General features: G+C 65.4%; 34 protein-coding genes (1 of these 34 cut by a window edge). 25 read left to right on the forward strand and 9 right to left on the reverse strand.

Annotation, left to right across the window (positions count from 1 at the left end):
* Nucleotides 1-278 carry the 5' end (the start) of a glycolate oxidase subunit GlcD gene (glcD, locus tag PVZ80_RS26490; RefSeq protein ID WP_009048205.1) on the reverse strand. Its footprint begins 1,222 nt before the window's first position, so only the first 278 of its 1,500 coding nucleotides appear in the window; it begins with the start codon at nt 276-278; the stop codon falls past the left edge of the window.
* A 231-nt stretch (nt 279-509) separates the two neighbouring features.
* On the opposite strand from glcD, the gene glcC reads away from it, so the two are divergent.
* Together glcC and PVZ80_RS26500 are read left to right on the forward strand one after the other, a co-directional pair.
* Nucleotides 510-1,274: a transcriptional regulator GlcC gene (glcC, locus tag PVZ80_RS26495; protein ID WP_273864790.1), complete on the forward strand. Its 765-nt coding sequence runs from the start codon at nt 510-512 to the stop codon at nt 1,272-1,274.
* 103 nt (nt 1,275-1,377) lie between these two features.
* A complete protein-coding gene (locus PVZ80_RS26500) occupies nt 1,378-1,548 on the forward strand; it encodes a metallothionein (protein WP_009048207.1) in 171 nt (56 codons plus the stop codon).
* Between the two features lie 169 nt (nt 1,549-1,717).
* Here PVZ80_RS26500 and PVZ80_RS26505 read toward each other — a convergent pair whose 3' ends face one another.
* Complete coding sequence (locus tag PVZ80_RS26505; protein ID WP_009048208.1) at nt 1,718-1,945, reverse strand: DUF6555 family protein; 228 nt, start codon at nt 1,943-1,945, stop codon at nt 1,718-1,720.
* Nucleotides 1,946-2,168: 223 nt separating this feature from the next.
* Between PVZ80_RS26505 and PVZ80_RS26510 the strand changes: the two genes are divergently transcribed.
* The 3 genes from PVZ80_RS26510 to PVZ80_RS26520 all read left to right on the forward strand — a co-directional run bounded on the left by PVZ80_RS26510 (nt 2,169) and on the right by PVZ80_RS26520 (nt 4,831).
* A complete protein-coding gene (locus tag PVZ80_RS26510) occupies nt 2,169-2,948 on the forward strand; it encodes an AraC family transcriptional regulator (protein WP_028682931.1) in 780 nt (259 codons plus the stop codon).
* Between the two features lie 709 nt (nt 2,949-3,657).
* Nucleotides 3,658-3,831 (forward strand): DUF1427 family protein, encoded by a 174-nt coding sequence (locus tag PVZ80_RS26515; protein WP_007930748.1) that lies wholly within the window; start codon nt 3,658-3,660, stop codon nt 3,829-3,831.
* Nucleotides 3,832-3,874: 43 nt separating this feature from the next.
* A complete protein-coding gene (locus PVZ80_RS26520) occupies nt 3,875-4,831 on the forward strand; it encodes a quinone oxidoreductase family protein (protein ID WP_009048211.1) in 957 nt (318 codons plus the stop codon).
* 250 nt (nt 4,832-5,081) lie between these two features.
* Here PVZ80_RS26520 and PVZ80_RS26525 read toward each other — a convergent pair whose 3' ends face one another.
* A complete protein-coding gene (locus PVZ80_RS26525; protein ID WP_009048212.1) occupies nt 5,082-6,125 on the reverse strand; it encodes a purine-nucleoside phosphorylase in 1,044 nt (347 codons plus the stop codon).
* A 54-nt stretch (nt 6,126-6,179) separates the two neighbouring features.
* A complete protein-coding gene (locus PVZ80_RS26530; protein WP_009048213.1) occupies nt 6,180-7,154 on the reverse strand; it encodes a nucleoside-specific channel-forming protein Tsx in 975 nt (324 codons plus the stop codon).
* A gap of 538 nt (nt 7,155-7,692) precedes the next feature.
* On the opposite strand from PVZ80_RS26530, the gene PVZ80_RS26535 reads away from it, so the two are divergent.
* The 3 genes from PVZ80_RS26535 (at nt 7,693) to mnmH (ending at nt 20,578) form a co-directional block, all read left to right on the forward strand.
* Entirely contained in the window at nt 7,693-18,234 is a 10,542-nt protein-coding gene (locus PVZ80_RS26535; RefSeq protein ID WP_273864791.1) for an autotransporter-associated beta strand repeat-containing protein, read from the forward strand.
* Nucleotides 18,235-18,440: 206 nt separating this feature from the next.
* The gene (gene selD / locus PVZ80_RS26540) at nt 18,441-19,475 is read left to right on the forward strand and encodes a selenide, water dikinase SelD (protein WP_273864792.1); all 1,035 of its coding nucleotides are present in this window, start codon (nt 18,441-18,443) and stop codon (nt 19,473-19,475) included.
* A complete protein-coding gene (gene mnmH, locus PVZ80_RS26545; protein ID WP_009048216.1) occupies nt 19,475-20,578 on the forward strand; it encodes a tRNA 2-selenouridine(34) synthase MnmH in 1,104 nt (367 codons plus the stop codon). The genes selD and mnmH overlap by 1 nt, the downstream gene beginning before the upstream one ends.
* Nucleotides 20,579-20,704: 126 nt before the next feature.
* On the opposite strand, the gene PVZ80_RS26550 is transcribed toward mnmH, so the two are convergent.
* Together PVZ80_RS26550 and PVZ80_RS26555 are read right to left on the reverse strand one after the other, a co-directional pair.
* A complete protein-coding gene (locus PVZ80_RS26550) occupies nt 20,705-21,760 on the reverse strand; it encodes a permease (RefSeq protein WP_273864793.1) in 1,056 nt (351 codons plus the stop codon).
* 207 nt (nt 21,761-21,967) lie between these two features.
* Complete coding sequence (locus tag PVZ80_RS26555; RefSeq protein WP_009043140.1) at nt 21,968-22,744, reverse strand: IclR family transcriptional regulator; 777 nt, start codon at nt 22,742-22,744, stop codon at nt 21,968-21,970.
* Nucleotides 22,745-22,912: 168 nt separating this feature from the next.
* Between PVZ80_RS26555 and PVZ80_RS26560 the strand changes: the two genes are divergently transcribed.
* The 4 genes from PVZ80_RS26560 to PVZ80_RS26575 are packed head-to-tail and all read left to right on the forward strand — an operon-like array spanning nt 22,913 to nt 26,420.
* Complete coding sequence (locus PVZ80_RS26560; protein ID WP_009048218.1) at nt 22,913-23,674, forward strand: ABC transporter substrate-binding protein; 762 nt, start codon at nt 22,913-22,915, stop codon at nt 23,672-23,674.
* Between the two features lie 60 nt (nt 23,675-23,734).
* Nucleotides 23,735-24,391, forward strand: a complete 657-nt coding sequence (locus tag PVZ80_RS26565) for an amino acid ABC transporter permease (protein ID WP_009043142.1) — start codon at nt 23,735-23,737, stop codon at nt 24,389-24,391.
* Nucleotides 24,388-25,134, forward strand: coding sequence for an amino acid ABC transporter ATP-binding protein (locus tag PVZ80_RS26570; RefSeq protein ID WP_273864794.1), 747 nt, complete (start codon nt 24,388-24,390; stop codon nt 25,132-25,134). The genes PVZ80_RS26565 and PVZ80_RS26570 overlap by 4 nt, the downstream gene beginning before the upstream one ends.
* Entirely contained in the window at nt 25,131-26,420 is a 1,290-nt protein-coding gene (locus PVZ80_RS26575; RefSeq protein WP_273864795.1) for an NAD(P)/FAD-dependent oxidoreductase, read from the forward strand. Before PVZ80_RS26570 ends, PVZ80_RS26575 begins: the two co-directional genes overlap by 4 nt.
* Before the next feature lie 10 nt (nt 26,421-26,430).
* On the opposite strand, the gene PVZ80_RS26580 is transcribed toward PVZ80_RS26575, so the two are convergent.
* Nucleotides 26,431-27,105: a hypothetical protein gene (locus PVZ80_RS26580; protein ID WP_009048222.1), complete on the reverse strand. Its 675-nt coding sequence runs from the start codon at nt 27,103-27,105 to the stop codon at nt 26,431-26,433.
* Nucleotides 27,106-27,437: 332 nt separating this feature from the next.
* On the opposite strand from PVZ80_RS26580, the gene PVZ80_RS26585 reads away from it, so the two are divergent.
* Nucleotides 27,438-28,142 (forward strand): glutathione S-transferase family protein, encoded by a 705-nt coding sequence (locus tag PVZ80_RS26585; RefSeq protein WP_273864796.1) that lies wholly within the window; start codon nt 27,438-27,440, stop codon nt 28,140-28,142.
* 107 nt (nt 28,143-28,249) lie between these two features.
* Nucleotides 28,250-29,092: a PhzF family phenazine biosynthesis protein gene (locus tag PVZ80_RS26590; protein WP_009048224.1), complete on the forward strand. Its 843-nt coding sequence runs from the start codon at nt 28,250-28,252 to the stop codon at nt 29,090-29,092.
* Between the two features lie 56 nt (nt 29,093-29,148).
* Here the strand turns inward: PVZ80_RS26590 and PVZ80_RS26595 are convergent, their stop codons facing one another.
* A complete protein-coding gene (locus tag PVZ80_RS26595) occupies nt 29,149-30,072 on the reverse strand; it encodes a LysR substrate-binding domain-containing protein (protein ID WP_009048225.1) in 924 nt (307 codons plus the stop codon).
* A gap of 227 nt (nt 30,073-30,299) precedes the next feature.
* Here PVZ80_RS26595 and PVZ80_RS26600 point away from each other — a divergent pair, with 227 nt between their 5' ends.
* The 10 genes from PVZ80_RS26600 (at nt 30,300) to PVZ80_RS26645 (ending at nt 41,597) form a co-directional block, all read left to right on the forward strand.
* On the forward strand, nt 30,300-31,604 hold the full coding sequence (locus PVZ80_RS26600) for a dicarboxylate/amino acid:cation symporter (protein ID WP_273864797.1): 1,305 nt from the start codon (nt 30,300-30,302) through the stop codon (nt 31,602-31,604).
* A 9-nt stretch (nt 31,605-31,613) separates the two neighbouring features.
* Complete coding sequence (locus PVZ80_RS26605) at nt 31,614-33,083, forward strand: aspartate/glutamate racemase family protein (protein ID WP_009048227.1); 1,470 nt, start codon at nt 31,614-31,616, stop codon at nt 33,081-33,083.
* Between the two features lie 299 nt (nt 33,084-33,382).
* Entirely contained in the window at nt 33,383-34,318 is a 936-nt protein-coding gene (locus PVZ80_RS26610; protein WP_103331660.1) for a Ppx/GppA family phosphatase, read from the forward strand.
* Nucleotides 34,319-34,542: 224 nt separating this feature from the next.
* Nucleotides 34,543-34,956, forward strand: coding sequence for an arsenate reductase ArsC (locus PVZ80_RS26615; protein WP_038631413.1), 414 nt, complete (start codon nt 34,543-34,545; stop codon nt 34,954-34,956).
* A gap of 285 nt (nt 34,957-35,241) precedes the next feature.
* Nucleotides 35,242-36,213: a Bug family tripartite tricarboxylate transporter substrate binding protein gene (locus PVZ80_RS26620; protein ID WP_124339893.1), complete on the forward strand. Its 972-nt coding sequence runs from the start codon at nt 35,242-35,244 to the stop codon at nt 36,211-36,213.
* A 1-nt stretch (nt 36,214) separates the two neighbouring features.
* Nucleotides 36,215-36,712, forward strand: a complete 498-nt coding sequence (locus PVZ80_RS26625; RefSeq protein ID WP_038631417.1) for a tripartite tricarboxylate transporter TctB family protein — start codon at nt 36,215-36,217, stop codon at nt 36,710-36,712.
* Between the two features lie 23 nt (nt 36,713-36,735).
* A complete protein-coding gene (locus tag PVZ80_RS26630; protein WP_038631419.1) occupies nt 36,736-38,244 on the forward strand; it encodes a tripartite tricarboxylate transporter permease in 1,509 nt (502 codons plus the stop codon).
* 236 nt (nt 38,245-38,480) lie between these two features.
* Nucleotides 38,481-39,578 (forward strand): carboxynorspermidine decarboxylase, encoded by a 1,098-nt coding sequence (gene nspC, locus PVZ80_RS26635; protein ID WP_009048233.1) that lies wholly within the window; start codon nt 38,481-38,483, stop codon nt 39,576-39,578.
* Nucleotides 39,579-39,604: 26 nt separating this feature from the next.
* Nucleotides 39,605-40,840 carry a saccharopine dehydrogenase family protein gene (locus PVZ80_RS26640; RefSeq protein WP_016703308.1) on the forward strand — a complete coding sequence of 412 codons (1,236 nt, stop codon included), beginning with the start codon at nt 39,605-39,607 and terminating at the stop codon, nt 40,838-40,840.
* Between the two features lie 352 nt (nt 40,841-41,192).
* Nucleotides 41,193-41,597 (forward strand): DUF1801 domain-containing protein, encoded by a 405-nt coding sequence (locus PVZ80_RS26645; RefSeq protein ID WP_016703310.1) that lies wholly within the window; start codon nt 41,193-41,195, stop codon nt 41,595-41,597.
* A 119-nt stretch (nt 41,598-41,716) separates the two neighbouring features.
* Here the strand turns inward: PVZ80_RS26645 and PVZ80_RS26650 are convergent, their stop codons facing one another.
* Complete coding sequence (locus tag PVZ80_RS26650; RefSeq protein ID WP_009048236.1) at nt 41,717-42,259, reverse strand: Hsp20/alpha crystallin family protein; 543 nt, start codon at nt 42,257-42,259, stop codon at nt 41,717-41,719.
* Nucleotides 42,260-42,761: 502 nt separating this feature from the next.
* Between PVZ80_RS26650 and hemB the strand changes: the two genes are divergently transcribed.
* The gene (gene hemB, locus PVZ80_RS26655) at nt 42,762-43,736 is read left to right on the forward strand and encodes a porphobilinogen synthase (protein ID WP_009048237.1); all 975 of its coding nucleotides are present in this window, start codon (nt 42,762-42,764) and stop codon (nt 43,734-43,736) included.
* Nucleotides 43,737-43,814 lie beyond the last annotated feature (78 nt).

Consider the following 43,814-nt stretch of genomic DNA (forward strand, 5'->3'; position numbering starts at 1 on the left):
CCGGACAGGCCGGTGCCGGCACCCCGGGCGACCACCGGCACGCGGCGTTCATGGCAGATCCGCAGCAGTTCCTGCACCTGCTCGATATGCCGTGGCAGGGCTACGAGCATCGGTGTGGTGCGGTAGGCCGAAAGGCCGTCGCATTCGTAGGGTTTGAGGTCTTCGCTCTGGTGCAGGAGGTCCAGGTCGGGCAGGCGTTGGCGCAGTACCTGGAGCAGTGCCGTTTTATCGACTGTGGGCAGCGCGCCGTCGACGCGTTCGTCGTAGAGGATATTCATGGGTGGCTAACGACCCTGAGTTGTTTTTATGGGCGCTCGGCGGACAGGCCGCTCAGTTGCATCATTGGCCCGGCTGGCCTTACTGTCCACGGGGCCGGGGACTGGTCGAACCAGTTTGTTTCGCCAGCGATGCCGGGTTTTTTATAAAAACTTAAGTATTTCAGTGGACTAGCCTGATGATCCGTTTGATCGGGTTTTTTCTTCACAGCTGGTCATACCAGTGGAGGGCGCATGCACAGCAAGGATTCGACCCGGCACCAGGTGGCGGATGTGGTCTGTGAACGCATCGAACGCCTGATCGTCGACGGCGTACTGAAGACCGGCCAGCTGCTGCCCTCGGAGCGGCGCCTTACGGAAAAGCTCGGGGTGTCGCGCACGGCGTTGCGCGAGGGCCTGAAACTGCTGCGGGCGCGGGGCATCATCGAAACCGAACAGGGCAAGGGCTCGTTTGTCGCCCAGTTGTCGGGGCAGGGCGCGACCTCGGCGCTGATGCATCTGTTCAGCTCCCAGCCGCGCACCCTCTATGATCTGTTCGAAGTGCGCAGCCTGCTGGAAGGCGAGTCGGCGCGGCTGGCGGCGTTGCGCGGCACCAACGCCGATTTCGTGCTGATCGGCCGCGCCTATCAGGCGCTGCTGGATGCCCACGACCAGACCCTTGATGCCTCGGCCCATGCGCGGCTGGATCACGCCTTCCACCTGGCGATCTGCGAGGCCTCGCACAACCCGGTGCTGGTGCAGACCCTGCGCTCGCTGACCGATCTGCTGCTCAACTCGGTGTTCGCCTCGGTCAACAACCTCTACCACCGCCAGGCGCAGAAACGCCAGATCGACCGCCAGCACGCGCGGCTCTACAACGCCGTCACCGGGCGCCTGCCGGAGCAGGCGCGCAAGGCCGCCATCGCGCATATCCAGGGTCTTTGCGACAACCTGCGGGAGATCGAAAACGAGGAGCAGCGCCTGGTGCGGGCGACCTTGCGCCTGGAAGGCTGGAACTGACGCCGCCGCGACCAGGGGCCAATGGCGGCGACGGGCAGCCACTACACTGCTAGAGACGCGGCAACATTCGCGTCGTCGACGACCACCACAAAGGAGTCACCCCATGTCCAACCAGACTTGTGCCTGCCCGGGCTGCACCTGCAAGGTCGGCGCCCATGCCATCGTCCGTCACGGCAAGCACTACTGTTGCCAGGCCTGCGCCAGCCACCACGCCAACGGCGAACCCTGCACCTCTACCGAAGGCTGCGATTGCGCCAAGGGTGCGCACCACTGACGGGTTGAAGTTGTCGGGTGGAAAAGCAGTGGAGCCGCTCAGGGCTCCACTTTCCAGTTGCGAGCGTCCTGTTTGCGAGCGTCGATCCAGTTGCCGGTGGCGCGTTCGGCATGGCTCGATCATCCAACGCCGTGGCGTATCACGCCCTACGCCCAAGGCCTCGGTTGGATCAGGTCGACGGTCGCCAGGTGACGTTCTCGATACCGAATTTTTCCGCCAGGGGTTTGCTGGTCTTTTTCACCCGTTCCAGGCCGAAGCGACCGATGCGGCCGACACCGGCGTCGCAGCTTGCCCAATGCCACGCCTCGGCGTTGTCCATCTTCTCCGAGCGGATGATGAAGGACTTGGGGGCGCCGTGCAGGGTGTATTCGATGACGAAAAGTTTTGCGTTGTTCATAAAGCTATCAATTCTCCCTGTGATGGTTTAGTGACCCGCGCGGGCAGGGAAAAATTCACTCGGATTGTCGAGCAAGGGGCTCAGCGGTCGGGCAGCGGTCGGGCAAGCATCCGAACGGGTTATTGCCTGGCCCTGTGGCGTCCGTCCGGATGCTTCTTCGCGGTTTTCCAGGCGGATCGGCGGGGTTACCATGGGCCCCCCTGCTTGACGACGATGCCCGGCCATGGCCCTTGCCGCACCTCCCGACCTCAGCGACACCGATGTGCCGGTACAACCCCTGGCGCGCACCTATCCGCGTGGCCTGTTCATCGAGCCCCACGAACATGCCTGGGGGCAGCTGCTGTATGCCATGAGCGGGGTGATGTGGGTCGAGACGCCGAACGAGGCGCTGGTGGTGCCGCCGCAACGGGCGGTGTGGCTGCCGCCGGGCGTGCCCCATGGGATCCGCGTGGTCACCGACCTGCAGATGCGCAACATCTATCTGCGCCCGAGCCTGGCGGCGACCCTCGACAGCCAGGTGCAGGTGCTGCAGGTGGACAACCTGCTGCGCGAGCTGATCGTGCGTCTGGTGGAGCATGAGGGAGCGCCGCAGCCGGAGTACTACGATGCGCTGGTGAACCTGGCCCTGCTGGAACTCAAGCGCGCCCGGCGCTCGCGGTTGAAGATCGTACTGCCGGACAGTTCCGACCGGCGCCTGATCAATCTCTGCCAGGCGGTGATGGCCGCGCCTTCCCTGGACATTCCCTTCGAGCGCCACGCCGAGGCGGCGGGCGCCAGCGTGCGCACCCTGGCGCGGCTGTTCAAGGACGGCCTGGGCATGGGCTTCGCCGAGTGGCGCCGCCAGGTGCAACTGGCCACGGCCGCGGCCGAGCTGATCCAGGGCGTGCCGGTCAGCACCATCGCCCGCGAGCTGGGGTATTCCCCCGGCAGCTTCAGCGATATGTTCCGCCGCGAGCTGGGGCTGGCCCCGTCGCAATACGCGGCCGGAGAAGCCCGCGCCTGAGTGCCTGTCATCCCTGTAGCCGCTGCCGAGCTCTGCGAGGCTGCGACCGGGCCACCGCGTTTATCCAGACCCACTGCATTCTCAGGCTTTGCGCCTGCTGCGCAGTCGATCGCAGCCTCGCGCGGCTCGGCAGCGGCTACGGGGCTTTGCGCACAGGCACTCATTGTGTGGGCGCCGCAATACCCGTAGGAGCGAAGCTTGCTCGCGATGAACGGTAACGCGGTCCGCCAGACATTCCGCGCCGGGGCTATTGCGGGCAAGCCTCCGCAGCCTCGCGGAGCTCGGCAGCGGCTACGGGGCTTTGCGGAAAGGCATCCATTGTGTGTGGGCGCTGCAATCCCATAGGAGCGAAGCTTGCTCGCAATGAACGATAACGCGGTCCGCCAGACATTCCGCGCCGGGGCTATTGCGGGCAAGCCTCCGCAGCCTCGCGCGGCTTGGCAGCGGCTACGGGGCTTTGCGCACAGGCATCCATTGTGTGGGCGCTGCAATCCCGTAGGAGCGAAGCTTGCTCGCGATGAACGATAACGCGGTATGCCAGACATTCCGCGTCGGGGCCATCGCAGCCAAGCCTCGCTCTTACACGTTCATACCCACAGATTGGCCGAAATCCTGAAGTGCTTGGCCGGTTGCGCAGGTTTTCGCTCCCTACACTCCCGGCATGCCCAATCGCCGCCGCCCAGGCGCGGCGCACTGCCCGGAGTTCGTCATGCATTACCTCATCTCTCTCGCTATTGGCCTCGGCGTTGGCCTGCTCTACGGCGCCCTGAACTTTCGCTCGCCGGCGCCGCCGGCCATCGCCCTGGTCGGGCTGCTCGGCATGCTCGCCGGCGAACAGCTGTGGCCCATGGGTCGGCAGCTGGTGAGCAACTGGTTGTCCTGAGGCTTTTCGATCCTTTTATTTATTCCTGTTCATGGAGGCGCTTATGCACGCCCTGCAATTTTCCAAGACCGGCGATCTGTCGTCGCTGCACTACGTCGAGGTGCCGACCCCGGTGCCGGCCGCCGATCAGGTACTGGTGCAGATCAAGGCCGCCGGCCTCAACCCCAGCGATGTGAAGAACGTGCTCGGGCGTTTTCCCTACACCACCGTGCCGCGCATTCCCGGGCGGGATTTCGCCGGGGTGGTGGTGGACGGGCCCCGGGAGCTGGTGGGGCAGGAGGTCTGGGGCACCGGCAAGGAGCTGGGGTTCTACGCGGACGGCTCCCATGCCCAGTACGTGGCGCTGTCGGCCAAGGGCGTGGCGCACAAGCCGGCGCACCTGAGCTTCGCCCAGGCCGCCAGCCTGGGCGTGCCTTACACCACCGCCTGGGATGCCCTGGAGCGCAGCGGAGTGGGCGCCGGCACCACCTTGCTGGTGATTGGCGGCGGGGCGGTGGGCAGCGCCGCCCTGGCCCTGGCGAAGATTCGCGGAGCCCGGCTGCTGGCCGCCGCACGGCGCCCGGAGCAGGTCAAGGCGTTGCAGGCGCAAGGGTTCGAGACCGTGCAGCTGGACCAGCCGGAAAACCTCGGAGCCCAGGTCAACGCCGTGTTTGCCGGCGGCGCCGAGGTGATCTTCGACACCACCGGCTTCTGGCTGCCGGCCTCGGTCGCGGCCCTGGCGCCGTTCGGCCGCATCGCCATCATCGCCGCGCCGGTGGACGGCCACGTGCAGTTGCCGGCCCTGGGCCTGTATCGCAAGGGCGGCTCGGTGGTCGGGATCAACTCGCTGCTGTACGGCGTGCAGGCCTGCGCGGCCATGCTCGAGCAGTTCGGCCGGTTCTTCGATGAAGGGCTGTTGCCATTGCCGCAGGGGCTGTTCGAATCGCCGCTGGAGCAGGGCGTCGAGCGCTACCACGAGGTCAATCGGGGCAGCGGCGAGAAGGTGATCCTGTTGCCGTAAGGGTGGCCAACCCGCCTGAATCGGCAGGCTGGCCCGGCTTTGTGTAGCCGCTGCCGAAGGCTGCGATCGCCCCGAAGGGGCGCGGCGATCTTGCGTTCGCCGAGGTCCTTCGGCGCTTATATTGAGCTCCTGCGGACCTATCGCAGCCTGCGGCAGCGGCTACAGGTTGGGGCCTGTGTCGTGTCTGGACCTTGCTTGCGACGGCGTCAGCCCAGACAACCTCATAACCAAAGTCGCAGGCGTTATGCGCTTACGCCTCCGGCACACCTTTCTCCCACGCCGACCAGTTCTTCAGGATGTCCTGCACCAGCGGATTGCCGGTGCGATAGAGGTTTTCCAGGGCCGGGACGAAACCGCCCTGGTCGGCGTACTTGAGCAGGTTGTCGACTTCGCTGCCGCCCGGCTCGGGGCGGTCGAAGTCGGAGCCGGCGCGGACCACCGCCAGCCGCTGCACGTCCACCCGGCCTTCGCGGCTGGCGCGCAGCAGGGCTTCGTAGGTCGAGTTGTCTTCCTGCTGCGTGGTGCAGTACTCGCCCTTGTTGTCGGTCAGCAGGCGGGTCCAGACCTCGGCCCGCTCGCTCAGGCGGGTGCCGGAGAACCAGGTGTTGCCCGCCAGGGTGTCGCACTGGGTCACCACCGGCGGCTGGTTGGCCGGCGCCGCCGGGTACTTGAGGCGCCAGGCCGCCGATTCCTTGCTTTCGCTCAGGCTTACCCGACGCGACAGGGCGAAGGCCTTGGCCTGCAGTTTCGGGTTGAGTTCGAAGACCTCGGTCTTGTAGTCCAGCGGCGGTTTCTCGTTCGGACCCTTGGTGTTGATGCCCAGGTAGCCGGTCGGCCAGTCCTTGGGCGCGTCCCGCGAATCCAGTTCCCACTGGGTGCCGAATTCCACCAGGTAATGGGCCCAGGCGGTGGTGCCGATGGTGCCGTATTTGGGGCTGATGCCGGCGATCCCGGCGACCAGGAAATAGCTTTTGCGCAGGTCGAATTTCGGCGACAGCGCCAGGGCCAGGGTCGAGGCCGCGGCGTTGGTCTGGCCCATGCCGGTGACCAGCAGGCAGACGTCCTTGGTATTGCAACGTATCGCCGGGTACTCCGCCGATAGCCCCGGGACGCGCACTTCCTGTTTCAGTTCCAGGCGCTCGATCCAGTGCTGGGCCTCGGGGGCGAACATGGTGATCAGCATCACCTTGGGTTTGATCGGTGCCGCAGCTGTTTCGCTCGCCCAGGCGCCGCAGGACAGCAGAGTGCCGGCAGCCAGACCAACCGACAGGGAAAGACGGGTCATCACATTCATAAAACCTCCATGGCTCTTGACTTGCAGCTTGCCGCTCAAGGCTCGCCGCTGTTCTTAAAACTGGTAACCGATGCCGGCGTAGTAACCCCAGCCATTGGACCGGGCGCGGAAATCGCCATCGCCGAAATTCAGCTCGCTGCCGTCCTGCCAGTTGCCGCCGTTGTGGAAGTAACGGCCGACCAGGGTGAACCGCAGGTGGGTGAAGGAATACAGCAGCACGTTGGTGGACACCGTGGCGTTGGCCGTGCGGGCCGGGTTGTCCTTGTGCAGGTCCGAGCCGAAATCGAAGTTGGTGAAGCCTATATAGGTCAGCGAGGCGCCGTTGCTGAACTTGTCGATGGGCACGATGTACTTGAGCTGGGCCCGGTAGCCGTCCCACGAGTATTCATTGCTGGCGCCGTAGTTTTCCCACTGGTAGCGCCCATAGAAGTTGGCCGACAGGTTGACCCGCGAATGGGTGTCGATGTCGGTGCCCAGGCCGCTGTACAGGGTATTGGCGCGGTTGGCGCTGTTGCTGCCGTGGTCGTAGATCCAGTCGAAGGCTACGTACCACTCCTTGAACGGGCCGATGGCCAGGCTGCGTCCGGCCAGGTAGTCGATGGAGATCCGCGGCTCGTGTTCCATGAACACCGGCGAGCCGTGGTCCCACACGCCTTTGTCATGGCTGTTGCCGATGTTGAAGATCTTCGGGATGTCGATGTAGCCGTACAGCTCGAACGGCCCCTTGCGGCCGAAGTACTCGTACTCCAGGTAGATATCGTCGGCCGGCTGCGGGCCGAAACTGATGTCCTTGCTGCCGATCAGCGTCAGGTCCTGGTTGTACCAGTCCGACAGGTATGCACCTTTTTTGGGCGGATTGGCGTCCGGGCTGAGGGTTTCGCCCTGGGCCGAGTCATCAACGCTTTGTTGGACGTCGACGGTTTTTTCCTGGGCCTGGGCAGCACTACTGAGTACTCCCGTAACGGCAGTCAGTAGCAGGGAAACAGCCAGGGTGCGACAGGAGGCCGAAGGTGTAAGAGGTCGATGCATTGAAAATCCCTGTTCATGCGGTAGGAAAGCCATGGCTGGCCGGGTTGAAGCGAACCTGTACTCATTATCGGTTTAACGGGTTCGCGCAAACGTTTGCATATGCTGTACCAACTTCGATCAGGTGTTTGAAACAAATGAAGAATCGGTGCAGAAACTGACTGTCTTGTTAGGAAATATCCGGAAAATTAAATCGATACTTCTGAAATCGCTGGGTGGTAAGGAGGGTGGAGCGGAAGGCGGGGCATTTGTGAGGGAACGTATCTGATCTGACAAAAAAGCTGTTTTTTAACTAATTGATAAATAAGGATTTGATAAGTTTTTCCGAAGTTTTATCGGTCAATTCTTACCATAGTATTAATGCTATTTAATCCCGCGGTTTCGTCTCTGCCCCCGCGAAGCTCGTCTACGTTTCTGGCACGGAGCAATTTTCGCCACGGTCAGGTATTCGAAGTCAGTGCGTATCGATTCAGGACGTTGCTGAGCGAGCAGTACACGCATTCATGGATGAACGGCTTGGCCCCTTAGCAAGGAGTTGAGCGTGGACAAAGTTCAGGTCAGGGACGCCGTCAATCATCTTTCCCCCCTCTCTTTGGCAGTTCGCCTGGGTCTTACCGGGTTGTTGCTCAGCCTGGTCAGCCCCTCGGCCATGGCCACCTGTTCCACCGTCGGCAGCGTGGTGACCTGTACCGGGGTGCCGGGCCTGCCGCTGTTTCTCAACGACTTTTCCAGCGCCACCGACGGCCTGACGGTCAACGTCAACAGCGGCGCGCAGATGAACGCGACCCTGGGCGGCAAGGTGCTGAACCTGACCGGCAGCACCATCACCCTGAACAACGCCGGGACCATCGACCCGGCGCTGCTGGGGCTGGTCTCGGTGTTGAGCGGCGGGGCCTTTATTGGCAACGGCGCGGCGGGTGTGGTCAACGTCACCAACACCGTCACCGGGATCATGCGCGGTACCGGGCAATTGCTCGGCCTGAACCTGAGCAGCCTGGACGGCGCCGCGCTGAACATCAACAACGGTGCCGGCGGCACCACCACCATCGTCAACGACGGCACCATCACCTCGACCGGCCTGTCGCTGCTCAGCGTGACCCTGGCGGACACGCCGGTGGTGGCGGTGTATGGCGGTTCCCAGGTGAACATGACCAACAACGGCACGCTGCAAGGCCGGGTCGCCTTCGAGAGTTCCAGCGGCGGCAACACCTTCCTCAACACCGGCACCATCCAGGGCGGGGTGTCGATGGGGGTGAACAGCACCAACACCTTCACCGCGGTCACCGGTTCCAGCGTCAGCGTCGGCGATGGGATCAACATCAGCCTCGGCCTCGGTGGCCTGCCGGGGATCGACCTGACATTCGCCCCCACCGGCAAGGTCGACGGCGGCGCGGGCGGTACCAATACCCTGATCCTGCAGAACACCCTCGGCCCGGGCGGCGGCACCAGCGGCAGCGGCACGCTGTCGAGCGACAACTACATCAACTTCAACAACCTCACGCTCAACAGCGGTACCTGGACCCTGCAGGGAGCACTGGTCAGCGGCAGCACCACCCTCAACGGCGGCATCGCCCAGTTCGATAACAGCGGCACCTTCGGCAGCGGGGTGCTGACCAGCAATGGCGGGATCCTGCAGGCCAGTACCGGCGGCCTGACCCTGAGCAACCTGGTGACCCTGGGCGCCGGCGGCCTGACCGTGCAGGGCGGCAACGACTTGAGCCTGGCCGGGGTGATATCCGGCACTGGCGGCCTGACCAAGAGCGGCGCCGGCCAGTTGAGCCTCGACGGGGCCAACACCTACAGCGGCAACACCAGCATCAGCGCCGGCTCCGTGCAACTGGGCAACAACCTGGCCTTCGGCAGCGGCACGCTGAGCATCGATGGCGCGGCCACGCTGTCGACGCCCGGCACCATCACCCTGAACAACCTGGTCAGCCTCAACAACAGCATGATCGCCACCGGCGCCGGCAGCCTGACCCTGGCGGGGCTGATCAGCGGCAGCGGCGGGCTCACCAAGAGCGGCACTGGCAGCCTGGCCCTCAACGGCATCAACAGCGGTTATTCCGGCACCACCACCCTGGCCGCCGGTACCCTCAGCGTGGGCAACGACAATGCCTTGGGCAGCGGCGGACTGACCGTGAGTGGCAGCGCCAGCCTGGACAGCAGCGCCGCGGTGAACCTGAGCAACGCGGTGACCCTGAACGCCAACCTGACCACCCTCGGCAGCAATGCCCTGACCCTGGGCGGGGGGCTGTCCGGCACCGGCGGGTTGATCAAGAACGGTAGCGCGGACCTGACCCTGAGCAGCGCCAACACCTACTCGGGCGGCACCTCGCTCAATGGCGGCAAGCTGCTGGTGGGCTCCGGCACCGCCCTGGGCAGCGGCGCCCTCAACGCCGGCGCGGGCACCACCCTGGATGCCACCACGGCGCTGAGCCTGGGCAACGCCATCAACCTCATCGGCAACCTGACCCTGGGCGGCACCCAGGCCCTGACCCTGGGCGGGGTGATCAACGGCGCCGGCGGGTTGATCAAGGACGGGGCCGCGGCCCTGACCCTGAACGGCGTCAACGGCTACCTGGGCGATACCGCCCTCAACAGCGGCTCGCTGATTCTCGGCTCGAACACCGCGCTGGGCCTCGGCGCCCTGAACGCCGCCGCCGGCACCACCCTGGATGCCAATACCGCGGTGACCCTGGGCAACAGTCTGAACCTGGCCGGCAACCTGAACCTCGGCGGCAGCGCTGACCTGACCCTGAACGGCGTGGTCGGCGGCAGCGGCGGCCTGACCAAGAACGGCACGGCCAGCCTGATCCTCAACGGCGCCAACACCTTCCTCGCCGGCACCACCCTCAATGGCGGCACCCTGACCCTGGGCAACGCCGGCGCGCTGGGCAGCGGCGCCCTGACCGTGGGCGGCGCGGCGACCCTGGACAATACGGCCGGCATCAGCCTGAGCAACGACGTCACGCTCAATGCCGACCTGACCCTGGCCGGCAGCAATGCCCTGACCCTGGACGGTCTGGTCAGCGGTACCAGTGGGCTGATCAAGAACGGTACGGCCGACCTCACGCTCAACGGCGCCAACACCTTCCAGGGTGGTACCACCCTCAATGCCGGGGGGCTGATCCTGGGCAGCGGCACGGCGCTGGGCAGCGGTGCCCTGACCGTAGGCGGCGCCAGTACCTTGAGCGGCAGCGGCGCGCTGACCCTGAACAATGCTGTGCACCTCAACGCCAACCTGACGCTGGACGCCAGCAACGCCCTGGTGCTGGGCGGGGTCATCGACGGTACCAGCGGCCTGATCAAGAACGGCACCTCAAGCCTGACCCTGAGCGGCAACAACAGCTACCAGGGCACTACCGCGCTGAATGCCGGCTCGCTGATCGTCGGTTCCAATACCGCCCTGGGCAGCGGAGCGCTGAATGCCGCCGCCGGCACCACCCTCGATGCCAGTGCCGCGGTCAGCCTCGGCAATAACCTGAACCTGGGCGGCAACCTGACCCTCGGCGGCACTCAGGACCTGACCCTGGGCGGGGTGATCAACGGCGTCGGCGGGCTGATCAAGAACGGCGCGGCCGACCTGACCCTCAATGGCGCCAACGGTTATCTGGGCAACACCGCGCTCAATGCCGGCACGCTGATCGTCGGGGCCAACGGCGCCCTTGGTGCTGGCGCGCTGAACGCGGCCGCGGGCACCACGCTGGATGCCAATACTGCCGTCACCCTGGGCAACCAGGTGAACCTGGCCGGTGCCTTGAATATTGGTGGCAGCGCCGACCTGACGCTGTCCGGCGCAGTCAACGGCGCGGGCAGCCTGGTCAAGGACGGCAGCGCCAACCTGGTGCTCAATGGCAGCAATGGCTTCCTTGGCGGCACCACGTTGAATGCCGGCACCCTGACGGTCGGCGCCGACGCGGCGCTGGGCCTCGGCGGCTTGACCGTCGGCGGCGCGGCGACGCTGGACAGCAATGCCTCGGTGACCTTGAACAATGGCGTGACACTGAATGCCAACCTGACCCTCGGCGGCAGCAACGGCCTGACCCTGGACGGCGTGGTCAGCGGCACCGGTGCGCTGATCAAGAACGGCGCGGGCGAGCTTGCGCTCAACGGCGTCAACCTCTTCGCCGGTGGCACCAGCCTGAATGCCGGCACCCTGACCCTGGGCAATGCCGCGGCATTGGGCAGCGGCGCCCTGACCGTGGGCGGCGCGGCCACCCTGGACAACAGCGCGGCCTTGACCCTGGGCAACGACATTGCGCTCAACGCCGACCTGAGCATCGCCGGCAACAACAACCTGACCCTGGGCGGGGTGGTCAGCGGCGGCGGGGCCCTGATCAAGAACGGCCTGGGCGACCTCGCCCTGTCGGGCAACAACAGCTTTACCGGCGCCCTGAACATCAACGCCGGTAGCGTCAGCACCCTGAGCAGCGGCGCCCTGGGCAACACCTCGGGGGCCAACGTCAGCGCCGGGGCCAGCCTGAACCTGGGGGCCGACAGCAGCCTGGCGAGCCTGACCGGCAGCGGCGGGGTGCAGATCGGCGCGGGCGTCACCCTGAGCGTCGGCGGCGTCAGTTCCAGCAGTACCTTCGACGGCAGCCTGAGCGGCAGCGGCGGCCTGACCAAGGTCGGCAGCGGCACCCTCGACCTCACCGGGATCAACGGCATCACCGGCAATACCCAGGTCAACGGCGGCACCCTGAGTGTCAGCGGCTCCCTGGGCAGCGCCAACGTCGGCGTCGCCAGCGGCGCGACCCTGACCGGCAGCGGCTCGTTGCTGGGCACGCTGAACGTCGCCGATGGCGGTCACCTGGCCTTGAGCTCGGGCAGCACCCTTGCGACGGGCGGGCTGGTCCTCGGTGGCAACGCCAACCTCGACGCCAGCCTCGGCGCACCGTCCACCACCTCGCTGCTCGATGTCGGCGGCAACCTGACCCTCGACGGCAAGCTGAATGTCACCGACGCCGGTGGCTTCGGCGTGGGCGTGTACCGCTTGATCAACTACACCGGCAGCCTGGTCGACCTCGGGCTGGACATCAACAGCGTGCCGGTCGGGTTCAGCCTCGGCGACCTGCAGGTGCAGACCTCGGTGGGCAACCAGATCAACGTGCTGGTGGCCGCGCCTAACGTCAATATCCGCTTTTGGGACGGCAGCCAGACCGTCGCCAACGGCAGCGTCGACGGCGGCAGCGGTACCTGGAGCAGCGCCGGCAGCAACTGGACGTCGGCCGACGGCTTGCTCAACCAGGCCTGGGCTGGCGATTTCGGGATCTTCCAGGGCACCGCGGGCACCGTCACCGTCGATGGCGCCCAGACCTTCACCGGCCTGCAATTCACCACCAGTGGCTACAACCTGGTGGCGGGCACCGCCGGCGCGCTGACGGCGATCAACGGCACCGGTGGCAACACTGCGCTGCGGGTCGACCCGGGCGTCACCGCGACTATCGGCGTAGGCATCAACGGCAGCGGCACCCTGGCCAAGCTCGACGCCGGCACCCTGGTGCTCAATGGCGCCAACACCTACAGCGGTGGCACCTCGCTGAATGGCGGGACCCTGGTGGTCGGCAACAACTCGGCACTGGGTAGCGGCCAGTTGACCGCTGCCGCCGGCACGACCCTGGACAGCAACGCCGCGGTCAGCCTGGCCAACGCGGTCACCCTCAACGGCAACCTGACGGTGGCCGGCAGCAATGACCTGGCCCTGAACGGCGCCATCGGTGGCACCGGTGGCCTGATCAAGAGCGGTAGCGCCGACCTGACCCTGGGCGGCAACAACAGCTACCTGGGCCCGACCGCATTGAACGCCGGCGGCCTGATCCTGGCGTCCAACACGGCGCTGGGCAGTGGCGCACTGAACGCCGCTGCCGGCACCACCCTGGATGCCAGCAGCCCAGTCAGCGTGAGTAACGCGGTGAACCTGGCCGGCAACCTGGGCATCGGCGGTAGCGCCGACCTGACCCTCGCCGGGTCGATCAACGGCACCGGCAGCCTGAGCAAGGACGGCAGCGCCAACCTGACCCTCAACGGCGCCAACGGTTTCCTCGGCGGCACCACCCTCAATGCCGGGACCCTGACCCTGGGCAATGCCGCGGCCTTGGGCCTGGGCAACCTGACGGTGGCCGGCGCCTCCACCCTGGACAGCAATACCGGCCTGACCCTGGGCAACAACCTGGCATTGAACGCCGACCTGACCCTCGGCGGCAGCCAGGCCCTGACCCTGGGCGGGCTGGTCAGTGGCAGCGGGGAACTGGTCAAGGACGGCACGGCCAACCTGACCCTCAACGGCGTCAACACCTACCAGGGCGGCACCACCCTGAACGCTGGAGGCCTGACCCTGGGCAATGCGGCGGCCCTGGGCAGCGGGGCCTTGACGGTGGCGGGCAGCGCGACCCTGGACAACAGCGCGCCACTGATCCTGGGCAACGACCTCAACCTGAATGCCGGGCTGACGCTGGCGGGCAGCGCCGACCTGACCCTGGCCGGCACCCTGGCCGGCAGCGGCACCCTGACCAAGAACGGCGCGGCCGACCTGACCCTCAGCGGCAGCAACACCTTTGGCGGCCAGTTCAATGTGGCAGCCGGCAGCCTGAGCACCCTGGGCGGTTCGGCGCTGGGCAACAATGCCGGGGTCAACCTGGCCAGCGGCACCCAGCTCAACCTCGGTGGTTCGGCCAGCCTCGCCAGCCTGACCGGCAGCGGTACGGCGCAGGTGGGCGCGGGCAGCACCCTGAGCATCGGCGGCACTAACCTGAGCAGCACCTTCGACGGCAGCCTGAGTGGCAGCGGCCTGCTGAGCAAACTCGGCAGCGGCACCCTGACCCTGAGCGGCAGCAACGCCCTGACCGGCGACACCAGCGTCAATGCCGGCACCCTGAACGTCAGCGGCTCCCTGGCCAGCGCCAATGTGGTGGTCAACAACAGCGGCACCCTGACCGGCACCGGCAGCCTGAGCGGCGCGGTGACGGTGGCCGACGGCGGCCATCTGAGCCTCGGCAGCGGCAACAGCCTGACGCTGGGTTCGCTGGTGCTGGCGCCGAATGCCAACCTGGATGTCGGCCTGGGTACGCCGGTGGCGGGGGGCGGGACTTCGCTGCTCAACGTCGGCGGCAACCTGACCCTCGACGGCACGCTCAACGTCAGCGATATCGGTGGCTTCGGCAGCGGCGTGTATCGCCTGATCAACTACACCGGCAGCCTGACCGACAACGGCCTGGTGGTCGGCAGCGTGCCGGGCAGCGTGGTGCCGGGCGACCTGCAGGTGCAGACCGCGGTGGGCAGCCAGGTCAACCTGCTGGTGACCGCGCCCAACACCCTCGTGCAGTTCTGGGACGGCGGCCAGCTGACCGGCAACGGCGCCATCGACGGCGGCAACGGCACCTGGGCCAGCGGCACCAGTAACTGGACCAATGTCGATGGCACCCTCAATCAGGCCTGGGGCAACAGCTTTGCGGTGTTCCAGGGCGCGGCCGGCAACGTCACGCTCAACGGCACGCAAAGCATCACCGGCATGCAGTTCGTCACCGACGGCTACAGCCTGATCGATGGCACATCCGGCACGCTGAACGCGGTCAACGGCGCCACCGGCAATACGGCGATCCGCGTCGACCCGAACGTCACCGCCACCCTCGGTGTGGCCATCAACGGCGCCGGCACCCTGGCCAAGCTCGACAGCGGCACCCTGGTGCTCAATGGCAGCAATGGCTACACCGGCGGCACCGCGTTCAATGGCGGCACCTTGGTGGTGGGCAGCAACAGCGCCCTGGGCAGCGGTGTGCTGACCGCGGCCAACGGCACCACCCTGGACAGCAACGGCGCGGTCAGCCTAGGCAACGCGGTAGTGCTGAACGGCGGGTTGAAGGTGGCCGGCTCCAACGACCTGACCCTGGCGGGCGTGGTCAGCGGCAGCGGCAGCCTGATCAAGAACGGCGCGGCGAACCTGACCCTCGACGGCAGCAACAGCTATCAGGGCGGCACCCAGCTCAACGGCGGCGAGCTGACCCTGGGCAACAACACAGCCATCGGCAGCGGCGCCTTGAGCGTCGGCGGCAACGCCCAGCTCGACAGCAGCACAGCCTTGCAGCTGGCCAACGCCATCAACCTGGGCGCCCAGCTGACCCTGGCCGGCACCCAGGACACCACCCTCGGCGGCGCCCTCGGCGGCAGCGGCAGCCTGGTCAAGAATGGCAGCGGTGCCTTGCTGCTGACTGGTGCCAATACCTACACCGGCGGCACCACCCTCAATGGCGGCAGCACCACCGGCGATACCTCCAGCCTCAAAGGCGCGATCCTCAACAACGCAGCGCTGACCTTCGCCCAGAACAGCGACGGCACCTACAGCGGCAACCTCAGCGGTAGCGGCACCCTGACCAAAAGCGGCACAGGCGAATTGTTGCTGACCGGCAGCAACGGCTTCACCGGCACCACCAGCGTGCAAGCCGGCTCGCTGCGGGTCGACGGCACCTTGAGCAGCGCCACGGTGAATGTCGCCTCCGGCGCGGCCATTGGTGGCAGTGGGGAAATCGGCGGGACGCTGCAACTGGCCAGCGGCGCCACCCTGAGCGCCGGCGGCGCCGCCACGCCGTTGTCGGTGGGCGCCTTGAACCTGGCCTCCGGGACGACGCTGGACTTCACCCTGGGGCAAGTCGGCAGTTCGACCACGGTGGTCGATGTGGCGGGCAACCTGACCCTCGACGGCACCCTCAATGTCACCAATGGCGGCGGCTTCGGCGTTGGTATCTACCAGTTGTTCCGCTACGGCGGCAGCCTGACCGACAACGGCCTGGTCTACGGCGCGCTGCCAACGGGCGTGCTGCCTGAGAGCCTGACGTTACAGACCGCGCTGGCCAACCAGGTCAACCTGCTGGTGCAGGGCACACCGGGTGAAGTGCAGTTCTGGAACGGTGGCAAGACCACCGCCGACGGCAGCATCACCGGCGGCAGTGGTACCTGGGGCCCGGGCACCAACTGGACCGACCCGAACGGCACCCAGAGCCTGGATTCCAACAATCAGTTCGCGGTCTTCGGCGGGCAGGGCGGCACGGTCACCGTGGTCGGCAACCAGGGCTTCACCGGCCTGCAATTCCTCGACGCCGGCTACAGCCTGGTCGCCGGGGAGGGCGGCAGCCTGAGCCCGACCAATGCCGCCGATGGCACCCTGGCCGCGGTGCGGGTCAACGCCGATGTGACGGCGCAGATCGATGCGCCGCTGGTGGGCAGTGGCGGGATCAACAAGCTCGACGCCGGCACCTTGCTGCTGACCGGTGCCAATACCTACACCGGCGGTACCACCGTCAGTGGCGGCACCCTGGCCGGTACTACCAGCAGCCTGCAAGGACGCATCCTCAACAACGCGCGCCTGCTGTTCGTGCAGAACAGAAACGGTCGTTTCAATGGCGTGCTCAGTGGCACCGGCAGCCTGGTCAAGCAGGGCAGCGGCCTGTTGCTGCTCTCCGGCGCCCAGCCGTTCAGCGGCCCAGTCGCGGTGGAGCAGGGCGAGTTGCAGGTCGGTGATCGCAGTACGCCGAGCGTGTTCGCCGGGCAGGTCACGGTGGCCAATGGCGCCGCCCTGAGTGGCAACGGCAGCGTCGGTTCGCTGGACAACCACGGCCTGACCCAGTCCGGTGGCGCCGCCGGGGCCCTGAGCGTGGCGGGTAACCTCAGCAACGCCGCGGACGGTGTGCTGGACCTGACCGTGACGTCGCCTACCGGCACCGTGCTCGCCGTGGGCGGGACCGCTACCCTCGGCGGCGGTCTGCAAGTGCGCTCGCTGGCGCCTTACACCGGCAACACCACCTACTCGCTGATCACCGCCGGTGGCGGGGTCAACGGGACCTTCAGCAGCACCCGCCTGCCGTCCCTGGCCTTCCTCGACACCGCGCTGGTGTATGGCCCCAACCAGGTCGGCCTGGCGGTCAGTCGCAACCAGACCTCCTTCGCCGAAGTGGCGGCCACCCCCAACCAGCGGGGTGTCGCCAGGGCCCTGGAGAGCTACACCGGCGCCGAAGGCTCGGGCGCTGACGTGCTCAACGATCAGGTCATCAACCTGGATCGTGCCTCGGCCCGCGCGGCGTTCGACAGCCTGTCGGGCGAGATCCACGCCAGTACCGCCAGCTCGCTGCTCGAGGACTCGCGCCATGTGCGCGATGCCCTCAACGACCGCATGCGCCAGCCCGGCTGCGGTACCGAGGAGGATGAGCTGCGGCGCACCCTGGCGCCTGGGGAGGCCCGTTTGAGCCGCGAAGGCTGCCAGGGCCAGGACGAGATGGTCGGCTGGCTGCGAGTGCTCGGTTCCTGGGGCGACATGGAAGGCGACAGCAACACCGCCGGCCTGGATCGCAACCTGTCCGGCTTCATGCTCGGCACCGACCGCCAGCTCGGCGACCAGTGGCGTGGTGGCGTGGCAGCCGGCTATACCCACAGCGATATCGATGCGCAGCGGCGCCAGTCCGATGCCACGATCAACAGCACCCACCTGGCGGCCTACCTCAACTCCCAGCATGACGCCCTGGCGGTCCGCCTCGGCGCGGCCTACAGCTGGCACCGGATCAGCACCAAGCGCAACGTCAGCGTCGGCAGCTACAACGATCGCCTGAAAGCCAACTACGACGCGCGCAGTGCCCAGGTGTTCGGTGAGGTCGGCTATGCCCTGGAAGCGGCGGGCGTGGCGCTGGAGCCCTTCGTCGGCCTGGCCTATGTCAACTACGACAGCGATACCGGCCGGGAAAAAGGCGGCGCTGGACGCCTGAGCGCCAAGTCGAGCCAGGACATCACCTTCTCCACGGTGGGCCTGCGGGCCGGCAAGCGCATCACCCTGGGTAACGGTTCGCAGATCACACCGCGCGCCGCCCTGGGCTGGCGCCATGCCTACGGCGATACCAAGCCCGATGCCGACCTGACCTTTATCGAGGGGGGCGGCTCGTTCACCACCCAGGGCGTGCCGATCGCCAAGGACAGCGCCCTGGTCGAGGCCGGCCTGGACTACCAGATCAGCCCCACGGGCAAACTGGGCATCGGTTACTCGGGCCAGCTATCCCACGACAACCGCGACCATGCGATGACCCTCAGCTTCACCCTCGGTTTCTGATCACCACCGAGGTTTCTTGCAACCGCCCGAAAGGGCGGTTTTTTTTGCCGCTAGCTTGCGGGCCGGATCGATTGGAGGGCAGGCAGGCGGCGCCGGTGGTCGATGGCTCAGGACACGCTCAGCGCGCAGGGCTCTCTATTAGCGCCGAGGGCTCAGCGCTGAAGGCTCTGCTAGAATCGCCGCTCCATGACTTTCAGAGGTGCCCCATGAGCGAGCCGATTCGCCTGACCCAGTACAGCCACGGCGCGGGTTGCGGTTGCAAGATTTCTCCCCAGGTCCTGGAGGTGATTCTGGCCGGCAGCGGCGCGCAGAACCTCGACCCGAAACTCTGGGTCGGCAATGCTTCGCGCGACGACGCGGCGGTGTACGCCATCGATGAAGAGCGCGGCGTGGTCTCGACCACCGACTTTTTCATGCCGATCGTCGACGACCCGTTCGACTTCGGCCGCATCGCCGCCACCAATGCCATCAGCGACATCTACGCCATGGGTGGCGATCCGTTGATGGCCATCGCCATCCTCGGCTGGCCGGTGAATGTGCTGGCGCCGGAAGTCGCCCGCGAGGTGATTCGTGGCGGCCGCGCGGTGTGCGACGCGGCCGGCATTCCCCTGGCCGGTGGCCATTCGATCGACGCGCCGGAACCGATCTTCGGCCTGGCCGTCACCGGCCTGGTGGAAAAGCGCCACATGAAGCGCAACGACACCGCCACCGCCGGTTGCCTGCTGTACCTGACCAAACCCCTGGGCATCGGCGTGCTGACCACGGCCGAGAAGAAGGGCAAGCTGCGCAGCGCCGACGTCGGCCTGGCCCGTGACTGGATGTGCACCCTGAACAAGCCCGGCAGCCGTTTCGGCAAGCTCGACGGCGTGACCGCGATGACCGACGTCACCGGTTTCGGCCTGCTCGGGCACCTGGTGGAAGTGGCCGACGGCAGCAACCTGACCGCGCGCATTCACTACGACCGCGTGCCGCGCCTGCCTGGGGTCGAGTACTACCTGGACCAGGGCTGCGTGCCAGGCGGCACCCAACGCAATTTCGACAGCTACGCCAACAAGCTCGGGCGTATCCAGGCCCTGCACAAGCTGGTGCTGTGCGACCCGCAGACCAGCGGCGGGCTGTTGATCGCTGTCACTCCCGAGGGCAATGCGGCCTTCATCGCGCTGGCCGCCGAACTGGGCCTGGAGCTGGCGCCGATCGGTGAGCTGGTGGAACGACAGAGCAACGCGGTCGAGGTGATCTGATGCCCATCGATATCACCGACTACCGCGAAATCTTCCTCAACGACCGGCCGATGATGGATACCCGCGCGCCGATCGAGTTCGCCAAGGGCGCCTTTCCCGGCGTGGTCAACCTGCCGCTGATGACCGACCACGAACGGCAGCGGGTCGGTACCTGCTACAAGCAGCAGGGCCAGCAGGCGGCGATCGTCCTCGGCCATCAACTGGTGTCCGGGGCGATCAAGGCCGAACGCATCCAGGCCTGGGCCGACTTCGCCCGGGCCCATCCAGACGGCTACCTGTACTGCTTCCGCGGCGGCCTGCGTTCGCAGATCGTCCAGCAGTGGCTCAAGGACGAGGCCGGCATCGACTATCCGCGGGTCGGCGGCGGCTACAAGGCCATGCGTACCTTCCTGCTCGACACCCTCGAGGGCGCGGTGGCCGAGTGTGATTTTGTCCTGCTCGGCGGCATGACCGGCATCGGCAAGACCGAGGTGCTCCATCAGTTGGCCAACGGCCTGGACCTGGAAGGCCACGCCAACCATCGCGGCTCCAGTTTCGGCAAGCGCGCCAGCGGCCAGCCGTCGAACATCGACTTCGAGAACCGCCTGGCGGTGGACATCCTGAAAAAGCGCGAGCGCGGCATCGCCGGGTTCGTGCTGGAAGACGAGAACCGCATGATCGGCAGCTGCGCCTTGCCGTTGCCGCTGTACCAGGGCATGCAAAGTTTTCCCATGGTCTGGCTGGAGGACGGCCTGGAGGGGCGGATCGAGCGGATCCTGCGCGACTACGTGATCGACCTGTGCGCGGAGTTCGTCGCGGTGCATGGCGAGGACGGCTTCGCACGGTTTTCCGAGCGCCTGCTGGAAAGCCTGAACAACATCCGCAAGCGCCTCGGTGGCGAGCGTCACCAGCGCCTGTACCAGCTGCTGGAGGCCGCCCTGGCCGAGCAGGCCCGCAGCGGCAGCGTGGACCTGCACCGGGCCTGGATCGAAGGGTTGCTCAAGGAATATTACGACCCGATGTATGCCTTCCAGCGCGAAAGCAAGGGCGCGCGCATCGAGTTTGTCGGCGAGCAGGCGGCGGTGCTGGAGTATTTGCGCGAACGGGCTCGCCAGCAGGGTTGAGTCGATAGAAGGGCGGGGCCTTTGGCCCCATCGCGAGCAAGCTCGCTCCTACAGGGTTCCGCGCCGTCCATGTAGGAGCGAGGCTTGCCCGCGATGACGTCCATGCAGACGCCATCGAACTTCTGGTTACAACAACGCCGCGCCAATCAACCCGCACACCACGCCAATCAGCATGGTCAGGCCGGCCACGGTCACCAGCACCCGCGCGTCGAAATCCTTGCGCAGCATCAGCAGCGACGGCAGGCTGATGCTCGGCAGGGTCATCAGCAAGGCCACCGCCGGGCCGGTGCCCATGCCCAGGGTCATCATGGTCTGCACGATAGGGATTTCCGCGGCGGTGGGAATCACGAACAGTGTGCCGACAATCGCCAGCGGCACCAGCCACAGCAGGCTGTCGCCAATCGCGCCCTCGACGTGGGGGAACAGCCAGACCCGCGCGGCGCCCAGCACCAGCACCGCCAGCACATAGATCGGAATGGTGCTCCAGAACAGCTGCCACAGGCTGCGCGCCCAGCGGCTGAAGAAGGCGCCGTCGTTAGCCGTGCTGGCTTCGACCACGGCTTCCACCGCCGCCTCCGGCAATTGCTCGGGACGGGCAATGCGCTGGGCCACCAGCGACACCCCCAGCACCAGCACGATGCCCGCCACCAGGCGCAACGCGGTAAAGCCCCAGCCAAGGACAAAACCCATGAACACCAGGGTCGCCGGGTTGAGCACCGGGTTGGCGATCCAGAAGGCCAGCGCCGCACCGACCGAGACATTCTGCCGACGCATGCTCGCCGCCACGGGCGCGGCGCAGCAGGAGCACATCATGCCCGGCAGGGCGAACAGCCCGCCGCGCAGGGTCGAGCCGAAGCCGGCGCGGCCGAACAGGCGCAGCAGCCAGTCCCGCGGGATCAGCACTTGCAGCAGCGAGCCGAGGATCACCGCCAGCACCGCGGCTTTCCAGATCGCCAGGAAATACACCTGGGCATAGGCCAGGGCGGCGTTCAGCGGCGAGGAGGGCTGATCGTTGATGATCGAGGCGCCGATGCTGTGGCTGTCGGCGGCGATAAAGGCCTTGGCGTAGTAGGGCGACCACTTGACGAAGTAGAGGCCGACGCACGCCACCAGGACGAACAGGGCGGGTTTCCACCAGAACGACCAGCCCCGGACGGGGCTGGCAGGAGCAAGGCTGGACATGAACAATGATTCCGGGCAGTGACGTTAGGCCGCGAATCTTAGCCTACTCGCGCACCTGCGCGCCCCTGTAGCCGCTGCCGCAGGCTGCGATCGATCGCACAGCGGCCGTAAAGCCTCGCAACACGGAGTGCCGGGCCAAATCCCGGAATCCATGCCTGCGACCGCTGCGCTGTCGATCGCCGGCGCCTACAAAAGGCTCATGGCCACTCAGAGGGTACGAATCGAGGTGCGAATCGCCCGCGCGCACTCGATCACCGAGGGCGCCAGCTTGCGTTCGGCTTCTTCCAGGGTCCAGCGGCTGCTGGGGATCACCACGTGCACGGCGGCCACCGGCAGGCCCTGGCTGCCGATAATCGGCGCGGCGATGCTCATGTCGCCGAGAAACAGTTCTTCCTGGTTGAGGGCGTAACCGCGCTGGCGGGTGGCGACGATTTCCCCATGGATCGCGTCGATCCCGGTCAGGGTATGCCGGGTATGGGCCTGGCGGTCGCTGGCCTGGAGCATCGCCAGGGCTTCCTGGTCGGGCAGGGCGCTGAGGTAGGCGCGGCCGGAGCCGGTGCAGTACATCGGAATGCGGCTGCCGATGGGCATGTGGATCGGGATGAACTTGGGCGCCACGAAGCGCGCGACGTAGACCATGTCCAGGCCGTCGGGCTCGGTGAGGTTGGTGGTTTCGCCGGTGACCTGGGCCAGCTCGGCGAGGAACGGGTTGGCCACGTCCACCAGGGTGTCGGCGGCCAGGTAGTTGTAGCCGATCTCCATCACCCGCGGGGTCAGCTGGAAGCGTTTGGTCTGCGGGTGCTTACGCACGTAACCGAGCTGCTCCAGGGTATGGATCATGCGTTGCGCCGAGCTTTTGTTGATCTCGGCGGCCTCGGCGATTTCCGCCAGGTTCATGGTCCGTTGGGCGGCGTTGAAGGCGCGCAGGACCGCCAGGCCTTTTTCCAGCGACTGATTGAACAGGCTATTGGGGGTGTCGCTCATGGCGGTTCCTTTGGATTTTTTGTGTTTTAAATATCGATATTCGATATTTATAAATCTCTTTACGATTTTTGTAAATTGTTTATAGTCGGTTGCATGCCTCCTGCCCCACTTTCAGAGGCCAACCATCACGGACTTCAAACAATAAAATCGTCCAATGGGAGATTCGCCATGCAAAAGCGTTTTCGTGTCCTTGCATTGTGCTGCGCACTCAGCGCCGGCCTCGTCGGTTCCGCCAGTGCCGGCGCCGCGCCGGTGTACAAGGTCGGCGCCACCGCCACCGGCATTCCCTTCACCTTTCTCGACGTCAAGAGCCAGAGCATCGAAGGCATGATGATCGACGCCGCCCGGGCGGTGGGCCAGGCCGGCGGCTTCGAGGTGGACATCCAGCAGACCACCTTCGCCGCGCTGATCCCCTCGCTGACCTCGAACAAGATCGACATCATCTCCGCCGCCATGCTGCGCACCCCGGCGCGGGAGAAGGTGGTGCAGTACTCCAACCCGGTGTTCAGCTACGGCGAGGGGCTGATCGTGCGCGCCGACGACAACACCGCTTACACCCGCATGGAAGACTTCAAGGACCAGGTGGTTGGCGCCCAGGTCGGCACGGTGTTCATCGATGAGTTGAACAAGCGCGGGATCTTCAAGGAAGTGCGCGGCTACGACTCGATCCCCGACCTGCTGCGCGACCTGGCGCTGGGACGGATCAAGGCCGGTTTCGCCGACCGGCCGATCGTCGCCTACCAACTGGCCCAGGGCACCCAGAACAAGGTGCAACTGGTGAAAAGCTACCAGCCGGTGGTGATGGGCGATGTCTGCCTGATCGTGCGCAAGGGCGATGCGCAGACCCTGGACGAGGTCAACCGCGGCATCGCGGCGATCAAGGCCGACGGTTCCCTGGAGCGGATCATCGAGAAGTGGAAGCTCAACTGACCACCCCGCGGCCCGGCCGCCCGGCGGGGTCGCTTCACTCCTGATTGCGCAGGTCCTCCTATGTTTCTCCAGAACGCTCTGGACTTCCTCCCCATTCTGCTGAAAGGGGCGGTGGTCACCTTGCAGGTCACGGCCGGCTCCTTTGTGCTCAGCTCGCTGATCGGCCTGGTATTCGCCTTGATGATGGTGTCCAAGGTGCGCTCGATCTCGCTGTTCGCGATTGGCGTGGTCAACGTCATTCGCGGCCTGCCGATCATCGTGCAGCTGTTCTACATCTACTTCGTGCTGCCGGATTTCGGCATCCAGCTCACGGCCATGCAGGCCGGGGTGATCGGCCTGGGCATCGCCTACTCGGCGTACCAGGCGGAGAACTTCCGCGCCGGCATCCAGGCCATTCACCAGGGGCAGATCGAGGCGGCCGAATCCATCGGCATGCGCGGCGGCATGATCATGCGCCGGGTGGTCCTGCCCCAGGCCTTTCGCATCGCCTTGCCGCCCTACGGCAACACCCTGGTGATGATGCTCAAGGACTCCTCGCTGGTGTCCACCATCACCGTGGCCGAGATGACCCGCGCCGGTCAGCTCATCGCTTCCTCGACCTTCGAGAACATGACCGTCTACACCCTGGTGGCCTTGCTCTACCTGGCCCTGAGCTTGCCGTTGTCCTTTGCCCTGCGTCGCCTGGAGGCGCGCTTCAGCACCCGGAGAAAGTCATGATCGAGATCAAGGGCGTACACAAGAGCTTCGGCAACGTGGCGGTGCTCGAAGGCATCGACCTGAGCGTGCAGAGCGGGGAAGTGGTGTGCCTGATCGGGCCCTCGGGTTCCGGCAAGTCGACCCTGCTGCGCTGCATCAACGGCCTGGAAAGCTACGAGCAGGGCGACATCCTGGTCAGCGGCGAACGGGTCGACCGCCACGGCAAGACCATTCACCAGCTGCGCACCCAGGTGGCCATGGTGTTCCAGCGCTTCAACCTGTTCCCCCATCGCACCGCGTTGCAGAACGTCACCGAAGGGCCGATCTACGTGAAGAAGCAGAACTCGCAGCAGGCCCGGGAGCGGGCCGAGGCGCTGCTGGAAAAGGTCGGCCTGGCCCATCGCATGCACGCCTATCCGGACGAACTGTCCGGCGGCCAGCAGCAGCGGGTGGCGATCGCCCGGGCGCTGGCCATGGATCCGCAGGCAATCCTGTTCGACGAGCCGACCTCGGCGCTGGACCCGGAGCTGGTGGGCGAGGTGCTGGCGGTGATGCGCAAGCTCGCCGACGAAGGCATGACCATGATCGTCGTCACCCACGAAATGGGCTTTGCCCAGGACGTGGCGGACAAGGTGTGTTTCCTCCACAGCGGCAAGATCGTCGAGGCCGGGCCGGCGAAGCAGGTGCTGAGCGCGCCGCGCCATCCGCGCACCCAGGACTTCCTCAAGCGCCTGCTCAACCAGGGCGCGGAGGTGCAGGCATGAAGGCCGCCGAAACCTTGCGCCTGCCGCCTTCCTTGTGGGCCGCCACGGCGACGGCGGCGGTCGAGACCCCGGCGCTGGCCGAAGACCTGCGGGCCGACGTGGCCATAGTCGGCGCCGGTTACACCGGGCTGGTGACCGCGCTGCGCCTGGCCGAGGCCGGGGCCAGCGTCTGTGTACTGGATGCCGGGGAACCGGGCTGGGGTGCTTCCGGGCGCAACGGCGGGCAGGTGATTCCCGGGCTCAAGTACGACCCGGATCAACTGCTGGCCAGGTTCGGCCCGGCCCGCGCCGAGGCCATGCTGGAGGCGGCCGGCTCCGCGGCTGATGAAGTGTTCGCCCTGATCGAGCAGCATCGCATCGCCTGCGACGCGACGCGCAAGGGCTGGATTCAGCCGGCGTTTTCCGCCAGTTCCCTGCAGGCCATCGAACAGCGCGCCGAGCAGTGGCGCCGGCGCGGGGTGGCGGTGGAGTTGCTCGACCGCGCCGCCGTCGGTCGGCGCATCGGCAGCCAGAACTACCTCGGCGGCTGGGTCGATCCGCGTGCCGGCAGCCTGCACCCGCTGAACTATGCGCGCGGCCTGGCCAGGGTGGCGCAGCAGCAGGGCGTGCGGATTCACGGGCAGACTCGGGTCGAGGCTTTGCAACGCGAAGGCGGGCAGTGGCAACTGCGCACCGCCCAGGGCCATCGGGTCCAGGCCCAGCGCGTGGTGCTGGCGACCAATGGCTACACCGACGACCTGTGGCCACGGCTGCGGCAGACGGTGATTGCCGCCAACAGTTTCATCATCGCCACCCGCCCGCTGTCGGCCGAGCTGCGCCAGAGCATCTTGCCGAACGGCGAGGTGTGTTCCGACGCCCGGCGTCTGCTGCTGTATTTCAAGCAGGATGCCCAGGGGCGTCTGTTGCTGGGAGGGCGCGGGCCGTTTTCCGAACCGACTCACAGCGGCGACTGGCGTCATCTGGAGCGTTCGTTGCTGGGCTTGTTTCCGCAGTTGGCGGGGACGCCCATCGAGTATCGCTGGAGCGGGCGGGTGGCGTTGAACCAGAGTTTCCTGCCGCAGCTGCATGAGCCGCAGCCGGGGTTGTCGATCCTGCTCGGCTACAACGGTCGCGGCATCGCCTTGTCCACGGCCCTGGGCAAGCACCTGGCGGCGCGGGTGTCGGGGGCGAGCAGTGAATTTCCGTTTCCGGTGACGCCGATCCGGCCGATTCCGCTGCATGGCTTGCAGCGCCTGTACCTGGGGGCGGGGATCGCCTGGTACCGCCTGCTGGATGCCCTGCGCTGAGGGCGGTGCATCAGGTCGGGCAGTTCTCCTCGCCGTTATCCAGGCCTTGCTTGTAGCTGCGGCTGTCGAGGGTGGCCTTGCCGTTTTGCCAGGTCAGGGTCAGCACGTAGAGCGAGTCGAAATCGTTGGAGGCCCAGTCGTCGGTGATGGTGCGTTTTTCGCCGACGGCTTCCCGCGCCACCTTGTTGATCAGCTCCGGCAGGTAGCCGTGGGACCAGGCGGTGTAGATGATCGAGTTGTGGTAGCGGTCATGCAGCAGCTCGTCGGCCAGGGCGCTGGTGTCGTTGGCCGAGAATTCGATGTTCACCGGCAGGCCGAGCTTGATGGCGCTGGGGCTGATGGTCATCAGCGGGCGGATGTAGCTGTAGGAGTTGTCAAGTTCGCCTTCCTCGACATTGCGCGTCGGGTTGGCGGCGAACACGTAGTTGGCCTTGCCGAATTTTTCCGGCAGCAGGGACGCCAGGTCGATGGCGCGGTTCAGGCCCTGGCAGTTGAGCTGGCCGAGGCCGCCGGCGGGTTTTTCCGCATGGCGCAGGAAGATCAGGGTCTGGGTGCCGTCCACCGGCTGGGCGCGACTTTCACTGGATTCCAGCGACAGCAGCAGCGCACTGGTCAGCATCAGCGCCGGAAAAAACACGTAGGACCGGCGTTGCAGGCGTTGGGTGAAACTCAGCAGATTCTTCATCGAGTGTGGGTACTTCAGCGCAATCGGTTAAGGCTGACAAACCTTTCCACGGCGAGCTCCCGGCTTCGCGTGGTTTTCCCTGTCGTTGAACGAGTGTTTCTGCCCGCGGGCAGTGCTCTGAGTCCCAGGACGCCTTTTGGTTCGATCCGGGCGGGGAACTGCGAGCGTGGGCCCGTTACTTTATCCGCACCGCTGTCTGGCTGCCGGGAAGCTTAACCACCGGATGTTTCGAATTTAAGAATGCGCGCCGCGAACCGATGCCTGTAATCTAGCGCCGTCGCCGCCCGGCCCGGGGCCACGGCCTTTCATCTGACTGTCATTGGAAGCCTGTCATGACCGATCTCTCCGCATTCCCCATCACCCAGAAATGGCCTGCGCAGTACGCCGACTGGATTCAGCTGTATTCCTTGCCGACTCCCAACGGCGTCAAGGTCTCGATCATGCTCGAAGAGATCGGGCTGCCCTACGAGCCGCACCGCGTCAGTTTCGAAACCAATGACCAGATGTCCCCCGAGTTCCTTTCCCTGAACCCGAACAACAAGATCCCGGCGATCCTCGACCCCCATGGCCCGGATGACCGGCCGCTGGCGCTGTTCGAGTCGGGGGCGATCCTGATCTACCTCGCGGACAAGAGCGGGCAACTGCTGGCCCAGGAATCCGCCGCGCGCTACGAGACCCTCCAGTGGCTGATGTTCCAGATGGGCGGCATCGGCCCGATGTTCGGCCAGCTGGGCTTCTTCAACAAATTCGCCGGCAAGGACTACGAGGACAAGCGTCCGCGCGACCGTTACGTCGCCGAGTCCCGCCGCCTGCTGAGCGTGCTCGAAGGCCGCCTGCAAGGTCGTGACTGGATCATGGGCGAGCGCTACACCATCGCCGATATCGCCACCTTTCCCTGGGTGCGCAACCTGATCGGCTTCTATGAAGCCGGTGACCTGGTGGGCTTCAAGGACTTCCCCAACGTGCAGCGCGTGCTGGAGCGTTTCCTCGCGCGCCCGGCGGTGATCCGCGGCCTGGAAATTCCCAAGCCGGTCTGACACCCCGTAACCCTGTAGCCGCAGCCTTCGCCAGCGGCTACAGGTTTCCATGCTTGAGGTCAGGCCGCTTTCAGGCCTGACCGCGTTCATTCAGACAAGGACCCGTAATGAGCCGATTCGATTTCAAGCAGGTGGATGTCTTCAGCGACGAGCCGCTCAAGGGCAACCCGCTGGCGGTGGTGTTCGGCGCCGACCCGTTGAGCGACGCGCGCATGGCGGCGTTCGCCAACTGGACCAACCTCAGCGAAACCACCTTTATCCTCGAACCCCGGGACCCGCGGGCCGACTATCGCCTGCGGATTTTCACCACCCTGCAGGAGCTGCCGTTCGCCGGCCATCCGACCCTTGGCAGCTGCCATGCCTGGCTGGAGGCCGGCGGCGTGCCCAAGGGCGAGGAGATCGTCCAGGAGTGCGCGGTGGGCCTGGTGCGCATTCGCCGCAACGGCGCCGAACTGGCGTTTCTCGCACCGCCCTTGCTCAAGTCCGGCCCGGTGGAGGCCGGGTTGCTGGAGCAGGTGCGCCAGGGCCTGAGGCTGGCGCCCGGCGCCATCGTCGACGCGCAATGGGTGGACAACGGCGCCGGCTGGCTGGCGGTGCTGCTGGCCGAACGCGGCCAGGTGCTCGACCTGCAACCTGACTATTCCCAGCTCAAGGACCTCGCGGTGGGGGTGATCGCACCCTGGAACCCCGAGCGCGACGGCGACGCGGCGCAGTTCGAAGTGCGCGCCTTTATCGCCGGCGACGGCATGCCGGAAGACCCGGCCACCGGCAGCCTCAACGCTGGCATCGCCCAATGGCTGCTGGGCGCGGGGTTGGCGCCGGCGTCCTACGTGGTCAGCCAGGGCCTGAGCATGGGCCGGGCCGGGCGCATCCAGGTCGAGCGGATCGGCGATGAAATCTGGATCGGCGGTTCGGCGGTGACCTGTATCGAGGGCAGCCTGACGTTGTAGGCGAGGGCGGCGGAGGCTGGCCTTCCACCCCCTGAGTGTCGGGGAATGGCAGGCCATCAACCCTGGGCGGCAAGGTTTTGCGAGGCTTTTTCCAGGGTTTTCCAAAGCTCCAGCATGGTCGGGTTCTGGTTGGCCCTGGAGCAGTACGAACGTATTTCCAGCTGGGTGCTCCACTCGCTGCCGCCGGCCCGGACCAGGCGCCCGCGCTGCAGCTCCTCGGCCACCGCGCTCTCCGGCAGCCAGGCCACGCCGTAGCCCTCCATGGCCATACGCATCAGCAGCATCGCCATGTCCGCTTCATAACAGCGCGTCAGCACGCACGGCACATGGCTGTCCTTGATCACGATATCGGCCACCCGGCCGAGAAAAGTGGTGGCGGTGTAAGCCAGGTGCGGCACCGGTTTGCCGGCCTTGCCAGGCAGGCGGTGCAGAGGCTCGCCGCGGCGGTTCGGCGCGCACAGCGGGATGAATGAATCCTGGCCCAGGGTCAGGCTGACGAACTTTTCGTGGTCCAGCAGGATCGGCGCCTTGGGATGGTGGTAGACGATCATCAGGTCGCAATTGCCCTCCGCCAGGGCGATCACCGCGTCATGGATATTGGCTGCCACCACCCGGGCATTGAAGGGCTCGTTGTGCTGCTGGAACCGCGCCAGCCATTTGGGCAGGAAGGTCATCGACAGGCTGTGCCCGGCGGTGACCTGGATCGAGCGCCCGGGCATGCGTTCTTCCTGGCGCAGCGACGAACGCAGCTCCAGCAACGAGGACAAGGCTTCGCGCCCCTGTTCGCAAAAGGTCTGGCCGGCCAGGGTCAGTTGAATGGGGTAGGTGCCGCGGTCCACCAACTCCACGCCGACCCAGTCCTCCAGCGAACGGATCCGTCTCGACAGGGCCGATTGGGTCACGCAGCGGATCTCGGCTGCCCTGGAAAAATTCTTGCACTCGGCGATCGCCAACAGATCGTCCACCCACTTGATTTGCATGCCGCATCCTCAACCATGGCTGGAAAAAGTCTACGCCGCCGATCACGGATATTCGCGGCCTTTCGGAAACTATTCCAATAACGCATCAAGCTATGGCGATTACTCATCATCTGCGCCTCACGGGCTCCCTAGAATCGGCCTGACCACGCGCCACCGCCGAGTGGCCGTGCCTTCGATTCCTTCTCCTGCCAAGTAGAAATCCAATAACACCACTTGAGGAACGCACCGTGAAAAAGAACCGACTTCCCCGGCAGATCGCCTACGGCATCGCCTTGGGCGTGCTTGTAGGCTGGCTTTGTCATCGTTTTGCAGCGGATGCCAATGAGGCCAGGGACATCGCCTCGTACTTTTCGATGGTCACCGACATCTTCTTGCGCATGATCAAGATGATCATCGCGCCGCTGGTATTCGCCACGCTGGTGGGCGGCATCGCCAGCATGGGCAGTTCGAGCTCGGTGGGGCGTATCGGCACCCGGGCGATGGCCTGGTTCGTCAACGCCTCGATGGTGTCGCTGCTGATCGGCATGCTCCTGGTGAACCTGTTCCAGCCCGGGGTCGGGCTCGATCTGCACGCCAGCCAGGCGGGTGCCGCCCCGGTGGCGATCAACACCGGCGATTTCAGCCTCAAGGTGTTTATCGGGCACGTCTTCCCGCGCAGCATCGCCGAGGCGATGGCCAATAACGAGATCCTGCAGATCGTGGTGTTCTCGCTGTTCTTCGGTTTTGCGCTGGCGGCGGTGAAGAGGGCGGGGTTCACCCAGATCCCCGCGCTGGTGGACGACCTGGCCAGGGTGATGTTCAAGATCACCGACTACGTCATGGCCTTCGCCCCCATCGGTGTGTTTGCCGCCATCGCCGCGGCGATCACCACTGGCGGGCTGGGCCTGCTGCTGGACTACAGCAAGCTGATCGCCGAGTTCTACCTGGGCATCGCGATCCTCTGGGCGGTGCTGTTCGGTGCCGGTTATCTGTTCCTCGGGCGCTCGGTGCTGACCCTCGGGAAGTTGATCAAGGAACCCATCCTGCTGGCGTTCTCGACGGCCAGCAGCGAGTCGGCCTACCCGAAAACCATGGAGGCGCTGGAGAAGTTCGGCGCGCCCAAGCGAGTCTCGAGTTTTGTTCTGCCCCTGGGGTACTCGTTCAACCTCGACGGTTCGATGATGTACCAGGCGTTTGCCATCATGTTTATCGCCCAGGCCTACAACGTCGACCTGAGTTTCACCCAGCAGCTGTTGATCCTGCTGACCCTGATGGTGACCAGCAAAGGCATGGCCGGGGTCGCGCGGGCGTCGATCGTGGTGGTGGCGGCCACGCTGCCGATGTTCAACCTGCCCGAAGCCGGCATCTTGCTGATCCTCGGCATCGACCAGTTTCTCGACATGGCGCGTACCGCCACCAATGTGGTGGGCAACAGCATTGCCACGGCGGTGATTGCCAAGGCCGAAGGCAACGAGGAGCCCAGTGCCGGGGCCGTCGAGCCACCGCTTGGCGTGGCGCCGGCCACGCAGAACCCTTCTTCCGTTTCCGCCTGAGAACCCGCGATGAAAAGCCTATCCAAACCGACACGCAAGCCAGCGCCGGCCAGCAGGCTGGGCATCGTAGGGGGGCTGGGCTCTCTGGCCGGCGGCGATCTGTTCTTCAAGCTGGTGAAGTCCCGGGCGGTGCTGGCCGATCAGGGGCGCTATCACTTCCTGTTCGAACAGCACCCGTTCAAGGACCTGCTGTTGCCGCTGGAGCGCGACGCGAACATGACGTCCAGAAAGTTCTATGTCTTCCAGGTCTGCCAGTCGTTTGAGGACAGCGGGGTGGACGCGATCATGCTGCCGTGTTTTGCCAGCCACACCTTCCGCGAAGAGATCCAGCAGGAGTTGGGCATCCCGATCCTGGACATGATGGCGGCCCTGAGCGCGCATATCCGCCATGTGCTGGAACCGGGTACGGTCCTGGGCGTACTCGCCTCGGACTACGTGCGGCACGCCGGGCTCTTCGAGCGATACCTGGGGGCCGACTTCCAGCTGGTCTATCCCGAGCCGCAGGATCAGCAGGCCATGATGGCGGCGATCTACGGGGTGGACGGAATCAAGGACGGGCACCTGGACGGGGTGCCACTGGAAGGGGTGTACCAGGCTTGCCTGTCGTTGCAGGCACAGGGCGCGAACCTGATAGTGCCCGGGATGACCGAGCTGTCGCTGGTGTGCGCCGACCTGCAGCGTCGCGGGGTGACGCTGCTCGACGTCAACGAGATCTACGCCGCGGCGGCGACCCAGGCCGATGGCCAGCCCGCCCGGCCGCCGTTCAAGCTCGGCATAGTCGGCGGCGTGGGGCCGGCGGCCACCGTGGACTTCATGGCCAAGGTGGTCCGACATACGCCGGCCGATCGGGACCAGGACCATATCCGCATGGTGGTCGAGCAGAACCCGCAGATTCCGGACCGGACCGCGAACCTGCTGTTCGACCAGGCCGACCCGACCATGGCCATGTACGCCACTTGCAAGCGGCTCGAAAGTGCCGGGGCCAACGCGATCGCCATACCCTGCAATACCGCCCACGCCTTTGTCGAACGCATCCAGCCTTATCTACAGGTGCCCATCGTCAACATGCTCAACGAAACTATCGAGGCGATCGTCGAGCAATACGGCCCGGGCAAGCCCATCGGCCTGCTGGCCACCTCGGGTACGGTGCAGAGTCGGGTCTACCACGAGGCTGCGCGGCTCGCCGGCCTGTCGTTGCTCACGCCGGGTTTCGATTATCAGGAACTGGTGATGAGCGCGATCTACGGCGAGCGCGGGATCAAGGCGGGTTTCGTCGACGGCATCTGCAAGGCGCAATTGCTGCTCGCCGCCGAGCACCTGTGTGAGCTGGGGGCCGAGGTGCTGATCCTGGGGTGCACCGAGCTGCCGCTGGTCCTCAGCCATTGCGCCGATTTCCAGGTCGGCGCTTACCGGGTGGCGCTGGTGGACCCGACCAGCATCCTGGCGATCCGTTGCGTGCAGCTGGCGACGCGCCCTTGAGCGCGATTCGCGGGCAAAAAAAAGCCGCCGGGTGGGGCAGCTTTAAAGGAGAGCACGCGTTGTAGATGACCCGAGTGTCACCACGGGAAATGACAGGATGATGACAGGGCGTTGACGTTGTCGACGGCCGCGCCCTGCGCCTGATTCACAAGCAGGGACAGGGTGCGCGGGAGTGGGCCTGGAAAAGGCGGGTGGCTGTCATCTTGGCGTCATCGAAGGAATGGCAAGATCGCCGCAAACCGTCTTTAGTTCTCGACAGGCCGCGGCCTGCCGGTCGATGAATCTGCCAGGAATCCTCCATGAAAGGTGACGCCTCTCTGTTCGCGGCCATTGATCTTGGGTCCAATGCGTTTCGCCTGATGATCGGCCAGCCGGTCAGGCGCAGCCAGGGGTTCATGATCCAGGAAGTGAAGACCCTGCGGGAGCCGGTGCGCCTGGCCGAGGGTTTTCAGGAGGGCGCGCTGGACGCGCTGGCGCTGGACCGGGGCTGGCAGGCGCTGGCGCGCTTCGGCAAGAAACTGCGCGGTTTCGAGGCCGGGCGGGTGCGGGCGGTGGCCACCAGCGCCGTGCGCGAAGCCGACAATGCGCCGCTGTTCCTGGCCAGCGCGGAGCGTCACCTGGGGTTTCGCATCGATGTCATCTCCGGGCATGAAGAGGCGCGGCTGGTGTACGCCGGCGTGGCCCATACCGTGCCGGGCAGCGAAAGCATGCGGCTGGTGGTGGACATCGGCGGCGGTTCCACCGAGTTGATCCTGGGGCAGGGCGCCCAGCCCTTGCTGACCGAGAGCATCGCCATTGGCAGCGCGACCTTCGGCGCGCGCTACTTTCCGGGCGGCGCGGTCTCGGCTCACGCCCTGCAGGAAACCGAGCGCCTGGCCAGCCTGAAGTTCGAGAAAGTCGCCCGGCATTATCGCCAGCTGGGTTGGCAGCAGGCCATAGGCTCCTCGGGCACCACCCGGTTCCTGGCCAAGGTGCTCAAGGCCAATGGCCTGAACGACGATGGCCAGGACGGCATCACCTACGGCGGGCTATTGCGCCTGTCGCTGCGCCTGCTGGAGGCCGGGCATGTCAAACGCCTGCGGCTGGCCGGGTTGCAATCCCATCGCCTGAGCATCCTGCCCGGCGGCCTGGCGGTGATGCTGGCGGCGTTCAAGGTGTTTGGCGTCACCCATATGACGCCTTCCGAGCCGGGGCTGCGTTTTGGCGTGCTGCATGGCCTGATATGTAACAACTGATTACCCATCGTTATCTGCAAGCCGCTGGCCTTCCTCCGGCCAGCGGTTCCCGCCAGGGTGTTCCGTCGCTCTATTTCAATCCTTTACCGGCCACGCCGGAATCAGCCGACGGGCAATGCGTGCACGCCGTCGCCGCGCTATCCCGCCGTCGAAAAACAGGCTGTCATAAAAAGTGCGATTTCCCGCGGCACTATCCCAGCAGTCTGAAAACAGGGGAATGAACCATGAGTGACAAACGCCGCGTGCTGTTCGTTTGCGCCAGAAACGACGCCCGTTCACTGATGGCCGAAGCGCTGCTGCGCCACGCCGACGCCGAAGATTTCGACGCCTTCAGCGCCGGCCTGGTGGCCAGCGAGATCGACCCGCGCACCCTGGAGTCTCTCGAACATATCGGCATCGATACCGCGGGGCTGCGCAGCAAGGCCCTCGACGAGTTCGCGGGGCAGCAGTTCCACTATGTCATCACCCTGTGCGACAAGTCCTCGGAAGAGGCCGCGCGCATGCCGTCCTCCGGCGAGGTGATCGTCTGGAACTTCGAGGACCCGGTCACCAGCGACAGACATGAACCGTTCCGCCACACCCTCCAGGAAATCCACGATCGGCTGCATATGTTCATCACGGTGAAGACCCGTTCGTGATGGGCAAGGATCGCAAATCCTCTCTTGCTGAATCGCTGATCTTCTCTTGCTGATAAGCACGGCCGGGCTTCTATCCCGGCCAACTGCTTTCCACCCCGAATCAAGACTCCCCAGGCGCGCCCTTGGCGGGAGCGTCAGGCCCTGGTCGCATTCTTTACCCGGGGTTCTCTCCTCTGGCGGTCGCCAACCGCCGGCCGTCTACACTTAACCGCAGGCCACACAGGGCGACGGCCCTGGGCGCATTCAACCGGTATCAACAAAAACAATAGTCTCGGGAGAAACCTGATGTTCACAGCACTGCGTCGATTCAGCCGCGGCATGGCCATTGCCGCCAGCCTCGCCACGCTCACCCTCGCCACCCCGGCGTTCGCCCTGGATACGGTCAAGTTCATGGCCCCGGGCTCCGTGGGCGGCGGTTATGACCAGACCGCGCGGGTCTTGGGCAAGGCCTTGCTCGAGGCCGGCACGGCCAAGTCCGTGACCTTCGAGAACAAGGGCGGAGCCGGCGGCACCCTGGGGCTGGCGCAGTTTGCCAACAGCACCAAGGGCGACCCGAATGCGCTGCTGGTGGTGGGGGCGATCATGGTCACCGCGGTGGAGCAGAACAAGCCGCAGATCAGCCTCAAGGACGTGACGCCGATTGCCCGGTTGTTCACCGAATACAACGTGCTCGCCGTGCGTGAGGAGTCGCCCTACAAGACCCTCGAGGAGCTGCTCAAGGACTTCAAGGCCAATCCGGCCAGCATCAAGTGGGGCGGTGGCTCCAAGGGTTCCATCGACCATATCGGCATCGCCGAGCTGGCGAGCAAGATGGAGGTGCCGGTGAACAAGGTGAACTACGTTGCCTATGCCGGCGGCGGCGAAGTGGTGGCCGCGACCCTGGGCGGGCACATCACGGTGATCACCGGCGGTTATGCCGAACTGGCCAAGTACGTGCAGTCCAAGCAGTTCCGCCTGCTCGCCATCGGCGCTCCGGAGCGCGTTCCCGGCATCGATGCGCCGACCCTCAAGGAGAAAGGCTACGACGTGATCATCGGCAACTGGCGCGGTGTCTATGGTGCGGCCAACCTCACGGCCGAGCAACGCAAGCAAGTCACCGACGCGGTCCTGGCCGCCACCAACAGCAAGGTCTGGCAGGACAATGTGAAAGCCAACGCCTGGTCGCCGAGCATCCTCACCGGCGATGAGTTCGGCAAATTCGTCGACGAGGAACACCAGCGCCTGCGGGCGATGCTGGTCAAGGTCGGGCTGCTTTGAGATGGCCGGGCGCAGCAGGGTCGTGCTGTCGCAGTTGGCGATTGGCTTGGGGCTGATCGCCATCAGCCTGGTGCTGGTCATCGGCGCCTTGCGCTTTCCGCCCGAGATGGGCTTCGTCATCCTCGGTGCCCATGTCTATCCCAGCGCCGTCGGCGCCTTTCTGGGCGCCGTGGGCCTGCTGTTGAGCTACCAGGCCTGCACCGGTGGTTTGCGCGAGCTGGCCGCATCCGGCGACGACAGCGACGACAGCGCCCAGCCCGGCGGCAGGCTCGGGGCGGCCTGGGTCACCGCGGGCCTGGTGGCGATTGCCGTACTGATCAACCTGATCGGTTTCGTCCTGGCCGCCGGCTTGCTGTTTGCCTGTTCCGCGCGAGGGTTCGGCAGCCGGCGTCCGCTGCGCGACCTGGCCATCGGCATCGCCCTGACCCTGCCGATCTACTGGCTGTTCAGTGCCGGGCTGGGCGTGGCCCTGCCACCCCTGGTCAATGCCTGGATCTGATCCGGGCCGAAGGAGGTCACACGGTGGACATTCTCTTGAACCTGGCGACAGGTTTCTCCGCGGCACTGGCGCCGATCAATCTGCTCTGGGGATTTATCGGCTGCCTGCTGGGCACGGCGATCGGCGTATTGCCGGGGATCGGCCCGGCGCTGACGGTGGCCTTGCTGCTGCCGATCACCGCCAAGGTCGATCCCACCGGCGCGCTGATCATGTTCGCCGGCATCTATTACGGCGCGCAGTTCGGTGGCTCGACCACCTCGATCCTGCTCAATACCCCGGGCGAGTCGTCGTCCATGGTCACCGCCCTGGAAGGCAATCTCATGGCCCGCAACGGCCGCGCCGGGCCGGCCCTGGCCACCGCGGCGATCGGCTCGTTTTTCGCCGGCACCATCGCCACGGTGCTGCTGACCCTGTTCGCCCCCATCGTCGCCATGCTGGCGCTGAAGTTCGGCCCCGCGGAGTATTTCGCGATCCTGGTGCTGTCCTTCACCACGGTGTCGGCGGTGCTCGGTGCGTCCATGCTGCGTGGTTTCGCCTCGCTGGGGATTGGCCTGGGCATTGGCCTGATCGGCCTCGACTCGACCTCGGGCATTGCCCGCTACACCCTGGGCGTTCCCGAGCTGGTCGATGGCATCGAAGTGGTGCTGGTGGCGGTCGGCCTGTTTGCCGTGGGGGAGGCCTTGTACAGCCTGCTGTATCAGAAGGCGGAAGCGTCCGGCCGGCATCGCCTGACCTCGTTGTGGATGACCCGCGCCGACTGGAAACGCTCGATTCCCGCCTGGCTGCGGGGCACCCTGATCGGCTTTCCGTTCGGCTCGATCCCGGCCGGTGGCGCGGAAATTCCGACCTTCCTGTCCTATTCCACCGAGCGCAAGCTGAGCAAGCACCCGCAAGACTTTGCCGCCAGCAAAGGGCAGGGCGCCATCGAAGGGGTGGCCGGCCCGGAAGCCGCCAACAACGCCAGCGCCACCGGTTCCCTGGTGCCGCTGCTGACCCTGGGCATTCCGACCTCCGCCACCGCGGCGATCCTGCTGGCGGCGTTCCAGAACTACAACCTGCAGCCGGGGCCGCTGCTGTTCCAGACTTCCGGCGACCTGGTCTGGACCCTGGTGGCCTCGCTGTATATCGGTAACGTTATCCTGCTGATATTGAACCTGCCCCTGGTCGGGCTCTGGGTGAAGCTGCTGCAGATCCCCCGGCCGTACCTCAATGCCGGGATCCTGGTGTTCGCTTCCATCGGCGTGTACGGCATGCGCCATTCGTCCTTCGACCTGTTGCTGATGCTGGCGATCGGCTGGGGCGGGGTGCTGATGCGGCGTTTCGATTTTCCCGTCGCGCCGGTGATCGTCGGCATGCTGCTGGGGCCGATGGCGGAAAAACAACTGCGCAACGCCTTGTCCATCAGCCAGGGCGACTGGTCGATATTCGTCACCCAACCCATAGCCGCGGCCTTCCTCGGCTTGACCCTGCTGGTGCTGGTGGTGCCCCACCTGCTGCACGCCCGGGGCATCAAATTGCACGAGGATGATTGAGCACACGGCGCTGCGTGCCAGCCGGCGTGGCACGACACTTCAGAACGTCATGGCAGGCCCCTAGGATAGGGGCTGCCAGGCGGTTTGCGTCCTGGAGCATTGCCTGCAACAGAGCCGATCCGGGGGCGGTGCCGAGGCACTGACCCGGCGAGCGGTGCTTTCTGCCCTTTCGATACGCGGCAAGTGAAGGCACAATGCGCATCCTTTTTTTGGCTGGCCTGGCCGGAGGCCTCGAAATGATCAAAACGCCGTACTACCTCATCGACAAACAGAAACTGCTCGGCAACATGGAGAAGATCGCTTACGTGCGCGAGCAGTCCGGCGCCAAGGCCCTGCTGGCGCTCAAGTGCTTCGCCACCTGGTCGGTGTTCGACCTGATGCAGCAGTACATGGACGGCACCACCTCGTCGTCGCTGTACGAGCTCAAGCTCGGCCGGCAGAAGTTCGCCGGCGAGACCCACGCCTACAGCGTGGCCTGGGCCGACGACGAAATCGAAGAGATGCTCGACAACTGCGACAAGATCATCTTCAACTCCATCGGCCAGCTGCAGCGCTTCGCCGCGGCGTCCGAGGGCAAGGTCCGCGGTCTGCGGGTCAACCCCCAGGTGAGCAGTTCCGATTACCTGCTGGCCGACCCGGCGCGTCCGTTCAGCCGCCTGGGCGAGTGGGACCCGGTGAAGGTCGAGGCGGTGATCGAGCAGATCACAGGCTTCATGTTCCACAACAACTGCGAGAACAGCGACTTCGGCCTGTTCGACCAGATGCTGGGCACCATCGAGGAGCGCTTCGGCCACCTGCTGCACAAGGTCGAATGGGTCAGCCTCGGCGGCGGCATCCACTTCACCGGCGAAGGCTATGCCCTGGATGAGTTCTGCGCGCGCCTCAAGGCGTTCTCCGAGAAGTACGGCGTGCAGGTCTACCTGGAGCCGGGCGAAGCGGCGATCACCCAGAGCGCCTCGCTGGAAGTCACCGTGCTCGACACCCTCTACAACGGCAAGCACCTGGCAGTGGTCGACAGCTCCATCGAAGCGCACATGCTCGATCTGCTGATCTATCGCCTGAACGCCAAGCTGGCGCCCAGCGCGGGCGAACACACCTACATGGTGTGCGGCAAGTCTTGCCTGGCCGGAGACATCTTCGGCGAGTATCAATTCGATCGTCCGCTGGCCATCGGCGATCGGCTGTCGTTCGTTGACGCGGCGGGTTACACCATGGTCAAGAAAAACTGGTTCAACGGCCTGAAAATGCCGTCCATCGTAGTGAAACAACTCGACGGTAGTGTCGAGGTGGTTCGTGAATTTGGGTTCGAAGACTACCTGTCCAGCCTCTCGTAAGCTGGCGGAAAGGAGAGATAAAGAAATTGAAGAAGAACGTTCTTATCATTGGTGCAGGAGGTGTCGCCAAGGTGGTGGCCCACAAGTGCGCGCAGCACAACGACGAACTCGGTCGTATTGCTATCGCGTCGCGCAACATCTCCAAATGCCAGGCCATCATCGACAGCGTCAAGGCCAAGGGCAGCCTCAAACAGCCCGCGCAAATCAAGGCCTACGCGCTCAATGCGCTGGACATCGAGGCGACCAAGGCGCTGATCCGCGAGACCGAATCGCAGATCGTCATCAACGTCGGCTCCGCCTTCCTCAACATGTCGGTGCTGCGTGCCTGCATCGATACCGGCGTGGCCTACCTGGACACCGCCATTCACGAAGAACCGGGCAAGATCTGCGAGACGCCGCCCTGGTATGGCAACTACGAGTGGAAGCACCTCGAGGAATGCCAGCAGAAGAACGTCACCGCCATTCTTGGCGTGGGCTTCGACCCGGGTGTGGTCAACGCCTATGCGGCCCTGGCCAAACAACAGTATTTCGACCGCATTGATTCGATCGACATTCTCGACGTCAATGCCGGTTCCCATGGCAAATATTTCGCCACCAATTTCGATCCGGAAATCAATTTCCGCGAATTCACCGGACAGGTGTGGAGCTGGCAGGACAGCCAGTGGACCAGCAACACCATGTTCGAAGTCAAGCGCACCGACGACCTGCCAGTGGTCGGTTCGCAGAACCTGTACCTGACCGGCCACGATGAAGTGCACTCGCTGTCGAAGAACCTCGACGTGCCCAACGTGCGCTTCTGGATGAGCTTCGGCGAGCACTACATCAACGTCTTCACCGTGCTCAGGAACCTTGGCCTGCTCTCCGAGCAACCGGTCAAGACCGCCGAAGGCCTGGAAGTGGTGCCGCTGAAAGTGGTCAAGGCCGTGCTGCCCGATCCTGCCTCGCTGGCGCCGGGCTACACCGGCAAGACCTGCATCGGCGACCTGGTCAAGGGCACCAAGGACGGCCAGCCGCGCGAAGTCTTCATCTACAACGTGGCCTGCCACGAAGAAGCCTTTGCCGAAACCGACAGCCAGGGCATTTCCTACACCGCGGGCGTGCCGCCGGTGGCCGCGGCCCTGCTGGTGGCCCGTGGCGAATGGGACGTGCAGCGCATGGTCAACGTCGAGGAACTGCCGGCCGAGCCGTTCCTCAAGGCGCTGGACGTGATGGGCCTGCCGACCCGCGTCAAGGACGAGAACGGCGACCGTCCCTGGAACTGATTCACCTCCCGCTGTAAAGAAACCAGGTGCGCATGGATGGCGTGCCTGGCTCTCGATTCCCGCTACTCCCTCCTGCCAACACAGCGACCTCCTGCCTCTCAGGGGCGCCACCGTATCCGAGCGACGCCAGAAGCAAGCCTGCATCGAGGCTGGGTGGGTGGCCTATCGGCAGTTCCAGATCAAGCACCTGGCCCGGATCAAGGGCGTGCAGCGCCTGAAGACGGAAGTCCCCGTGCAGAAAATCAAACTGAGCACCGAACTGCCGGTGTGACGCTCGTCGGTTACCTGGAGGGAAATGGCCTGTCAGCGATACTCAGGGGTCGGGACGACACCCCTCCAGAGGATGACCAGGATGAAAAAACACACCAGCGACGCCAAGCCGGCGGAGGAGAGCAGCGCGGCCTCCCGGCTGATAGACGGGCGCATCGAGGAACTGGGCGACTGGCGCGGCGAGATGCTGGCCCGGGTCCGGAGGCTGATCAGGCAGGCCGACCCGCAGGTGGTCGAGGAGTGGAAGTGGCGCGGGGTGCCGGTGTGGTCCCACGGCGGCATTCTTTGCACCGGCGAGACCTACAAGAGCGTCGTGAAGCTGACCTTCGCCAAGGGCGCCGCGCTGGACGACCCGGCAGGCCTGTTCAACGCCAGCCTCGAGGGCAATACCCGACGGGCGATCGATCTGCATGAGGGTGACAGCCTGGACGAGGCCGCCTTGCAGGCGCTGATCCTGGCGGCCGTGGCGCTCAACCGCTCGCGCTGAGCGGGGCATTCGTGTCTGGTTGTCATGCGCCTTGCCGGCACGATGATTCACGGTCCTTATTGTTGGCCGGCAAAAAAAGCCCCTTGCCGATTTCCCGGCAAGGGGCTGGCTGGCCTGGGTCATTCGCCCTTGATCTGCACGACCTTGTCCGCATTCAGGGCGGCAGGTTTTTTCGGCAGCGAGATGCTCAGCACGCCTTTGCTGAAGCTCGCCTCGATCTTCTCGGCATCGACCCCTTTGGGCAGGTTGAACACCCGCTCGAAGGAACCGTAATGACGTTCGTTCAGGTGATAGCCTTTTCTGTTTTCTTGCGTTTCCTCTCTCTTTTCACCCTTGATGACCAGGCTGCCGTCAGAGAGTTTGATCTCGATATTCTTCTGATCCATGCCGGGCAATTCGGCAGTGATTTCGAAGCTTTCGTCTTTCTCGGTGATATCGACGGCAGGCATGCCACGGCCGATCAGTTCGCGCCGCCAGAACGGATCCACATCGAACAGCCCACGGCTGAAGGGAGACAGGCCGGGGCCGCGATTGAAGTCATCGAACAGGTGATCGACCTGTTGCCGCAGTTTTTCCAGAGGTTGCCACAGGTCGCTCATGCTCGAACGCCGGGTGGCCTTGTCTTCAGTCTGGATCGGCATTTTTTTCACGGAGTTGGCCATTTTCGCTTCTCCTCCCGGGTTGAGGGCGGGCCGCGAGCCCTCCCTGGGGCGACCCGCCACGACAGAACGGCAACCGGGCCCGCAGGCCTGCAAGCCCGGTCTTTCCGCCCACGACAGCCATCCCGCGAAACGCGCTGCCACGGGGCTCGATCTGAGTGCTCGAGGATGCCCGGCAGGCGATCCGCCACGGGCCGCCTCCATGGGGCGGGCGGTCCTGCACACGCGAGCAATACCTGCCGCAGGCACTGGCCTTCAAGGCCCGCGCGAACGGCTCGGGCGTGTATTAGTTAGATCGAAAATCGGCCCGACAGTTTCGTCTCGGGCTGTTTGTCTGACAGGCGTAACCACTCGCATTCATGGGCATTGTTACCAAAGCGGCAACGCAGTCTTGGCGACGCGGTGTTTGTGCCGGTCGCGGCTTCGGGCATAAGCTTCGCTCTTTTTAGCTGCGGTCGTTATCGCACCCAGCCTTGTCTCACGTGGCCTGCCCTGAGGAAATCCCATGTCCAGCCAGTTCCCCCAAGCCCGTCCCCGTCGCCTGCGCCGCAGCGAACAGATGCGCAGCCTGTTCCAGGAAACCGAGTTCACCCTCAACGACCTGGTGCTGCCGATTTTCGTCGAGGAAGAGATCGACGATTTTGTGCCGATCAAGAGCATGCCGGGGGTGATGCGCATTCCGGAATCGAAGCTGGCCGGGGAGATCGAGCGTTACGCCCGCGCCGGGATCAAGTCGGTGATGACCTTTGGCGTGTCTCACCACCTGGACAGCAACGGTAGCGACACCTGGAACGACAACGGCCTGGTGTCGCGCATGTCGCGCATCGCCAAGGACGCGGTGCCGGAGATGATCGTGATGTCCGACACCTGTTTCTGCGAGTACACCGACCACGGCCACTGCGGCGTGCTGCACGGCCATGAAGTGGACAACGACCAGACCCTGGTCAACCTCGGCAAGCAGGCGGTGGCCGCGGCCCGTGCCGGCGCCGATGTGATCGCGCCGTCGGCGGCCATGGACGGGCAAGTCCAGGCCATCCGCCGCGCCCTGGACGAAGCCGGTTTCACCCAGACTGCGATCATGGCTTATTCCACCAAGTTCGCCTCGGCGCTCTACGGTCCGTTCCGCGAGGCCGGCGGCAGCGCGTTGAAGGGCGATCGCAAGAGCTACCAGATGAACCCGATGAACCGCCGCGAAGCGGTGCGTGAATCGCTGCTGGACGAGCAGGAAGGCGCGGACTCGCTGATGGTCAAGCCGGCCGGCGCTTACCTGGACATCATCCGCGACATCCGCGAAGCCTCGCGCCTGCCGGTGACGGCGTACCAGGTCAGCGGCGAGTACGCGATGATCAAGTTCGGCGCCCTGGCCGGGGCCATCGACGAGGCGCGGGTGGTGCGCGAAAGCCTGGGCTCGATCAAGCGTGCCGGGGCGGATCTGATCTTCACCTACTTCGCGATGGATCTGGCGTTGAGCGGGATCTGAAGCGCTCCAGCGGTGTTACAACGGTTACCGCGGCCCGGTGTATGCCACGGCCGCCACCTGTGAGCTGGTGAAAATCCT

The organism is Pseudomonas sp. B3G-3 (assembly GCF_028640915.1).
Lineage (GTDB): Bacteria > Pseudomonadota > Gammaproteobacteria > Pseudomonadales > Pseudomonadaceae > Aquipseudomonas > Aquipseudomonas chlororaphis_I.

Coding starts and splice junctions, on each gene's coding strand:
- PVZ80_RS26585 (WP_273864796.1), top strand. CDS start 27,438: ATGACCGATCTCTCCGCATTCCCCATCACCCAGAAATGGCCTGCGCAG.
- PVZ80_RS26525 (WP_009048212.1), bottom strand. CDS start 6,125: ATGAATGTGATGACCCGTCTTTCCCTGTCGGTTGGTCTGGCTGCCGGC.
- PVZ80_RS26605 (WP_009048227.1), top strand. CDS start 31,614: ATGAAAAGCCTATCCAAACCGACACGCAAGCCAGCGCCGGCCAGCAGG.
- PVZ80_RS26620 (WP_124339893.1), top strand. CDS start 35,242: ATGTTCACAGCACTGCGTCGATTCAGCCGCGGCATGGCCATTGCCGCC.
- PVZ80_RS26625 (WP_038631417.1), top strand. CDS start 36,215: ATGGCCGGGCGCAGCAGGGTCGTGCTGTCGCAGTTGGCGATTGGCTTG.
- PVZ80_RS26590 (WP_009048224.1), top strand. CDS start 28,250: ATGAGCCGATTCGATTTCAAGCAGGTGGATGTCTTCAGCGACGAGCCG.
- PVZ80_RS26555 (WP_009043140.1), bottom strand. CDS start 22,744: ATGAGCGACACCCCCAATAGCCTGTTCAATCAGTCGCTGGAAAAAGGC.
- hemB (WP_009048237.1), top strand. CDS start 42,762: ATGTCCAGCCAGTTCCCCCAAGCCCGTCCCCGTCGCCTGCGCCGCAGC.
- PVZ80_RS26650 (WP_009048236.1), bottom strand. CDS start 42,259: ATGGCCAACTCCGTGAAAAAAATGCCGATCCAGACTGAAGACAAGGCC.
- mnmH (WP_009048216.1), top strand. CDS start 19,475: ATGCCCATCGATATCACCGACTACCGCGAAATCTTCCTCAACGACCGG.
- PVZ80_RS26530 (WP_009048213.1), bottom strand. CDS start 7,154: ATGCATCGACCTCTTACACCTTCGGCCTCCTGTCGCACCCTGGCTGTT.
- PVZ80_RS26520 (WP_009048211.1), top strand. CDS start 3,875: ATGCACGCCCTGCAATTTTCCAAGACCGGCGATCTGTCGTCGCTGCAC.
- PVZ80_RS26580 (WP_009048222.1), bottom strand. CDS start 27,105: ATGAAGAATCTGCTGAGTTTCACCCAACGCCTGCAACGCCGGTCCTAC.
- nspC (WP_009048233.1), top strand. CDS start 38,481: ATGATCAAAACGCCGTACTACCTCATCGACAAACAGAAACTGCTCGGC.
- PVZ80_RS26610 (WP_103331660.1), top strand. CDS start 33,383: ATGAAAGGTGACGCCTCTCTGTTCGCGGCCATTGATCTTGGGTCCAAT.
- PVZ80_RS26550 (WP_273864793.1), bottom strand. CDS start 21,760: ATGTCCAGCCTTGCTCCTGCCAGCCCCGTCCGGGGCTGGTCGTTCTGG.
- PVZ80_RS26500 (WP_009048207.1), top strand. CDS start 1,378: ATGTCCAACCAGACTTGTGCCTGCCCGGGCTGCACCTGCAAGGTCGGC.
- PVZ80_RS26515 (WP_007930748.1), top strand. CDS start 3,658: ATGCATTACCTCATCTCTCTCGCTATTGGCCTCGGCGTTGGCCTGCTC.
- PVZ80_RS26645 (WP_016703310.1), top strand. CDS start 41,193: ATGAAAAAACACACCAGCGACGCCAAGCCGGCGGAGGAGAGCAGCGCG.
- PVZ80_RS26570 (WP_273864794.1), top strand. CDS start 24,388: ATGATCGAGATCAAGGGCGTACACAAGAGCTTCGGCAACGTGGCGGTG.
- PVZ80_RS26505 (WP_009048208.1), bottom strand. CDS start 1,945: ATGAACAACGCAAAACTTTTCGTCATCGAATACACCCTGCACGGCGCC.
- PVZ80_RS26615 (WP_038631413.1), top strand. CDS start 34,543: ATGAGTGACAAACGCCGCGTGCTGTTCGTTTGCGCCAGAAACGACGCC.
- PVZ80_RS26595 (WP_009048225.1), bottom strand. CDS start 30,072: ATGCAAATCAAGTGGGTGGACGATCTGTTGGCGATCGCCGAGTGCAAG.
- glcC (WP_273864790.1), top strand. CDS start 510: ATGCACAGCAAGGATTCGACCCGGCACCAGGTGGCGGATGTGGTCTGT.
- PVZ80_RS26565 (WP_009043142.1), top strand. CDS start 23,735: ATGTTTCTCCAGAACGCTCTGGACTTCCTCCCCATTCTGCTGAAAGGG.
- PVZ80_RS26560 (WP_009048218.1), top strand. CDS start 22,913: ATGCAAAAGCGTTTTCGTGTCCTTGCATTGTGCTGCGCACTCAGCGCC.
- selD (WP_273864792.1), top strand. CDS start 18,441: ATGAGCGAGCCGATTCGCCTGACCCAGTACAGCCACGGCGCGGGTTGC.
- PVZ80_RS26575 (WP_273864795.1), top strand. CDS start 25,131: ATGAAGGCCGCCGAAACCTTGCGCCTGCCGCCTTCCTTGTGGGCCGCC.
- PVZ80_RS26510 (WP_028682931.1), top strand. CDS start 2,169: ATGGCCCTTGCCGCACCTCCCGACCTCAGCGACACCGATGTGCCGGTA.